The organism is Larkinella sp. VNQ87 (genome assembly GCF_049445795.1).
Classification (GTDB): Bacteria; Bacteroidota; Bacteroidia; order Cytophagales; family Spirosomataceae; genus Larkinella.
In genome coordinates this window covers 57672-113361 of the sequence record NZ_JBMSDT010000009.1, presented here as the reverse complement: position 1 = coordinate 113361, position 55690 = coordinate 57672, and the positions used below count along the sequence as shown (strand labels likewise).

Annotated in this window: 62 protein-coding genes (2 of these 62 only partly in view); 44 read left to right on the top strand and 18 right to left on the bottom strand. The window is 49.5% G+C overall.

Going from position 1 to position 55690, the window contains the following annotated elements:
* From ccoG to ccoS, 5 genes are all read right to left on the bottom strand, one after another.
* On the bottom strand, positions 1–545 hold the beginning of the coding sequence (ccoG, locus tag ACO2Q8_RS16855; RefSeq protein ID WP_423346011.1) for a cytochrome c oxidase accessory protein CcoG. The gene continues 919 nt to the left of window position 1, outside the view; the window shows 545 of its 1464 coding nt (coding positions 1–545); the start codon lies at positions 543–545; the stop codon falls past the left edge of the window.
* A 104-nt stretch (positions 546–649) separates the two neighbouring features.
* Positions 650–1483 carry a cbb3-type cytochrome c oxidase N-terminal domain-containing protein gene (locus ACO2Q8_RS16850; RefSeq protein ID WP_423346010.1) on the bottom strand — a complete coding sequence of 278 codons (834 nt, stop codon included), beginning with the start codon at positions 1481–1483 and terminating at the stop codon, positions 650–652.
* A 9-nt stretch (positions 1484–1492) separates the two neighbouring features.
* Complete coding sequence (locus ACO2Q8_RS16845) at positions 1493–1660, bottom strand: hypothetical protein (RefSeq protein WP_423346009.1); 168 nt, start codon at positions 1658–1660, stop codon at positions 1493–1495.
* A gap of 78 nt (positions 1661–1738) precedes the next feature.
* On the bottom strand, positions 1739–3940 hold the full coding sequence (gene ccoN / locus ACO2Q8_RS16840; RefSeq protein WP_423346008.1) for a cytochrome-c oxidase, cbb3-type subunit I: 2202 nt from the start codon (positions 3938–3940) through the stop codon (positions 1739–1741).
* Between the two features lie 12 nt (positions 3941–3952).
* The gene (ccoS, locus tag ACO2Q8_RS16835; protein WP_423346007.1) at positions 3953–4123 is read right to left on the bottom strand and encodes a cbb3-type cytochrome oxidase assembly protein CcoS; all 171 of its coding nucleotides are present in this window, start codon (positions 4121–4123) and stop codon (positions 3953–3955) included.
* Between the two features lie 260 nt (positions 4124–4383).
* On the opposite strand from ccoS, the gene ACO2Q8_RS16830 reads away from it, so the two are divergent.
* Complete coding sequence (locus tag ACO2Q8_RS16830; protein ID WP_423346006.1) at positions 4384–5619, top strand: multidrug effflux MFS transporter; 1236 nt, start codon at positions 4384–4386, stop codon at positions 5617–5619.
* A 79-nt stretch (positions 5620–5698) separates the two neighbouring features.
* Here the strand turns inward: ACO2Q8_RS16830 and ACO2Q8_RS16825 are convergent, their stop codons facing one another.
* On the bottom strand, positions 5699–6130 hold the full coding sequence (locus tag ACO2Q8_RS16825; protein WP_423346005.1) for a VOC family protein: 432 nt from the start codon (positions 6128–6130) through the stop codon (positions 5699–5701).
* A 304-nt stretch (positions 6131–6434) separates the two neighbouring features.
* Between ACO2Q8_RS16825 and ACO2Q8_RS16820 the strand changes: the two genes are divergently transcribed.
* Both ACO2Q8_RS16820 and ACO2Q8_RS16815 read left to right on the top strand, forming a co-directional pair.
* Complete coding sequence (locus tag ACO2Q8_RS16820; RefSeq protein ID WP_423346004.1) at positions 6435–6962, top strand: YMGG-like glycine zipper-containing protein; 528 nt, start codon at positions 6435–6437, stop codon at positions 6960–6962.
* Between the two features lie 45 nt (positions 6963–7007).
* Positions 7008–7466, top strand: a complete 459-nt coding sequence (locus ACO2Q8_RS16815) for a YybH family protein (protein WP_423346003.1) — start codon at positions 7008–7010, stop codon at positions 7464–7466.
* A gap of 445 nt (positions 7467–7911) precedes the next feature.
* Here the strand turns inward: ACO2Q8_RS16815 and ACO2Q8_RS16810 are convergent, their stop codons facing one another.
* From ACO2Q8_RS16810 to ACO2Q8_RS16790, 5 genes are all read right to left on the bottom strand, one after another.
* Positions 7912–9021 (bottom strand): ABC transporter permease, encoded by a 1110-nt coding sequence (locus tag ACO2Q8_RS16810; protein ID WP_423346002.1) that lies wholly within the window; start codon positions 9019–9021, stop codon positions 7912–7914.
* 7 nt (positions 9022–9028) lie between these two features.
* A complete protein-coding gene (locus tag ACO2Q8_RS16805; RefSeq protein ID WP_423346001.1) occupies positions 9029–10348 on the bottom strand; it encodes an ABC transporter permease in 1320 nt (439 codons plus the stop codon).
* Between the two features lie 255 nt (positions 10349–10603).
* The gene (locus ACO2Q8_RS16800) at positions 10604–10747 is read right to left on the bottom strand and encodes an IS3 family transposase (RefSeq protein WP_423346219.1); all 144 of its coding nucleotides are present in this window, start codon (positions 10745–10747) and stop codon (positions 10604–10606) included.
* The gene (locus ACO2Q8_RS16795; protein WP_423346218.1) at positions 10710–11516 is read right to left on the bottom strand and encodes an IS3 family transposase; all 807 of its coding nucleotides are present in this window, start codon (positions 11514–11516) and stop codon (positions 10710–10712) included. The genes ACO2Q8_RS16800 and ACO2Q8_RS16795 overlap by 38 nt, the downstream gene beginning before the upstream one ends.
* The gene (locus ACO2Q8_RS16790) at positions 11513–11812 is read right to left on the bottom strand and encodes a transposase (RefSeq protein ID WP_423346000.1); all 300 of its coding nucleotides are present in this window, start codon (positions 11810–11812) and stop codon (positions 11513–11515) included. Before ACO2Q8_RS16790 ends, ACO2Q8_RS16795 begins: the two co-directional genes overlap by 4 nt.
* Before the next feature lie 56 nt (positions 11813–11868).
* Here ACO2Q8_RS16790 and ACO2Q8_RS16785 point away from each other — a divergent pair, with 56 nt between their 5' ends.
* On the top strand, positions 11869–12069 hold the full coding sequence (locus ACO2Q8_RS16785) for a T9SS type A sorting domain-containing protein (RefSeq protein ID WP_423345999.1): 201 nt from the start codon (positions 11869–11871) through the stop codon (positions 12067–12069).
* Between the two features lie 872 nt (positions 12070–12941).
* Here ACO2Q8_RS16785 and ACO2Q8_RS16780 read toward each other — a convergent pair.
* A complete protein-coding gene (locus ACO2Q8_RS16780) occupies positions 12942–13088 on the bottom strand; it encodes a hypothetical protein (protein ID WP_423345998.1) in 147 nt (48 codons plus the stop codon).
* A gap of 102 nt (positions 13089–13190) precedes the next feature.
* On the opposite strand from ACO2Q8_RS16780, the gene ACO2Q8_RS16775 reads away from it, so the two are divergent.
* Positions 13191–13466, top strand: a complete 276-nt coding sequence (locus tag ACO2Q8_RS16775) for a hypothetical protein (protein WP_423345997.1) — start codon at positions 13191–13193, stop codon at positions 13464–13466.
* A 778-nt stretch (positions 13467–14244) separates the two neighbouring features.
* Here the strand turns inward: ACO2Q8_RS16775 and ACO2Q8_RS16770 are convergent.
* The 3 genes from ACO2Q8_RS16770 to ACO2Q8_RS16760 all read right to left on the bottom strand — a co-directional run bounded on the left by ACO2Q8_RS16770 (position 14245) and on the right by ACO2Q8_RS16760 (position 16819).
* On the bottom strand, positions 14245–15123 hold the full coding sequence (locus ACO2Q8_RS16770) for a hypothetical protein (RefSeq protein ID WP_423345996.1): 879 nt from the start codon (positions 15121–15123) through the stop codon (positions 14245–14247).
* Positions 15092–16402 (bottom strand): AAA family ATPase, encoded by a 1311-nt coding sequence (locus tag ACO2Q8_RS16765; RefSeq protein WP_423345995.1) that lies wholly within the window; start codon positions 16400–16402, stop codon positions 15092–15094. The genes ACO2Q8_RS16770 and ACO2Q8_RS16765 overlap by 32 nt, the downstream gene beginning before the upstream one ends.
* 72 nt (positions 16403–16474) lie before the next feature.
* Positions 16475–16819: a helix-turn-helix domain-containing protein gene (locus tag ACO2Q8_RS16760; RefSeq protein WP_423345994.1), complete on the bottom strand. Its 345-nt coding sequence runs from the start codon at positions 16817–16819 to the stop codon at positions 16475–16477.
* 161 nt (positions 16820–16980) lie between these two features.
* On the opposite strand from ACO2Q8_RS16760, the gene ACO2Q8_RS16755 reads away from it, so the two are divergent.
* The 9 genes from ACO2Q8_RS16755 to ACO2Q8_RS16715 all read left to right on the top strand — a co-directional run bounded on the left by ACO2Q8_RS16755 (position 16981) and on the right by ACO2Q8_RS16715 (position 22408).
* The gene (locus ACO2Q8_RS16755; RefSeq protein ID WP_423345993.1) at positions 16981–17211 is read left to right on the top strand and encodes a hypothetical protein; all 231 of its coding nucleotides are present in this window, start codon (positions 16981–16983) and stop codon (positions 17209–17211) included.
* Positions 17212–17268: 57 nt separating this feature from the next.
* Positions 17269–17478 carry a hypothetical protein gene (locus ACO2Q8_RS16750; protein WP_423345992.1) on the top strand — a complete coding sequence of 70 codons (210 nt, stop codon included), beginning with the start codon at positions 17269–17271 and terminating at the stop codon, positions 17476–17478.
* 9 nt (positions 17479–17487) lie between these two features.
* Positions 17488–17730, top strand: coding sequence for a hypothetical protein (locus ACO2Q8_RS16745; protein ID WP_423345991.1), 243 nt, complete (start codon positions 17488–17490; stop codon positions 17728–17730).
* Positions 17731–17895: 165 nt separating this feature from the next.
* Entirely contained in the window at positions 17896–20829 is a 2934-nt protein-coding gene (locus tag ACO2Q8_RS16740; protein ID WP_423345990.1) for a hypothetical protein, read from the top strand.
* 209 nt (positions 20830–21038) lie between these two features.
* The gene (locus ACO2Q8_RS16735; RefSeq protein ID WP_423345989.1) at positions 21039–21323 is read left to right on the top strand and encodes a hypothetical protein; all 285 of its coding nucleotides are present in this window, start codon (positions 21039–21041) and stop codon (positions 21321–21323) included.
* 69 nt (positions 21324–21392) lie between these two features.
* Entirely contained in the window at positions 21393–21587 is a 195-nt protein-coding gene (locus tag ACO2Q8_RS16730) for a hypothetical protein (protein WP_423345988.1), read from the top strand.
* A gap of 92 nt (positions 21588–21679) precedes the next feature.
* On the top strand, positions 21680–21817 hold the full coding sequence (locus ACO2Q8_RS16725) for a hypothetical protein (protein WP_423345987.1): 138 nt from the start codon (positions 21680–21682) through the stop codon (positions 21815–21817).
* A complete protein-coding gene (locus ACO2Q8_RS16720; protein ID WP_423345986.1) occupies positions 21814–22167 on the top strand; it encodes a hypothetical protein in 354 nt (117 codons plus the stop codon). Before ACO2Q8_RS16725 ends, ACO2Q8_RS16720 begins: the two co-directional genes overlap by 4 nt.
* Positions 22145–22408 carry a hypothetical protein gene (locus ACO2Q8_RS16715; RefSeq protein ID WP_423345985.1) on the top strand — a complete coding sequence of 88 codons (264 nt, stop codon included), beginning with the start codon at positions 22145–22147 and terminating at the stop codon, positions 22406–22408. The genes ACO2Q8_RS16720 and ACO2Q8_RS16715 overlap by 23 nt, the downstream gene beginning before the upstream one ends.
* A 234-nt stretch (positions 22409–22642) precedes the next feature.
* Here the strand turns inward: ACO2Q8_RS16715 and ACO2Q8_RS16710 are convergent, their stop codons facing one another.
* Together ACO2Q8_RS16710 and ACO2Q8_RS16705 are read right to left on the bottom strand one after the other, a co-directional pair.
* Positions 22643–23389: a hypothetical protein gene (locus tag ACO2Q8_RS16710; protein WP_423345984.1), complete on the bottom strand. Its 747-nt coding sequence runs from the start codon at positions 23387–23389 to the stop codon at positions 22643–22645.
* 52 nt (positions 23390–23441) lie between these two features.
* Positions 23442–24731 (bottom strand): hypothetical protein, encoded by a 1290-nt coding sequence (locus ACO2Q8_RS16705; RefSeq protein WP_423345983.1) that lies wholly within the window; start codon positions 24729–24731, stop codon positions 23442–23444.
* 825 nt (positions 24732–25556) lie between these two features.
* On the opposite strand from ACO2Q8_RS16705, the gene ACO2Q8_RS16700 reads away from it, so the two are divergent.
* The 12 genes from ACO2Q8_RS16700 (at position 25557) to ACO2Q8_RS16645 (ending at position 34583) form a co-directional block, all read left to right on the top strand.
* On the top strand, positions 25557–26075 hold the full coding sequence (locus tag ACO2Q8_RS16700; protein WP_423345982.1) for a hypothetical protein: 519 nt from the start codon (positions 25557–25559) through the stop codon (positions 26073–26075).
* A gap of 199 nt (positions 26076–26274) precedes the next feature.
* A complete protein-coding gene (locus tag ACO2Q8_RS16695) occupies positions 26275–26877 on the top strand; it encodes a hypothetical protein (RefSeq protein ID WP_423345981.1) in 603 nt (200 codons plus the stop codon).
* A 12-nt stretch (positions 26878–26889) separates the two neighbouring features.
* Positions 26890–28608 carry a hypothetical protein gene (locus ACO2Q8_RS16690; RefSeq protein ID WP_423345980.1) on the top strand — a complete coding sequence of 573 codons (1719 nt, stop codon included), beginning with the start codon at positions 26890–26892 and terminating at the stop codon, positions 28606–28608.
* 3 nt (positions 28609–28611) lie between these two features.
* A complete protein-coding gene (locus ACO2Q8_RS16685) occupies positions 28612–29121 on the top strand; it encodes a hypothetical protein (protein ID WP_423345979.1) in 510 nt (169 codons plus the stop codon).
* A gap of 1 nt (position 29122) precedes the next feature.
* The gene (locus ACO2Q8_RS16680; RefSeq protein WP_423345978.1) at positions 29123–29506 is read left to right on the top strand and encodes a DUF1353 domain-containing protein; all 384 of its coding nucleotides are present in this window, start codon (positions 29123–29125) and stop codon (positions 29504–29506) included.
* 41 nt (positions 29507–29547) lie between these two features.
* Positions 29548–30432, top strand: coding sequence for a S49 family peptidase (locus ACO2Q8_RS16675; RefSeq protein ID WP_423345977.1), 885 nt, complete (start codon positions 29548–29550; stop codon positions 30430–30432).
* A gap of 35 nt (positions 30433–30467) precedes the next feature.
* Positions 30468–31001 (top strand): hypothetical protein, encoded by a 534-nt coding sequence (locus ACO2Q8_RS16670; protein ID WP_423345976.1) that lies wholly within the window; start codon positions 30468–30470, stop codon positions 30999–31001.
* A gap of 77 nt (positions 31002–31078) precedes the next feature.
* The gene (locus ACO2Q8_RS16665) at positions 31079–32071 is read left to right on the top strand and encodes a hypothetical protein (protein WP_423345975.1); all 993 of its coding nucleotides are present in this window, start codon (positions 31079–31081) and stop codon (positions 32069–32071) included.
* Between the two features lie 95 nt (positions 32072–32166).
* Positions 32167–32880, top strand: coding sequence for a hypothetical protein (locus ACO2Q8_RS16660; RefSeq protein ID WP_423345974.1), 714 nt, complete (start codon positions 32167–32169; stop codon positions 32878–32880).
* A gap of 184 nt (positions 32881–33064) precedes the next feature.
* The gene (locus ACO2Q8_RS16655) at positions 33065–33565 is read left to right on the top strand and encodes a hypothetical protein (protein WP_423345973.1); all 501 of its coding nucleotides are present in this window, start codon (positions 33065–33067) and stop codon (positions 33563–33565) included.
* Between the two features lie 60 nt (positions 33566–33625).
* The gene (locus ACO2Q8_RS16650) at positions 33626–33883 is read left to right on the top strand and encodes a hypothetical protein (protein ID WP_423345972.1); all 258 of its coding nucleotides are present in this window, start codon (positions 33626–33628) and stop codon (positions 33881–33883) included.
* A complete protein-coding gene (locus ACO2Q8_RS16645) occupies positions 33873–34583 on the top strand; it encodes a hypothetical protein (RefSeq protein ID WP_423345971.1) in 711 nt (236 codons plus the stop codon). Before ACO2Q8_RS16650 ends, ACO2Q8_RS16645 begins: the two co-directional genes overlap by 11 nt.
* Before the next feature lie 11 nt (positions 34584–34594).
* On the opposite strand, the gene ACO2Q8_RS16640 is transcribed toward ACO2Q8_RS16645, so the two are convergent.
* Positions 34595–35575 (bottom strand): DUF5677 domain-containing protein, encoded by a 981-nt coding sequence (locus tag ACO2Q8_RS16640; protein WP_423345970.1) that lies wholly within the window; start codon positions 35573–35575, stop codon positions 34595–34597.
* A 106-nt stretch (positions 35576–35681) separates the two neighbouring features.
* Between ACO2Q8_RS16640 and ACO2Q8_RS16635 the strand changes: the two genes are divergently transcribed.
* The 18 genes from ACO2Q8_RS16635 to ACO2Q8_RS16550 all read left to right on the top strand — a co-directional run.
* Positions 35682–36203, top strand: a complete 522-nt coding sequence (locus tag ACO2Q8_RS16635; RefSeq protein WP_423345969.1) for a hypothetical protein — start codon at positions 35682–35684, stop codon at positions 36201–36203.
* On the top strand, positions 36193–37773 hold the full coding sequence (locus ACO2Q8_RS16630; protein ID WP_423345968.1) for a terminase large subunit domain-containing protein: 1581 nt from the start codon (positions 36193–36195) through the stop codon (positions 37771–37773). The genes ACO2Q8_RS16635 and ACO2Q8_RS16630 overlap by 11 nt, the downstream gene beginning before the upstream one ends.
* Before the next feature lie 305 nt (positions 37774–38078).
* Complete coding sequence (locus ACO2Q8_RS16625; protein WP_423345967.1) at positions 38079–38384, top strand: hypothetical protein; 306 nt, start codon at positions 38079–38081, stop codon at positions 38382–38384.
* A gap of 2 nt (positions 38385–38386) precedes the next feature.
* Positions 38387–39754: a hypothetical protein gene (locus tag ACO2Q8_RS16620; protein WP_423345966.1), complete on the top strand. Its 1368-nt coding sequence runs from the start codon at positions 38387–38389 to the stop codon at positions 39752–39754.
* Positions 39744–40742, top strand: coding sequence for a DUF6712 family protein (locus ACO2Q8_RS16615; protein ID WP_423345965.1), 999 nt, complete (start codon positions 39744–39746; stop codon positions 40740–40742). The genes ACO2Q8_RS16620 and ACO2Q8_RS16615 overlap by 11 nt, the downstream gene beginning before the upstream one ends.
* Positions 40739–40972: a hypothetical protein gene (locus ACO2Q8_RS16610; protein WP_423345964.1), complete on the top strand. Its 234-nt coding sequence runs from the start codon at positions 40739–40741 to the stop codon at positions 40970–40972. Before ACO2Q8_RS16615 ends, ACO2Q8_RS16610 begins: the two co-directional genes overlap by 4 nt.
* Positions 40969–41766: a hypothetical protein gene (locus tag ACO2Q8_RS16605; RefSeq protein WP_423345963.1), complete on the top strand. Its 798-nt coding sequence runs from the start codon at positions 40969–40971 to the stop codon at positions 41764–41766. Before ACO2Q8_RS16610 ends, ACO2Q8_RS16605 begins: the two co-directional genes overlap by 4 nt.
* Positions 41685–42350 (top strand): hypothetical protein, encoded by a 666-nt coding sequence (locus ACO2Q8_RS16600; protein WP_423345962.1) that lies wholly within the window; start codon positions 41685–41687, stop codon positions 42348–42350. The genes ACO2Q8_RS16605 and ACO2Q8_RS16600 overlap by 82 nt, the downstream gene beginning before the upstream one ends.
* Positions 42347–42700, top strand: coding sequence for a hypothetical protein (locus ACO2Q8_RS16595; protein WP_423345961.1), 354 nt, complete (start codon positions 42347–42349; stop codon positions 42698–42700). The genes ACO2Q8_RS16600 and ACO2Q8_RS16595 overlap by 4 nt, the downstream gene beginning before the upstream one ends.
* On the top strand, positions 42594–42983 hold the full coding sequence (locus tag ACO2Q8_RS16590) for a hypothetical protein (protein ID WP_423345960.1): 390 nt from the start codon (positions 42594–42596) through the stop codon (positions 42981–42983). The genes ACO2Q8_RS16595 and ACO2Q8_RS16590 overlap by 107 nt, the downstream gene beginning before the upstream one ends.
* Entirely contained in the window at positions 42980–43819 is an 840-nt protein-coding gene (locus ACO2Q8_RS16585) for a hypothetical protein (RefSeq protein WP_423345959.1), read from the top strand. The genes ACO2Q8_RS16590 and ACO2Q8_RS16585 overlap by 4 nt, the downstream gene beginning before the upstream one ends.
* 67 nt (positions 43820–43886) lie before the next feature.
* The gene (locus ACO2Q8_RS16580) at positions 43887–44513 is read left to right on the top strand and encodes a hypothetical protein (protein ID WP_423345958.1); all 627 of its coding nucleotides are present in this window, start codon (positions 43887–43889) and stop codon (positions 44511–44513) included.
* 94 nt (positions 44514–44607) lie between these two features.
* On the top strand, positions 44608–45072 hold the full coding sequence (locus ACO2Q8_RS16575) for a hypothetical protein (protein ID WP_423345957.1): 465 nt from the start codon (positions 44608–44610) through the stop codon (positions 45070–45072).
* A complete protein-coding gene (locus ACO2Q8_RS16570) occupies positions 45069–47108 on the top strand; it encodes a DUF5977 domain-containing protein (protein ID WP_423345956.1) in 2040 nt (679 codons plus the stop codon). The genes ACO2Q8_RS16575 and ACO2Q8_RS16570 overlap by 4 nt, the downstream gene beginning before the upstream one ends.
* Before the next feature lie 3 nt (positions 47109–47111).
* Positions 47112–47648, top strand: coding sequence for a hypothetical protein (locus ACO2Q8_RS16565; protein WP_423345955.1), 537 nt, complete (start codon positions 47112–47114; stop codon positions 47646–47648).
* A 138-nt stretch (positions 47649–47786) separates the two neighbouring features.
* Complete coding sequence (locus ACO2Q8_RS16560) at positions 47787–50045, top strand: hypothetical protein (RefSeq protein ID WP_423345954.1); 2259 nt, start codon at positions 47787–47789, stop codon at positions 50043–50045.
* 90 nt (positions 50046–50135) lie between these two features.
* A complete protein-coding gene (locus ACO2Q8_RS16555) occupies positions 50136–54491 on the top strand; it encodes a phage tail tape measure protein (protein WP_423345953.1) in 4356 nt (1451 codons plus the stop codon).
* 1 nt (position 54492) lies between these two features.
* Positions 54493–55690 carry the 5' portion of a hypothetical protein gene (locus ACO2Q8_RS16550; protein ID WP_423345952.1) on the top strand. Its footprint extends 212 nt past the window's final position, so the window shows 1198 of its 1410 coding nt (coding positions 1–1198); the start codon lies at positions 54493–54495; its stop codon lies off the right edge, out of view.

Here is a 55690-nt window from a genome sequence, read left to right as displayed (position 1 = left end):
TCTTTGCCGATGATGTAGGCCAGAAACAGGTTGCTGATCAGGAACGAGATCAGGAAAAAAACCGTATGCTTGGCGGTTTTCTTCAGGATTTTGTCGGTGGTCCAGGGAGCGGCATCCAGTTTTTTGCGTTCGTTGGGACTTCCTTCAATCCAGATTTCGATTTTACGGAAAACCATCTCCATGAAAATCGTCTGCGGACAGGCCCAGCCGCACCACACCCGGCCGTAAATCACCGTGAAAAGCGCAATGAAAACGATGAACGTAAGCAGCCCAAGGGCGACGAGGTGGAAATCCTGGGGCCAGAACGGGACGCCGAATAAGATGAACTTCCGCTCCAGCACATTGAACAGAAACACTGGATGGCCGTCGAGACTGAGGAACGGACCCGCAAACAAAGTCGCCAGCAATACCCAGGCAACCGCCGTTCGCCAGCGTAGTAGCCGGCCTTTCTCCACGCGGGGGTAAATCCATTTCCGGCTACCTTGCTGATCGGCATTCGGAAGGTGGTCGCGGAAGTTATCTTGCTGGGTAAGGGTCGATTCCATGAGGAGAATTAGAAGGGTTGTTTCGCGGAGTTGAGCGGAATTTTTCAGAGTGACGCAGAGACTCCGCTGATCTCTGAAAAACTCCGCTCAACTCCGCGAAACAACTAATTATTCATTGCCACCGCTTCGGGCGTTACTTTATCGCCTTGCGGTTCTTTGGCATTGGCCGGTTTTGAGCCTTGCAACGAAAGAATGTAGCTGGCTACCTGCTGAACCTGCAAGGGGTTCAACTGGTTTTTCCAGGCCACCATGCCTTTGTCCGGAACGCCTTCCGTGATGGTGTGATAAACGGCTTTGATGCTTCCACCGTGCAGCCAGTATTCATCCGTCAGGTTAGGGCCAATCTTGCCCTCTCCATTTTGGCCGTGGCAGGCCGCGCAATACTGCTCGAAAACCGTCTTGCCAGCTTCCAGCGCGGGGCCATCTTTCACCATCGTGACGGTATTTTCGTTGATCGAACCCGCTACTTTGGCGATGTAGGCTTCGCGTTGTTTTTCGGCAATAGCCACTTCCTGCGTGTATTCTTGTACCATTACATCACCGTTGCCGATGACGTGGTAAAAGACCAGGTAAACGACTCCGATGGCGATGGTTCCGTAAAAAAGATACATGAACCAGGGGGGCGTTGGGTTGTCAAGTTCTTCGATACCATCATATTGGTGCTCCATCATGAGGTCTTTTTCCTGATGGAGTGGTTTTAGGCCCGTAAACCGTTGCCAGAAACTCATTTTTTCTTTTACAGAAATTGCTTCCGGGGTATCGGCTGGCGTCAGTGTCTGCTTGACGGTCAGGTACAGATTCACCGTCAAAACCAGCAACAGCAGCCCGGTCATGAGCAGGATGCTCAGGATAACCGCCAGAAACAGGTCTTCTCCGGTATCGATTCGAAACCACCGGGTATCCGGCTCGGCCAGTAGTAAGATTGTCGAGAAGTTCATAGTCGTGAATTAGGCGGTTTGATCGTCCAGCGGAAGCTGGCTGATCCGGTTGATGTGGTTTTTGTCGACGACCAGCAGGTAAATGCCCACCAGCACGAAGAAGACCAGAAACGTCAGGAACGAAGCTACCATGTAGACATCCGCGCCCGGGATTTTATCAATGAATTGCTTGAACATAGCGTTGGGGGTTGGGCAGAGGGCATGGGGCAGAGGGCGCGGGGTGCTTTTACCCTCTGCCCCATGCCCTCTGCTGATTCATTCAATTTTTTTAATGTCCGTTCCGAGCCGTTGGAGGTAGGCAATGAGGGCAACGATTTCGCGGTCGGGTTGGACGTTGATGCCTTCTTTGGCGAGTCGCTTACTCACCTCGGTCGCCTGGGCCTGGGCGTTGGCTTCGGCATTGGCAATCTGAAGGTTGTCATACGGAACACCGACAGACTTCAACGCTTTCAGCTTGGCGGAGGTGCTCGATAGGTCCAGTTTCTGTTCCAGCAACCACGGATACGGCGGCATGACCGAACCGGGCGACATGGAGGTTGGGTCGCGCATGTGGTGGTAGTGCCACGAGTCAGGATACTTACCACCTTCGCGGTGCAGATCCGGACCGGTCCGTTTGGAACCCCACAGGAAGGGGTGATCGTAGACAAACTCACCGGCTTTCGAGTATTCGCCGTAGCGCTCGGTTTCACTCCGGAAAGGCCGCACCATCTGCGTGTGACAGTTTACGCAACCTTCTTTGATGTACAAATCGCGTCCTTCCACTTCCAGCGCCGTGTAGGGCTGAACCGTTGCAATCGTTGGCACGTTGGATTCGACCATGAACGTCGGCACCAGTTCGACCAGTGAGCCCACCAGAATCATCACCAGCGAGCCAATCAGCAGCGGAATCGGTTTACGCTCAAACCAGCGGTGCCAGTACGCATCGTGGCCGGTGGCCACGTAGTCTTTCTCCAGGGCCGGGGCTTCGGCGGGCTCGTTGGCGGTCAGCGTTCCGGCCGCCATTGTTTTGAACAGGTTGTAGGCCATCAGAATCGCACCGACCAGGTACAGCGTTCCGCCCGCAGCCCGCATCATGTGCATGGGTAGAATTTGCAGGGTCGTCTCCAGGAAGCTGGGATATTTCAGCGTGCCTTCCGGCGTAAATTCTTTCCACATCATGCCCTGCGTAAAACCGGAGATGTACATCGGAATGGCGTAGAACAGAATGCCCATCGTGCCAATCCAGAAGTGAACGTTCATCAGTTTTTTCGAGTACAGGGGGGTGTGGTACAGGCGCGGAATCAGCCAGTACAGAATGGCGAAGGTCAGAAAACCGTTCCAGCCGAGGGCACCTACGTGTACGTGGGCGACGATCCAGTCGGTAAAGTGGGCGATGGCGTTCACGTTTTTGAGCGACAGCATCGGCCCTTCGAACGTGGCCATCCCGTAAGCGGTCAGACCGACCACCATAAATTTCAGAATCGCATCTTCCCGCACTTTATCCCAGGCACCGCGCAGCGTCAGCAGACCGTTGATCATTCCACCCCAGGAAGGAGCAATCAGCATGACCGAGAAAACCACCCCCAGCGATTGGGCCCAGTCGGGCAGCGAGGTATACAACAAGTGGTGCGGCCCGGCCCAGATGTAGATGAAAATCAAGGCCCAGAAGTGCAGAATTGACAGCCGGTACGAATAAACCGGGCGGTTGGCCATCTTCGGCAGGAAGTAATACATCATGCCCAAATACGGCGTCGTCAGGAAGAAAGCCACGGCGTTGTGGCCGTACCACCATTGCACCAGCGCATCCTGCACCCCGGCGTACAGGTAGTAGCTTTTTAGGAAGCTAACCGGCATTTCAAACGAGTTGATGACGTGCAAAACCGCTACTGTAATGAACGTGGCGATGTAAAACCAGATGGCAACATACAGGTGACGCTCTCGGCGTTTGATGATCGTTCCGAATAGATTGATCCCGAATACCACCCAAATGAGCGTGATGGCGATGTCGATGGGCCATTCCAGTTCGGCGTATTCGTGCGAGGTGGTAATACCGAGCGGCAGCGTCAGCACCGCCGACACAATGATGGCCTGCCAGCCCCAAAAGTGGAGTTTACTCAGAAAGTCGCTGAACATGCGGGCTTTGCAAAGCCGCTGGAGTGAGTAGTAAACGCCCATGAAGATGGCGTTACCCACGAAGGCAAAAATGACGGCGTTGGTGTGCAGCGGCCGAATCCGCCCGAACGTCGTGTACTGGTTGCCGAGGTTGGCCGCCGGGGCGAAAAGCTGCGTGGCCACAATGACGCCCACCAGCATGCCAATGATGCCCCAGATGACGGTAGCAATGGCAAAATCACGGACAATGGCGTTGTCGTACGCGAAACGCTCCACCACGGGCGCCGGTTTGATCGGAACCCGACGGCCCGAATCCGGTAGCGCGGGGATACCGGCTGTAGAGTCCGGTTCAAGAGTTACATTCATAGGGACGATTGATTATTTTTCGGATACAGGGGCGGGTGTCGTCAGGTCGTCATCCAGCAGCATCCGGATGGAGGGCGTGTAGAGATCGTCGTTCTGTCCGTGTCGCATCGACCAGAAAAACGCGCCCAGAAATCCTAGCGCCAGCAGAAGGCTGATGCCAATCATGAAAAAAATGACGTACATGACCGTAGTTGTGACGTTTACGGTTTCAAAATTCGCAGAACGGTCACAGAGCCAGTATGAGGAGGGTCAGGGGAGGGGGTGATTTGGGTCAGCTAACTTCTTTAAAAAAGGCAAATTCCAGCACTTGCCACATTAGCCGTACCCTACAATCATTCTGGACTATCTGAACAAATCTTGGTGTTTTTCCTAAAAAAGTACAAAATTGGGAACAATCGGCACAGGATGTGTGTCTTTTCCAGTAAGTCCCCTTGTTGCACCATATGACTCGCCGACAACATTTATTGATCATCCTGATTTTAGGCACGCTTACCACGATCAGCCCCTTTTCAATCGACATGTATCTGCCGGGCTTCCCGGCTATTGCCGACAGTCTGCACACGACGATTGACCAGGTTCAGCTTTCGTTGACGGCTTACCTGATCGGGATTTCGTTCGGGCAGTTGCTTTACGGCCCCTTGCTCGACCGCTACGGCCGTAAGATGCCGCTCTACGGCGGACTGTTTCTCTATTTGCTGGCCTCGGTGGGGTGTGCGTTTACCAACTCGATCGAAACGCTGATTCTGATGCGGTTTTTGCAGGCCATCGGGGGCTGTGTGGGGTTGGTTGCTGCACAAGCTCTTGTGCGTGACTTATTTCCGGTTTCAAAAATTGCGCAGGTGTTCTCGCTACTGACGCTAGTGGTGGCGGTTTCGCCCATGATTGCCCCGACCGTCGGCGGCTACGCAACCGTGGCGCTGGGCTGGCACTCGATTTTCCTGATCCTGGCCGGAATCACGGCGCTTATCCTGGTCGGTATATACTTTTTTCTGCCCGATGGCAAGCAACCAGACCCCTCGCTGTCGCTTCGGCCCGGCGCAGTGGCGATGAGTTTCTGGACGGTTTTGAAGCAGCCGCAGTTTCTGACGTATTCGCTGGTGAGCGGTATTGCCACCTCGGCACCCTTTGCCTACATTTCCGGTTCGCCCGATGTGTTCATGAATATGTACCGCGTGACGGAACAACAGTACGGCTGGATTTTCGCGTTTCTGTCCATTGCCATCATTGCGCCGTCTCAATTAAATCATATTTTGCTGAAACGCTTCCGGAGCGAACAGATCATCTTCGTGACGCTGACGGGTCAGTCGGTCGTGGGTATTGTGATGGTTTGGGGAACCTGGGCGGGTTGGTACGGGCCGTATGGTTTGATTGCGGTTCTGTTTGCGTTCCTGCTCGGTCAGAGCCTGACCGGCCCCAACGCATCGGCCCTCTCGCTGGCCCCTTTTACCCGCCATGCCGGAAGCGCTGCGGCTCTGATGGGTAGCTTCCGGATGGGGTTCGGGGCGCTGGTATCGGCTTCCGTCAGCGTATTTCACAACCGCACGGCCATCCCGATGGTCGGTATGATGACACTTTGTGTCATTAGCGGTCTGGCGGTTTTTCTGCTCGGCCAACGAGTGATCCAATACCGGTCGAAAAAAGCCGGGGTCGAAGAGCCGCTTTCGGAAGTCGCTTTGTAAGTTCAGGAATCAATACCAATAGCAAAACGCCCGAATCCGTTTCAACGCGGGGTTCGGGCGTTTCTGTTTAGGACGGTTCTTACAGGCTGGCGGCTTCCGCAGCGGGCTGTTCCTGCACTGCATTCGGGTCCATCCACATTACTTCCCACAGGTGGCCGTCCAGATCCTCAAAACCGTGGCCATACATAAAACCCTGGTCCATTTTTTCATTGGGCGTAGTGGCACCGGCCGCAACCGCTTTGCCAATCAATTCATCGACGGCTTCCCGGCTTTCGGCGGAAAGACAAATGATGGATTCGGTCACCCTTGAAGCGTCGGCAACTTCCTTTTTGGTAAACGTTTTGAAAAATGGCTTCACCAGCAGCATCACATAAATGGTGTCGCTGATAACCATACAAGTCGCTTTTTCGTCGGTAAACTGCGGATTGAAGCTATATCCCAGTTTGGTGAAGAATTCGATGGATTTGTTGAGGTCTTCGACGGGCAGGTTGACAAAAATTTGCGTAGCCATAAGTATTTGTGTTTTGAGGTTTACAGGACAAAAATACCGCCGATGAGAGAAAGATGAGGGGGGTAAATGCGGCAAGAGTCGGGGTGTTTGCGACAACTTTTTCAGGATTTTTTACAGATTTTTTTAGACCGGACAAAAACCGACGAAGGACGGTTTTTACTCGACGGATGGCTGCTTCTGGTCGGCCAAAACCGGCTTTTGGCACCATGAATAAGGGCGTAGGGCGTTTGGGAACGTTACCAATTTTTAAACTTTGATTACTTGTAATTGTCAATAAGTCGTTCACCAATAAAAATGGAAGCACATGAAAACGAGTCATAACCCAATCCTACTGATCCTGCTGGTCGTGTTACTGGTGGGTCAGACGGTAGCCGAAGCACAGATTCTGAAACGTTGGAGTCCGCAGGCCAAAGGAACGGCCATTGGTGCCGGGGCCGGTGCGGCTGCTGGAGCGATTATTCATAAACGCAACCGGGTCGTCGGTGGAGTCGTTGGCGGGGTCGTCGGGGGCGCTGCCGGATATGCTATCGGGAAACACATCGATAACAAACGCAAAAAAGCCGCTTGGGAAGAGGCTGGTCGGCGGGCGGCTGAGCGCCCGGTTTTAGCGGCCAATACCGGTGCCGCGCCTTCGATTACGAAACGCTCATCGGGAGTCGCTAAAGTTCCGGCTGCGACACCAGCCTTTAGCGCCGTGCAAACCGCGCCCGCACCGGAAACCGAAACCAACCCGGCGCTCTACATCCTGAATCAGGGCTATCTGCCAAATCCGTACTACGGCGAGTCGGATGCTCCTTACAGCACTACCGAATTCCGGCAAAAAAGCTGGTAAGCCGTTCGCTGAATTCATTGGTTATCTCTTAAAACCGCAATCATCATGAAAACCGTCATTTATATGTTGTTGTTGGCCTTGATCGGTACGGGCTGCACAACACCCACTTCCGAAAGCGTCAATGTGCAAGACCTGAACCAGCAGTTCATTAGCGCCTGGAACGCGAAAGAAGCCGATAAAATTATTGCCTTCCTGGCCGACGATGTGCAGTTTGTCCAGGGCAGCAGCCACTGGCAGGGCAAGTCAGAAGTCGCCAACAAATGGGTGCGCGCCACACTGCCAACGCTCGACGACCTGAAAACGTACACCATCAGTACAAGCACCGACAGCCAAACCGCCTATGAAGCCGGCACGTTCACGGTGGATGTGCTGCCCGCCAGTTCGGACGAACCAGGTGGCACCGGCGAAGGGAATTTTATGCTGCTCTGGAAAAAGGGAGCCGATAACGCCTGGAAACTGAGCTACGCCCAACTGGAGGATTTGCCGGTACGGGTGAAGAAATAAAGGAGTAGTCTTGTGAGTCATAACTGTAAATAAGAAGCCAGAATCTGAAAACTATTCTGGCTTCTTTGCAAAATTACCTTAGTCGTAAGACTTATGGATTTTACTTTCAGTAACAGCAAATCTTTCTAATTGGTCTTTTTTGAGACCATAACTTAATCCTATTCAAAAGCTATTATATTGACACCAGCTATCTCCTTGTTTTTCTTAGAAAAAGATAGGTGATAGAATTTAGCTGGCAGGTAAAACCTAAGTTTTTGTGAAAATCTTCATTTTTTGTTTCAGATATTGACCTCCCCCGAAAAAGCGTTCCAGTATAAAGTTGAGAAAATCGGAAAACGGCGTTAATAGAAGCAGGCGTTTTATGAAGCAGATACAAACCCGTAAAACCCAAAAGACATGACCGCTATGGGAATGCCTTTTGGGGTTGAACTTTAGTACATTTTCCTTATTCGGCCCGTAAACTCTTGACAGGATTCATTAGCGCAGCTTTGAAGCTCTGAAAACTCACCGTCAATAGGGCAATGCCAATGGCCAGAAAAGCGGCTAGAACAAATACCCACCACGAAATATCGACGCGGTAGGCGAAGTTGTCGAGCCATCGGCTCATAGCGTACCAGGCAATGGGCGATGCAATCAGAATGGCAATGGCGACCCAGGCAATAAATTGGCGCGACAACAGAATCAGGATTTCGGCAATGCTAGCCCCTAACACTTTACGAATGCCAATTTCTTTGGTCCGTTGCTCAGTTATGAAAACGGCCAGACCAAACAAGCCCAGGCAAGAAATCAAGATGGCCAGGGCCGAAAAGACCGTAGCGATGATACTCGTTTTTTGTTCCGATTCGTAAAGTCGGGCCAGCCGCTCATCTGAAAACGAATAGTGACATTGTTCCGTTTTTTCGAATCGTTGCCAGGTTTCTTTGATGTAATCTATCGCATTTTTTGTGGCATTTGGCTGAATTCGAATGTTTAAAATGCTGCTGGCTTGCCGGACGGCACTAAGGTGAAACACCAGCGGACGAACCTGGCGGTGAAGCGATTCATAATTGAAGTCTTTTATAACACCAATGATTCTGTAGGTTTTAGAGCCGTTTTCATCGACTTCGATTAGTTCCTGATCTAACGGGCTGTTCGTATTAAATGCGTGAAGAGCCGCTTCGTTGATGACCACGGCAGTGCTGTCGGCCGGCCGATCGTTGGCGAAGAAGCGTCCGGCTTTTATCGGCACCGCAAACGTTTTTACGAAATCCGCATCGACATCCAGAAACTGGCATAAAACGGGATCGCTATCAGACCGTTTTCCCAACAAATAAGCACTTCCCGGAATACCGTTTGCAAATAATAGGGACGAGTTGCTGACGGATAGGATGGCTGGATTTTTCAATAACTCCGCTTTAAATGGTTTGAGTTTATCGCCCAGTGCTGCCCCATTGTTGATCGAGAGTAAGTGCTCTTTGTTGAATCCAAGGTCTTTATGCTGAAGATACCCTAATTGGTTTCGGATGATGATCATACCCAGAATTAGGGTAATTGATATCGAGAACTGGGTAATCACTAACAGGCTACGTAAGGAGGATTTTCTTTTTTGTACGCCCGATTTTAAGACCTCGACCGGTTGAAAAGACGATAAAAAAAAGGCTGGATAACTTCCTGCCAGCAGGCCTACGATGAGCGTAAAAGCAAGTAGCGACGGAAGGGTATACGCATTGGTAAAAAAGGGGTAGTGTCAACTGCCGACCGGCTAGCTGGTTGAAGCCGGGAAGCATGAGTTGGACCAAACACAACGCCACCAGGACCGAAAGACCGGTCAGCAAGATGGATTCGGTCGTAAACTGCCCCATTAGTTTTAAGCGACTCGAACCAATGGCTTTTCGGATGCCTACTTCTTTGGCACGCTTCTCAGAACGGGCTGTCGATAGGTTGACGAAATTCATGACGGCAATCAGCAGAATAAATAGCGCCACCACCGAGAAAATAGACACATACATACTGTCGCCAATTCGGGCATTCCCCCACTCGGTATTGGGGTCGATATTGTATTGCCGTTTTGCGTGCAGATAAATGGATAATAACGGTTGCATTCGATACTCAAATACATTGCCGTTGGCCAGAAATTGCTGCATAGAAATGCCCAGTGCTTTTTCGATCTCAGGCCCTAAACGGGCAAAAATCGCTTGCTGCATTTTGTGCTCGACCCGCGTCGGATCTACCCCCTCTTTGAGAACAATGTAGGTCGAATAATTCCCTTGCAGCCAGTTTTGTTGATTAACCTCGGGATAGGTCGACATCGACAACAGGAAATCGCAACGGAAATGCGACTTAGTGGGAAAGTCTTTCATGACACCCGTAATCTGATACGAGTTTGTTCCGTCGACCAGCAACGATTTTCCCGTCGGGTTTTCCGGTCCGAAGTATTTTCTGGCCATGGTTTCGGTCAGGACAATGCTGTTCGGATTTTTGAGGGCAATTGACGGATCGCCATGAATGAAGGGAAGCGTAAACACATCAAAATAGGTGGAATCGGCCGTGTAGATACTATTTTCTCTGAAAACCTTGTCTTTATACCGCAAATCGTGTACGCCAAAGTAGCCGATACGGGTTTGGGTGAGCACTTCAGGGAGTATCTGCACGAGTGTAGGGCCAGCCGGAGGTGCCGTTTTGGCATTGTTCGCTTCTTCGTTGTTAATCGAACTGTGAACGTAAAGCCGATACGTCTGGCTGGCTTTTTTATTGAATACGTCGAAGTTTAGCTCATCGAGAATGAACAGGAACAACACGATGGAGCAGGCAATTCCCAATGCAAGTCCGATGATGTTGATGGCCGAAACGCCCTTATTGGTGAGCAGGTTACGGTAAGTTATTTTAAAATAATTCAGTAACATAGCAGGCCCCAGTGAGAAAGAAGAGGTTTAGGGTACTTGGTAGCGTGGTTTGGCCAGCGGCCTCATCAGTTTTTCCGAACAAATAAAAGACCACTTGTCTAAATCAGCTCTGATTTGCGTCTGACAGGTTTTTGATAGATTGCTAGTATAGATAATTGTCCGAATATGGACACATGACGTACTAAAACGGACAGCAATTGTAGGTGGTAGTTGTCTTAGCCCCCGATTAGTTGGACAATACTGAGGTGGTCGGATTTATCGGCACACTGAATTTGTCAGATTTGTGAAATACTCTTGTTCAAAGTGTTCAGGACTTTTGTAGCCCAGCGACGAATGTTTTCTCAACCGGTTGTAATATAGCTCAATGTAGTCGAAGAGTTCGGTTTGTGCATCTTCCACATTCAGAAATACTCCTCCTTCCAACAATTCCGCCTTCAGGCGGCCGCATGGGCGGTCCCATCCACAACGACTCGGCAAAGGCATTGTCGTAGGGATCGTCGGCCCGACTCATACTGGGCCTGATACACCATAATCGTATCAACTCCTTCAACTCGGCTGACACATATTGCCCCCCTCGGTCGGAATGAATAATCAGGCCTGTAGCCGGTTGACGCGACTGCAAAGCACGCTTTAGCGGAAGTATAACTAACTCATCTTCCATGGTTTTACCTACCTGCCAACCAACCACTTTACGTGAGTAGAGATCCATCCAAGTAGCCAGGTAGGCCCATTCGCCATTGACCAGCGGCAAATAAGTAATGTCGCTTACCCAGATCAAATTAGGGGCTTGAGGTAATGGCTGATCTAACAACAAATTGGGCCAATATCCTCTACCATGGATGCTGTCAGTTGTACGGGGTACAAATGATTTAGGCTGAATAGCCTGTAGATCAGCTGCTTTCATCAGTGTGCGTACTTGATGGCGGCCGATCAAATACCCTTTCTGCTGTAACTCAGCCGTAATCCGTCGACTGCCATACCGTCGTTTATGTTCAGTAAAGACCTGTTCCACTACGCGTTGGTAGGCTGTTTTCTCTGGCGTTAGTTGGTAGCTGTCACCCCGCAAATACCGATAATAGGCGGAGCGACTCACCCTGAGCACTAAACATAGCGTTTCAACGGCAAACTCATTGGCTAGCTGTCGAACGAGCTCGTACCGTAAGCTCAGGTTTGTCGGCTGATAATACTCAACGCTTTTTTTAGGATCTCGCGCTCAGTTTCCAGTTGGCTGATCCGTTGAAGCAGCCGCTTATTTTCAAACAGCACATCAGAAGTCTGGCTCGAAACGTGATTTTTTTCTTCCCTTGTGTTGCGCTGTTTCCATTTATAGATCAGCGCTTCACTGATGCCTAACGCCTGAGCTACGTAAGTCACGCTTTGCCCATTCGTAATCATTTTTAGCACATCGGCTTTGAAGGAAGCGTCGTATTTGCGACGTTTAACGGAATTGTTTTTTGGCTGCATGTTCTTGCAAGTTAAGCAAGTTCAGTGTGCCGATTTATTAGACCATCTCAGACCTAATGTTAAACGAGGTGTCCTTGGCAGATAGTGATGGTCAGATTATTGAACAATTTGATGTCAAGGGCGCGAAGGCAAATAAATACTTTCAGTCAAAGAAAGAGGTTAATTTCTCAGTGAAAAAATTAAAGAAAGGAATATACTACGTACGCATCAAGATGGGGCAAAAGTTGGATAATCAGCGGGTTGTAATCAGTAAGTGAGATATTGATAAATTTTGTCTAAAGCCCGGTAATGCAATTTAATACAGTAGCAGACTTTATTTGAAAGCCAGTGTCTGATTAGGTGCTGGCTTTTTTGTAGGGATCGGCAGCAGAGAACCGGGTGGCGTCTTTTCTTGAACGTAAATAAATTACGTTCTTCTCTTGTGGATCGTTGAGCTTGTTTCTATCTTCACATGCTCAATATTGGGCGAACCCTATGGTGGGGGCGTAAAGGCTGGCTTAATCGCTGGCCTTTTTTTGTCCAAAAGGGTGGGAGTCCAACCAGCAAGGGCAACGTTTGAAACGCGACCCTTTAGCCGGTATGTAGCCACCAGCTACGCGCCGGGGTGTCACGAATCGTTACACGCTGAGTTCGATCAAATCTAAGTCAGCAAAGGGTATGGAATCTCCATACCCCCGACGTTGAGCGTTTCAAACGCGGAACGTTCGAGACAGATGTAATGCGGAATTTTCCGCAAAACTGCGGACAAATCCGGTATTGCACTTTTCCAGTCATCTAGGCTGATTTGAGAAAGTTGCCGCGTTCAGGGTTGTACTTTGGTAATACCCGGTTGTCCGGTAATGTGTCCGGACGTGGCAATATATTTCCCTACTTGCCAGAAGTGCGGAAATATCTTGCCCGAGTCTCCAGAAGTAACAAACGGCCGGTGAAATATAAAGGTACTCCTGGCGTAAATTTAGACCCAAGCCTTCGGTGTATGTCGTTTGTCGGTCGGGGTGATGGTCAAACCATGTAGGAAGTGTAGGAAATGTAGTCCTGAAAAAACTTTTATTTTTTTCTCTCTCACTTGTCGGTAATCAAGGCGCTTACCCTACGCTCAGGCTTTTGTCGGTTTTGTCAGGTAGTCACCCTACGCTTTCTCAGTTATTTTTTTGCCCCGCTGATGCAGCCGCATCGCCTGCGTAGCCTGGAATTGCTTGCCCGTTACCGTCTTAAAGCCCGATCGGTTGAGTTCCTCCGCGATGGCCGCGAACGTCTTGCCGTGGCTGCGGAGCATGGTTACTATTGCTGAGGCCAGATGGTTGCTTTCATTGTCAGATGCCAGCGTTTGAGTATTTTTAATGCAACGATCTGAAAGAAACCTTCAAACTGACTCACGATGAAAGCAATTCATTTTATAATTGATTTACGGTCCTTTTTTCTAGGCTGTCTGACCATTATTGGCATTCTCTTGTTGGCCAACTTTACCCCTAGTCAAAGCTCTCAACCTGAACCAGCTTTTCTTGACGCACGCCGGTACCAGGCAGTGACCAGTGGGCGTGAGACAATCATTCTTGATACGAAGACAGGTCGGTTTATTGTATCGCCTAATTATTCTGGGAAACCCCGTTGGCATAAAGGTGATTTTGAAGCGGCCCAGAATCAAGACCGCTAATAACAAATAACCGGCCTAACTAATACCGACTGGAATCATGCCCCGTTAGGGCCGCTTGTGAGGAGCGCGAAATTAGCGCATCTGACGCCTTGCGCGATTTAATTGCAAAAAGTGTCAGAAATCACAAGAATGGGAGGGGGAAAGCGACCATTACGGAGGAATAAATCGCCGATTTTATGTATCAAATCTTGTATCAAATAAAAAAGCCACCTACACGTCTTGTTGTGTAAGTGGCTGATTATCAGTGTGCACTCGTAGGGAAATGATACGGTGCTGATTAATAGAATTTTAGAAAAAATTCGGAATTGGGTAGGAGCAAATTGACTTACCTGGTTAGGTTGCTGGACATCCTTATCCTGTTGCTGCTCCAATCTCTTTGTTTGTGCTAAAATGGCTTCCTTTTGACGAAGACCACCAAGACAATCTTTCCAAGTCCCCATATTTATTAGCAAATTGTGCAGATTTGTTAATAAAATAAGTGCATTAGCCTGGTTAACAAGAATGCATAGTTTGGCAACTATATCTGTGTGCATTTTATTTCTGGCTCTTTGATTCAAAACTCTCATTTAAAACGCGCTGATAAAGTCTGTAATAGATTGGAATGCACCATTGAAATCATTATATTCGTATTAGAATGTACTCAATATTCTTATCAATTAATAGAATATATCCCAAGATTAAAATTGTTTGTTATTACTTTTATGTCATTGAGGTTATAAAATCAAGAATATTTATATAACCTTATAAAAAGTTATCAGTGGAGTTGTTTTATAAAATCTTATGTAAATTGACTGTTATAATAAGAGATTTTATCTGGTGAGTTAATAATAGTTTGTTTTATTTGATTGATGGCGCATCTTATAACTAAGTCGATAGGGACAGACTTTAAGGAACAATATTGTTTGAGTACATATGCTACCATTGAAATACAGTAATCACCCAAAAGGTGGCTATAACAGAATCTTTCGATGTCAATTTGATTTCTTAATCCATGATTATAAACTTTGCATTTGTTTAATTTTTTAAGATTAAACAGTTTTTCAACTTCGTTTACATTTATTTCTGGGAAACTTTTTTTTGATTCTATTATTAGCCTTCTGTGCCCTTTTCTTGGAAAGAATGCTTTGGACTTATGGGCTAGTAAGCTATCTGCATAAACACTAAATGTAATATCCTTTAAAAATTTGGTGTATGCATTCAAAATTTGATTGTTAATTGTCAGAAAATCAGCAGACAGTTGTTGGATCACTATGTAAATTGTGTTTATATTCCAAACATCATTTTCCCAACTATATCCGTGGGTATAAAAAATTAGTCTATTGGTGGTAGAAATATCTATTTTGTCGAAATCTCTATCCATAGCCACAATTGTATTTGATATTACTCCCCCCTCAATATCAACAACTAATTGTTTTAAAGTTGTTTTCGAACCAACAGATTTGAATTTATATTTTTTGATATCACGATAAATAGAGAATACGTTTTTCCAGAATAAGATATCCTCAGTATCTTCATCATAATGGCCAAGTTTTACCTGGTCATAAGTGTAGCTATTTCCTCCTTCAACATATACAACAAAATCAACATTATAAAACAAGAAAGAATTTGAAATTCCACTATTTGTCCTAATAAATGGCTTCGCTCGATCCTTCATCATGAATACAATTTTCGATATGAATTACTGAGTCAGAATATGAGCTTACAATATCAGGTGAGTGTGTCGCAAATATTATTTGAGAATTTGGGTTTATTTCAATTAAGCTTTTTACTAATCTTTCTTGCCATTCAATATGAAGTGAGAGCTCTGGTTCATCAGCGATATAAACATGAGGTTTAGACTCTTGTAGCATACATTCACCAAGAATGATAAGCAATTGTTTTTCGCCAGAGGAAAGGTCAAATAAAGTCAATGACTTGTCACTTGGTGTTATAATCTCTAGTGTATTATCTTTTTTTATTTTTAGTTCTTTTCTTTTATACAGGTTATTTATAATATTAATAAAAAGATCTCTAAAGCGGAAGATGTCTTTGCTTGCATTTTCAATAGAATTATTGTAATTGTGTATTTTCTCTAAATACTGAAACCTAAGTATCGTTGATATATCATCGAATATTGTTTCGTAATTTCTGTTATATATTCTATCCCTTGCACTCATATATTGATCATATAGCATTTCATAAATCTCATTATTAGAGAGATAATTTTCAGGAAAATTTATGCTAATTTTTTCAGATTTAAGCAGGTTTATGAATTCATTTTTACTTGTAACACTTATAAGTTTTTCTTCAGTTATATGGTAGTCAAATAAATTCGGTAAGTGTTCCTTTTGAGCCATTGTTTGAGCAGAAGAAAACCTGTTCTCTAAAAACGAGAAATACTTAATAAAGCGATTTGATAAATCATTTAACTTTAAATCAACGCTAGATTCAATGCTTTCTCTGTTGATATTGTTATTTATTAAATGTGTTGATCGGTTAATAGAAAGCCAGCTAATATTTAAATATCCTTGTATTTTAGCGCGTAACAAATATTCACTAGAGGTCGAACTGTAAGCTCCCATAGAGTAGTCATGTACAAGAGTTCCTTCGATTGTTGGAAAATCTCCAAAATTGTAAAACTCTCTTTCACCAGAATCTAATTGGCCTATACTGTAAGTGATAATTGAACTAGCGTAAATACCGGCAGTTGCTTTATTTATTTCTAAAGTAATTGTTGATCCCTTATTCTGATCTTCTAGAATTAGAATTATTCTATTGAAATCGTTTTTCTTCAAATCGCTTATGTTAACATAAAGTGCAGCTACAATAATATTAATTATTGTAGTTTTTCCAGAGCCATTGACCCCAATCAAGAAATTTACATCATTTTGAAAAACAATATTTACAATTTTATTACTCCAGAAATTTTCAATATTTACTTGCTTAATATAGTACATGTGGTAAGTTTTTAATACGTGTACAATCAATTGTAATTCAGTGAGATTAGTAGTAGCGCCCGCACGAGGGCGTCAATTCCGATCTTCGATTCTGGCTTCTTGCTTCTTAATTTTTTCTTCCTGCTTCTCAATGACCTTACGCTGAAGTTCAATGATTTCTTCAGCCTTAATCATTACGTATCCAGCGGGGGCTTCCGGTGTAGTATTCTGCTTTAATTCGATACCTTCAATTAGATAAGTGGTCGTGGTTGAAAGGATTTCAGCCAGTTTGCGTACGTCCGATAATGTTGGCTCGGTTTTTCCTTTTTCCCATGAGCCAATAACATTTCTATGCTTCTTTCCCATAAGTCGCGCCAGATCTTCCTGGGACAACTTTTGGGACTCACGTAACCGCTTTATACGCTCTCCAAAATCCATCAACGCACAAAATTTTGCACGATAAAAGTTGCAGATGTAATTTTTATCTTACATTTGCTGCATAAAAGTTGCAATCTAAGATTTGGTGACACCAAATCTGGCTAAATGTACGCTAAAAGTTGCATAAGGCAACTTTAATCCATCCTTTAATAAAAAACGCAATGCAAAAAGTAACATCAGCCCAGTACTGGAAAAACCGGATGGAAGAAGCCAAAAAGCGCCTTCCGGATGAAATGGGACAACAGAAAGTACTGGAAGCCGTAGTGAAACTAGCGCCCGAACTGGACAAACTCACGAACGCGAACCGCTGGCGAAATGCCTGGTTTCTGCATGCTGGCGATCCGCAATTCACGGAACTTGTCGAACAGGTGGCGGCCGGCCTGGAATGTTAACGCCCGCTAATCGCGCTCCCCCTTTGTTTTCCGTACCCATTCATCCTTTGATACACCATGAACCTTCAAACGATTATCCACCAGTACGAGGATAATTCCCTTCCGAGCCAGCCCGATCCGTATCTGGAACGCGCCCGGCTGATCGTAGAATCAGCCGCCCTTCAGGCCCAATACCTGCCCGGCCTGAAGTATTTCCGCCAAACCATGCTTGCCATTGAATCGCTGATCACCCGAACCCTCACAACCCGTTACGGCTGTAACGACTAACCCCTTATCATGATGGAAAATCTACTGACCGACGACATTAAGAAAATCATTCAGGGGTGTTTGTTCGACTGCCAATCCATTGACTTCAACGAGTCCAGAAACAGCTTCTCGGTTAAACAGACATCCGGTTTTGTACACTGTGACCAGTTCCTTCCACTTTTTGAAACCGACGTACGGGTTTACATCAATACGGTTTCAATCGAAGATAATGAGCTAAATGCCCATTTCATTCTGTATCGGGAGCAATTCTAGCCCTTTCACATTTGGCCTATTCTAATGAAAAGCTACTCATTCAATAACTGGCTTCGGCGTCCAATTATGGGAGTAAAGTAAGGATTATTCTTGCCAGGAGTCCGCTGATAAGGCTTTGCCTATGGCGTAGCCATACCCTCTTATGTCATTCATCCTTACATTTCCATGAAGAAGAAAATAGAGATAAACGATCTGCTGGCCATCGATGGCGGGCTATCGTATATCGTTCACCGTTTACCGGATGCCGCCGAAAGCGTAAACCACCGAAACCGGAAGTTCAAGCTTCGGCCGGAAGAAAAAACGGCTTCGGCCAGTCTGAAACAAGATCCGAATACGGGAACGTACATCGTAAAAGATTTTGGATCGTCGGAAAAGGCCATGAACGCCGTGGCGGTGGCTCAATTTCTGGATGGAACGGATTTCGTTACGGCGCTGAAGGCCGTGGCGGTTTTCTACAAATACGAAGGGGCCGACGTGCCGGAAGCCAAACCGGGATATAAAAGCTGGCCAGCGAAGCCCGACGAAGGCGAAGGCCAGATGAACTTCGAATTTAAGGAATTTGAGATCCACGACCTGAAGGCGCTGTTTTCTACGAATGCCTGGAATGCCCTGGGCCACAACGACGAAACGCGCCTACTAACGGGAACCCGGATTTGTACCTACTATCATTACAAATGCCTGAAATCGTATACGCAAACGAAGGAAGGCAAAACCCACCAGTATAGCAGTAACGAACTGTTTCCGATGTTCCTGATCGATGAAGGGGAATGGAAGAAGCTGTATAAACCGAAGGCGGAAAAGAAATTCCGGTTTCAGTCGACCGGGAACAAACCGATCGATTTTATCCACGGACTGGCCCAGGCCCAGAAAAAGGTGGCTGAACTGGTGGCCACCAATCCGGAGCCTGGCGAAGAAGATCTGGACGATGGCGATAAACCGGCCAAAAAGAAGAAAAAAGGCCCGGAAAAGCTGGAAGAATTAATCCTTTGTACGGGCGGATCGGACGCCCTGAACGTGGCCGCCCTGGGCTATGCGGTGATCTGGCAAAACAGCGAAACGGCCGTTTTGTCGCCATCGGATTACAAAACGCTGGGCCGCCTGGCCGAAAGGATTTATAACCTGCCGGATATTGACGTGACCGGCCGCCGTGAAGCCCACAAACTGGCCATGACGTACCTGGAAATCCGGACGATCTGGCTTCCGGATGAGTTGCGGAAGCGCCTGGACGCGAATGGGAATCCCTGCAAAGACGTACGTGATTACCTGAAGTACCATCGGAAGAACGAGTTTCTGGAGTTGGTGAAGGTGGCGCTTCCGTATCAGTTCTGGGATCAGGATGTGGCGCTGGATCGGGATGGCACCCCGAAGATGAAGTTCGGGAAGCTGTTGATGGAGTATAAGTTTAACAATGTACACGCCTACAACTTTCTACGCGCCAACGGTTTTGCCCGGTATCGATCGCCGAAGGAGAAAGACGGTTTTTGCTTCGTTCGGGAGCAAAACAACATCGTTTCCAAGATCGAACCGAGTTCGGTGAAAGACTTCATCCACAACTTTCTGGAAGAACGCCGGTACGCCGTGGATCTTAGGAATGCGATGTACAAAACGCCGTACCTGGGCGATACCAGCATTTCGAACCTGGGCTTTTTTGAAGGAGATTTTCAGACCTACGGCCCGGACTACCAGTACTTGTTTTTCCAGAAAGCTACCTGGAAGATCACGGCCGAAGCCATCCAGGAAGAGAAATCGGCCAACCTGGAGAAACATATCTGGGAACATAAGGTGATTCAGCGGCCGGTGAAGATCCTGCCGGATATGTTAACGATCACCAAGGACGCCGAAGGCCAGTATGATCTGGAGATCGGCCCGGAACCGGCTTTGTTCCTGAAGTTTCTGATCCAGACCAGCCGAAGCCACTGGCGGAAAGAACTAGAAGAACGCCTGGATCTGGGCCTGATGGATCGACCGGCCCAGGTGGAGTACTGCAACGACAACAACCTGAGCAACGATGATTTGAAGGCGATGCTTTACTGGAGTACGCCGGAACGCCAGATCGAATACAAAAAGAAGTACCAGTTTGCCATCGATGGCGAATTGCTGACGAACGAAGAAATCCAGGAACAGAAGCTTCATCTGATCAACAAAATCTACGCGATCGGGTATCTGTTGCATCGCTACAAAAATCCAGCGAAGCCCTGGGCGGTTTTTGTGATGGATGCGAAGATCAGCGAAAACAGCGAAAGCCACGGCGGGGCGGGGAAGGGGATCTTGGCAAAAGGGGTTTACAAGCTGCTGACGAAAGTGCAGCTAGACGGACGGAACCCGCAACTGGTGGACAATAAGCACTTGCTGGAAAACGTCGATCAGGATACGGATCTGATCCACGTTGAAGATGCCCACGAATCGCTTCCCTTCGGTTTCTTCTACGCGCCACTAACCAGCGCTACCACGGTAAACCCCAAACAAAAGCGATCGTTTGAACTGGAATACGCGGTTTCGCCGAAGTGGCTGTTTGATACCAATTTCGGAGATCGGTATACAGATCCCTCCAGCCGACGCCGGAAGCTTTATGTGGCTTTTTCGGACTACTACCACGAAAATACGGGCGACTACCGGGAAAGCCGTTCGCCAGCGGACGAATTCGGGATGAACCTGTTTGATGATTTCGATGAAGCCGAATGGAACCGGTTTTACAACTTCATGGCGCAATGCCTGAAGTTTTACCTGGGTTGTCAGGACAAGCTGGAAGCGCCACTGTCGAACCTGTCGAAGCGGAACCTGATCGCGGTGATGGGGGATCACTTCAGAAATTGGGCCGATGCGTATTTCTCGCTCGAAGGTGGCCGCCTGGATCAACTGATCATTAAGGAAGATGCCCAGGAAGATCTGTTCCGTTCCTCCAAAATTAAGATGAGCAGCCAGCAATTTAAGCGGGCGCTGAAAGCCTGGTGTAGCTTCAACGGCTACCAGTACAATCCTACCGAACTCCAGAATAAGCAAGGCCTGATTATCCGGAAGAACAGCGAAAACGTCTCGAAAGAATTCATCTACATCCGGACGCCGGATAAGGAAATTGACGAAGTGGCCAAGCTGAAATAAGACCTTTCATTCATCCTTTACTATACCGAACCCCATGAAAATCCCGAAGGCCCGAAGCCCGTAGAATCCAAAGATTGTTTGGTCGGGCAACTGTTCAAACGGCTGCCGTCGGGCTGGGCCCGGCCGGATCCGGCCAAAAGTGACCGGGTGCCGCAGCTCACGCACCGAATTTTATTCTGAAATCATTCATCCTTTAATTTCCATAAACAATGCTTCTTTTCTCTGTTGAAACCATCCGGCCACTGTCTAAACTATCCGCACTTGAAGCGCACCTGGTCGACGTGGCCCAACGCTGGGCGAAAGGTGAGGGCGTAATGAAACCGGTTTCGCTGAAGGCCTTTCTGCTGCTGCTGAAGAATGAACTAAAGTGGTATACGCGGGATCATAAGGCTTCGCCCCATGTATCGATCCGGCTGGCGAATGATGGCCGCGAAGTCCAGATTTTAACGGCGGACACGACCGAACTAACCGCCCGGATCCGCGCAAGGCGATGAGCCTTCCGGAAGCCCGGACGCACATCGGAAATCCCAAAACAACCCTCTAAACTTTATTCAAACTTTAAAATGGCATTTCTCCAAAAACGAAACCTGGACGATGTAATCGCCATCATTCGGGAAGCGGAAGATCTGTGGTCGATGATCGTGGATTCAATTCCGGATGGCCAGGTAACGACCGAATTATGGTCGGAGATCCGGGAAGTAGATCAGGCGCTGCCTAGCGCCAGGCTGACCATCGAAGCAATCAAAAACCAGGTGTAACCCCACTTATATTTTTTGTAAAGGGTGGAAAATTACCCCACAATTTTCCACCCGCCTTTTACCACCCTATCATCCTTTACTACTTCTGATACATGATTCTGCTGCAATCCTTCAACGTGGCCAGCCTGGTTCTGGCGCTTACGCTCTTACTGCCTGGGCTTCTTTGCCTGGTGATCCTGTACGCCCTGGTATACGGGCTGATTCTGAATATTAAACGCCTGAAGCGATGACAACCGGCCAGAAGAACAAGGTGATTCAATACCTGGTGCAAAACGTGGCGCTGGTAATGCTGGCGAAAACCGAATCCGAACCATCGATCCGAAAGGCGGCTGATAAACATCGGGCAAAGCTTCTATCGGAACTGACGCCGGAAGAACACGCGCCGATTTTCCTGATGCGGGACATTCTGCTGAAGCTGGCCAATCGGCTGGTGAACTGTCAATCGGTTGATGATTTAACGCATACGGAACACCTGATTCAAGAATTGATTGCTGGCCGGGTGCTGATTGTGGATGAAGCCACTGGAGACTATTTGAAAGCCCAACTGGACGCGCAACATGGAAGCGAAGCCGGAAACTAAACCCGCCCGAACGGTTGCGCTGTATAGCTGGTGGAAATCGAAGGACGGAAAGCGCCAGTTCGCCGTGGTCGACAAGCAATATAAGGGCGTAACGGCTGACCTGCGAACCGTCGGGATTTGGCTCCTGGAAGTAGGCGATCCGAACGCTTTTTATCACGCCCTGGGCGATTTTTGGGCGCTGGTGGATAAGGAATCGCTGGTGGAGATGAAAGGCGGGAAAGAAGTGCCAAAGGCTACATGAAACGCTAACTGGTCGAAGTGGGTACTCAAGTTAAGTTTGCGCTGGTTGAAGAACACAAATTCATGGCTTCATCGATTGATGAAGCCATGAAAATTGATGAAACTAGGATTTATGAGAATGGCTTAAATTAATCAATAGACAAATGATATCCATAGAAGTATAATAATTGTCGGGATTTAAGACTAAAAAGCTAGAAACTAAGAATTTACAGTAATTTATTGGTAGGGTCATTATTTAAAATCCTTTACATAATGTAATCCTTGTCATTGTATGAATACAATAAAAGTAATGAGCTACTTTTTGTAAAGCATCTCGAACTTCGACTAATGTATTTCTTATGTGTTTATATCCATCAGTTATATTATTGTTACCATCAACTATTAATAAAGTGAAAGTTGGTTTATTGTTTATAGTTTTTTGCTCTTGGACTTCCTTTACAAAATCATCAATGCTTGAAGATTTAAATTTCTGCATTGTGTACTTTTCGTTGTCAAGTGGACTATTTTTAGTAATTGGGTAACGAAAATATGAGCTATCTTGGTCATATTTTGAGATTACTGGGAATAATATTGATATTTCTTCTACTTCACGCCAATCACCCTTCGAGGCTATTTCGTTTAAAATTTCTATATTTGGTAATAATAAAAAATTAAGCCAATACTCATATAACTTATCAATATAATGAATTGTGTACAATTTTTTTAATTTACCATCTATCAATATTTCAGGGGTGTCACTTTCAAATGATTCATTAGGGTAATTAATTTGTAGTTCTTTGTGGAAAATTATTATCAAAGATTTTAAGTATAGTTCAATAGAGTGTCTATATAGAAAGTTCTGTGGCATCTCAGCTTGTTGGGTGATCTCATAATGCTCAAATTTGTTTTCTCTTAAATGTTCAGCACTTCTAAAATAGGACTCTGCGGTTATTCCAAACCCTTTATCTGGATGCATCTCAATTGCTGTAAATAAATAATTCATAGTAAAGAGGATTTGAATAAAAGTGACTGTTTATTATAGTTGAAACTATTTTTTATGTTCTGTTAATATTAAATTCAACTTCAAGCATAAACTTCAATGTTGTTTCCGCTTTAATTTTAATTGCAAAAAGTTGTTCCAACTCAAAGCCACTTTCTATACTGTGTGTCCCATCTTGAAAGAGGTTGATGAATTCGATCGTTGCTTGAATATCTTTTTCAATAAATTTATTTAGCTTATTGTTTGAAATATTTCTGCAAATGTAAAGGAGTCTAGCTTTTCTTGTTGGCCTATCCTCATGATAATTCGATTTTTCCTGAGTCCACTTTTTTATTTCATCATCTGGAGCAAGTAAGTGCATCAAATGTGTAAAAAGTTCTCTTATAGAAACTGAGAAATGCCTTGCTTTGTCTGGATTATTTGAGTTGTATGCCTCTAATGCTCCTTTCCACATACTTAAAAGACCCTTCTGAATTTTTGGTAGGTATTCGCTCAGAGAATTCTCGTTTTCAAGTTGTATTTCTGTTTTAATTACTTCTTCTTCGACAGAAATATCTTCCTCTGTTGTGATCGTCTCTAAGAAATTAGCACTTGTGTAAAACTCAACAGGCAATAATTTTGTAATTGAAGAAGGTATATCTAAATATGTTTTTGGGAGGGTGGCAAAAGAATTTAATAGGGATGAGTAATCTGTAGAAAGATCAAGGAAAGATTGGCTAATTAATAATTTGTTTTCACTATTAATTTTAATTCTATCACCAAGGGTTTCCCATTTGAAAGATGATAGGGATTTTTCAGCGAAAAGGGAAAGCTCTGAAGCCCGTGCAATACTAGATTGGATATTTAATGAAAGTAGATTTTCGGATCCAAGAGCTTTAATAGCTGATTGGCTAAACTTAGAGGAGTCAAAAGGAGTAATTGTTGGTACCGCAAGCATCGAGCCTTTAATTACTTCTGAAAATGTAGACTGAGGTTCCTGTAAATAAAAAGCTGAAATATCTTTTAAGTTAGATAGTTTTGCAAATGTTAAGGTAGCACTTCTAGAAATCTCAAGTGCTTTTGAAAATGAAGATATATTATTTATGTCAGGTAATACTTTTTGGAAATTGTACAAAGAAGATATTCTCTCTTGAAGGCCTGTTATAGAGTTTATTAAGCTTGATTGAAATTGAGGTTGATTAAATAGTTTAAGTTGACTTGATACTGAGTTAATGCTTGAACTATAACTAGTAATAAAGTCAATCGCAGGTTTATACATATTATCTTGAATTATCGATTGTGGAACCACAATCGATAATTCTCTATCTTTTTTATTTTTGTTTGACTTTTTATTTTGTCTTTTCATGGTGGCCTGAAGGTAAGGTTTTAATTTATTACAATATTTTTTATCAAGGCCTATAAACATACTAAGTAATTCCCGTTTTGGTGCCACTAATTTTTTTAACGGTTAAATATTCTTTTTGTACAAATGCTGCCAACCCCACAAGCGCCTGTTTACGGGCGTTTTTTTTGCCCAGCGGCCCGGCTTGGGTTTCCTTGCAACCTTCCAGGAAGAATTTTCAGAAAATTCTTTAACTTCTTAAACCAAGCGGATTTTTACCGATAATTGGCTGGCTATCAGTGGTTAAAGAATTTATATTTTTTTTAACTAAGTTTAAGAAGTTAAAAAAAATAGAGAAAGTTTAAATATGAAGGGGGCAACATTTTAAGGCAAAATCGGCCGGTTAAAGAATTTTTTGACCCGGTTAAGAAAATTGAATCAATTCTTTAACCAAAAATTGGCTTGAAATTCAGCTAGTTAAGGCCCAGATTTAAGAAGTTAAAAAGTTAAAGAATTTTTCCACTTTTTACCTACGCGTGTTGCGCAGCCGTGGCGGTGTAAAAGGGATGCTGGCCACGATGGCAGCCACAAGGTCAACTTTTGAAAGTACAATTGTAGGGAGCGGTTTTGGGCGTTTGGGGGCGGCCAATCGAGAGAAAAAAGGTAAGAATTTTTATGAGTAGCTTTCTTTTCCTGAAAACGAGAAAACCGCTACATTTAACAGACTACCAACTCGAAGCCGGTTATCAGGAACTACTTAGAAAGCTGCGTATTTGTTCTGTCTGGATAAGGCGTTGATAGTTAGCCGGTTTTATTTGATCATCCATCAATATCCTTCATTCATCCTTTATGACGTTAAGCATCCCTGTTAAACCGCACATCAAACAGTTTTTCCAGTCGTCGTATGTGCTGGGTAAAGAAGCGATCGAAGTTCGGCGGAATTCGCGCCTGGGCGAACTGGTGGCCGCTGTGTTCTGTACGTATCCGCTTCAGGAAGTCGACCTGGAAGATTTGACGCCGGTTCCGATCCTGGATCCGGAAAGTTTGCACCTGAAGCTGAAGTTCGATCTTCGGCCTTCGCTGGTGACGGATCAGCGGCTTTTGCAAGTCGGGCGGCTGCTGGAAGTGTTGTTCGAGTTTTACGCCATCGGCTGGTGTAAAGGTCGCATGGATATTTTTCCCAGCCTGAACGGTTCGGCGGTTCGGTTCACGGATAAGCACAAGATCAACCCGGATCATTATTCGGCAGATGCGGTGCGGAAACTGGTGGCCCGATCGGCCCGGGCTACCGATCCAATGTATGACAAACTTTCGGTAGGGGAGAAGCGGGCGCTGGCGGATGCCGGGATGGTGGCGTGTCCAAACTGAAACGTGTCCAATTTTGGGGAAAACACGTCCTTTTTTTGAAAAAACGAGTCCAGAAAACCGCTGATTTGTCCAGCGGTTTTTTGTTTGCCTAATGGTGGGTAAGCTGGCCGCTTTCAGGCGGTTTCGCGGGCGGATTCGTTGCCAATTCCGCCCTTTTTGTGTCCTACTTTTTTCCGGATCCGGGGGCGTCCTTCGCTCCATGTATTTACAGCTATTCGATACAGCCGCCGAAAGCTTGGAATCGGTATTCGGCGAAGGCAACGCGGGCGGGCTTCGTCGGCTTCGGCTGGTGCCATCCCACCAGCTTCAGTTCATTCATCCGGAGCGGTTCCCACCACCCGGCCAGCGGGGGTACGATGATATTATCCTGTCGGATCAGCACTTGATTTTTGCACCTGGCTACATGATTACCGACGTGGATGTTTTGCCCGAACTGGCCGAATTTTCTGAACCGGCCGAAACCTCCAGCCAGGGCGTTTTCTTCAATCCTTCCATTCAGATCGTGCTGCCGAAGATCCGGCCCGACGTAACGATCTGGATCCACCGAAATCGGGAAGTTCGATGGATCGCGTTTATCGGTGATCGGAACGGCTTTTTCCGCTGTGTCGGTACGCCCACCCAACCGCTTCGCCTGGCGATCCAGGCACAAACCGGAACCCATACCGGCCGGAACCAGACGGTTCTAAGCTTTGCCGGAAGCGTGAGCCAGCCCGCTTATTACATGGATGGTATTGAAAATGAGGATCTGATCAATCCGCTGGCGGATTTCGATGAGTCCTTTTCGTTTGATTTCAACTCTTAAATTTTCTTTCCAATGGCTTTTAACGTCAATGCAATTAAGGCGATGATCGACGCCGGGATCATTTCCGCGCCACCTGCCAAAATCAATACGGCCGAATCGATGCGGAATTTTCTGAAGGCCTTCGTGGATCTGCTGGCGGCCCAGGAGTTTACGCCGGATCACGAATGGAACGGCACCCAACTAAGGTTTATTCGTGCCGATGGTGTGCCGGGAAATTACGTCGAACTGAAGGGGGCAACGGGCGCACCAGGCGCAACGGGGGCGAAAGGCGATCCGGGAACGTTGACAAACAGCGCCATTCCGGCCCGGACAACGCCGATCAACCGCACCCAGGATAAGCTGGTGCTTCAGCGCCAGGATGGCGTTCTGGAGAAAGCCAACCTGTTCCAAATCGCCGGGGGCTTTCCGCTGGTACTGGGCAACCTGATTACAAACGGAAACGGCGAATTCGGGGATCTGAGCAATTTCCATACGGGGAATTCCAACCTTTCGTACGATCCGACGCAAGCGCCACCAGCCGGGGGAAAAGGGGCGTTTAAGTACGTAGGCGCAAACGCTACCCTACGGACGACGGATTTTATTCCGGTGAACCTGCTACGGCGGCTGCGGCTGTCGGTGGTGGCCCGCCACGGCGACGCCAGCGGGGCCAATTATGACGCAGCCGCCCGGTGTTATTTCGGGATTGCCTGTTATGACAGTGAAGGCCAGGAGATTCAGCCGCCCCATTGGGCAAAGGTAACGGGAACCCAGACCACCCTGGCGGCTGCTCTGAATACGGGGCAAACCACGATGACCTTAACGAGTTCGGCCAACTGGCACAATGGAGCCACGGCGGCACACCGGGGCTTTGCCTGGTATCCGTATACGAACGGCCTGGGCCAGATCTTTCCGGATTACGGATATTCCCGCAACATTTCGGCGAACTATAACGCCTATTCGCTGGGCAACGGTGGAGCCTGGGCGCAAGGGGGCATAGCTGGGAACGTGGTCACGCTTCGCGTTCCCTGGCCCGGCCCGAACCTTCCGGCCGGAACAAAGGTGGCCAACGTGATGGAAGGTGGGACTTATATGTACAGTTCGGTTCTGAATAATGGCCTGGTTCCCAACGCCTGGACGCTGTACGAATGTTACATCCAGGGCATTAACGCGGGCAATTCGGAAGATCCGGCAAACCTTCAATTCCGCCCAGGTACGGCGTTTATCCGGCCGATTCTGTTGATCAACTACAACAACCCGGCCGCCACGACCACCTTTTACTTTACGATGCTGGATATTCGGGAAGCCGGGTTCGATACCAGTCTGATCCTGGGGGCCAGCAATGCCTTTACCGGAGCCAATACGTTCGCCGGATCCAGCACGTTCAACGGCGATGTATCGGTAAAACGCTTAACGGCGGCCGGGAACGCGCCCACCATTGCAGCCCAATCCGGGGCCGGATCGGGAGCTTCGGCGACCATTACGGCCGGATCGACGGATATGGCCGGAACCTTAACGATCATGATGGGAACCAGCCCGGGAACGAACGTGGCCGTGGCGGTGATCACGTTTTCTTCCGCCCTGGCGGCCGCGCCGAAAGCCATTCTGTTAACGGCCCGAAGCAACCAGGGGGCCATGTCGATCACGCGGTTCTACATCCTGACCAAAACCGCCACGTCCTTTACGATCAGTTCCACGGATGCCGCGCCAACGGCGTCAACGGCTTATACCTACGATTACCTTGTTATTGCTTAACTCATGGAAAACAATACGTTACAGGCGCTAGGCCTGCTTATTTCGGAAACCGGAGCCATCGCCGGGATCGAAGTCCCGATTTCGGGAACCACCCTGTTAGGCCCAGGCCTTCAGCGCCGGGTACGGCTCAAGCGGCTGACCTTCGATGATGATCTGGAGATTACGGCCCTGTTTGAAATGCGGGTGTTCGATGACGAAGGCCGGGATCTGGCCGGGTTCTACAGCAAGGATAACGCCCTGCCGCCGTTTGTGGCCCGCGAACGCCTGGCGAGGGTACAACCGATTGAAATTCCGAGAACCACCCGGGATAGTTTCCGGAACGCCCAAACGGGCGAAGTGGTGCTGTCGGATGGGCCAAACGCGGTGCCGGAACTGGTTTTCTTTCAGTCGATGGCGCTGCCGCACCTTCAGGCTCAGGGCTTGCCACTGGATGGATCGGAACCGTACCTGGTGGTGGTGTACCTGATGCTGGCAAACATTATCCGCGAAAAGGACGCCCTGGGCGAATTCTGAAATGGAAAACCAGTTGGTGGTTCGCTACCGGGAAGAAGATCCCGAAAAGCCGGATCGGTGGGAAGTAACCCAGCCGATCCGGTTTCACACGCTGATCGGTGAGGTGGAAATTCCGGCCGGATACGTAACCGATTTTGCGTCGGTGCCGGTGTGGCTGTGGGGAATCTTCCCGCCGATCGGGCGGCACAACCGCGCCAGTGTGCTGCATGATTACTGGTACGATAACCGCCTGGGCGAAAACGAGTACGGAGCCGAAGCGGCCCGACGCCTGGCGGATGTGGAATACCGGATCCGGCTGGATCAGGCCGAGCCGAAGCGCAGGCTTCGGAACTACCTGATGTACCTGGCGCTTCGGTGGTTTGCCCGCCGTTGGTGGGTTGAATAGTGTCCTATTCCAGCGCCCGGATCCGTGGTATTGTTGCGGCCATGTTGGAAGCATACTTAAACGCAAAGTGGGCGCTGGAGCCGTTGTTTCACGACCGGATGGCCAAGATGGCTTTAGACCGGATTGCCCTGGGCCACACGCCCTTCGCGGCCACGGCCGACCGGGTGGATAAGGATCGGAAAGATCCCTATTTCGTGGCCGTTCTGCCCGGCCAACAGCGCCAGGCTTCCGGATCCTGGGGCTACGAACGGCTTCAGAAACCGAAGGGCGAAACCGGCCGGATCGTGGTGCTGCCGATCATTGGCACGATGAGCCGGTACGGGGATTTTTGCACCTACGGAACGGAAGATTATGCCCAGTGGATCATCGAAGCGAACGATGATCCATCGGTATCGGCGATTGTGCTGGAACTGAATTCGCCCGGTGGCCAAGTGGACGGAACCGAGTATTTGGGCGAAGTGATCCGCCAGAGCCAGAAGCCGGTGGTGGCTTTCGTGGCCGGAATGGCGGCTTCGGCGGCTTACTGGATCGCCAGCCAGGCCAGGCTGATCGTGATGGAGTCCGAAACCAGTTCGGAAGTGGGATCGATCGGCGTACTGGCCATGCACGTCGACGCCAGCAAAGCCTACGAAAAGGAAGGCTATAAAGTAACTATCGTTCGTTCGTCGGGATCGCCGGACAAAGCCCTGTTTAACTCCATCGAACCGCTGTCTGAAACCGTTCTGGCCGAAACCAAAGAGATTCTGGACGCCATCCGGGATACGTTCGTGGATACGGTCAAAATGGGCCGCCCAGGCATTTCAGAAGATGTGTTTTCGGGCAAAATGTTTATCGGCCGCCAGGCGATCAAACGCAAGATGGCGGATCGGATCGGCTTTCTGGGCGATGCCATTGCCGAAGCGGATCGGCTGGCGAAAACGGCTTAACACCTGCATCATTCATCCTTTAAATTTTATCCATAATGTCAACCAAAACGCTGAAAAGCTTCGCCCGCAAACAGGCCAGCGCCGAGCAAGCCGAAGCCGCCGAACAAGCGGCCACGGAAACCACGGCGGCCGAATCGACGGAAACCGAATCCACGGCCGAATCCACGGCGGCCGAAACCACGGGGGGCGAATCCACGGAAACGGAATCATCGGCTGATTCGACGGAAGAATCTGAATCGACGGAAGAAACCGAATCCACGGCGGCCGGTGAAACGGAATCGGGAACGGACGCTTCGGCCAGTACCGGCAACCCGCCCAGCGCCGAACTGAAGCCCGGAATGATCGCCGTGAATGCGTCGGAACTGAAGGCGCTTCAGGAGAAAGCCGCCAAATGGGACGCCAACGAAGGCAAGCTGAAAACGCTTCAGGCCTGGTACGACAATACGATCAAGGTGGGGGCAATGGCAAAGGAAGATATTTCCACCACCAGCGACCGGGGCGCTTCCAAAGTGGCCAGCCAGCCCTGGAACCAGGCCGCCCGCGAAATCGCCGAACGGTATCATTCCTGACGCCATTCCCGCCCTGATCGGATTCCTTTTTTCACCTGTTTAATTTTTTCATTCATCCTTTAATTTTTCTCAAGCAAATGGCGGATTCGCTGAATTTAACGGCCCTTGCCGACTCCCTGGAGACCTACGCGCGGGACAACAAAGAACACATCTTTTTTAAGGCGCTGGTGCCGGGTGTGGATGGTGGCGTGGCTGAATCGCCGATCGTTCCGATCGCCGAGTACATGACCACCATGAACGCCACGGATGAAGTGGTACTGACGAACCTGGAAGTGGGCGACGTGGCCCAGCCAGGCGGGAAGGATTCCTTCAACCCCACGGCCAATGCGGTCAACTTTAAGCCCAGAGTGGCCAAAGTGAAGCCCGCCAAAGTGGATATGCAGTTCACGCACTCCAAACTGCTGATGCTGTATAAGTCGTATCTGGGCCAGGTGAAGGCCAAACAGATCGATCCGGAAAAAGTGCCGTTTGAAGAATACATCACGGCGCGGGTGATTGGCAAATTCCAGGAGAACATCCGGGTCAAAACCCTGTTCAACGGGGTTTATAACGCGGCTGGCACTGGCCCGCTGGATATTGCCGACGGATTGAAAACGCAAATCCTGGCGGCCATTGTGGCCGGGGATGTTCCGGCCGGGAATATCATCGATACGGCGGTGCTTTCGTCGACAAATGCGGTGGCGGAAATTGAAAAGATCATCGCCGGGATTCCGGATGCCGAGTTCTACGCCGGGGATCTGATTTGTGTCTGTAACCGGACGGTTAAGACCAACTACGAAGCCGATTATCGTACGCGGTACGGTACGCTGCCCTACAACAGCGGGCAACTCAAGCCGACGATCGTGGGAACGGATATTCCCTTCATCGTTGAGCCGGGTTTGTCGGGCTTCAACCGGCCGATTTTCACCACACGCGGAAACTTCGTCTATCTGTACGATGATATGTCGGGATCCGATACGCTGGCGGTCGATTACGGCAAACGGACGCGGGATATTGCGTGGGTAATGGATTGCCAGGTGGCGGCCGGGATCGCCGTGGCCGAACAACTTTGGACGAATGACGGAGTGTAGTAAGCCATCCGGAAGCCGCTGATCAGTAGCGGCTTCCGGTTTTATTCTGAAGTATTCATTCATCTTTTTCATTCATCCTTTAACATCAAGTGGTTATGAAGTCTTTTTTGAAGTATGCGTTTTTTGCCCTGACCACCCTGGCCTTCGCCTTTTTTCCGGATCAGGTGGCCCTGGCGGTTTCGTCGTTGGATGGTCTGTCGTTTCTGAAGGATGCCCTGGCGCAGCCCGAAGGCGTGACGGTCGGGATGGCGTTTTTGAGCCTGGCGAATATCGACGCCACCAGCTACCAGAAACCCAACCCGGGCGGGATCCGGACGCTGTTTATCGCCTTACGGAAGGATATACAGGGCGTTTGGCCGAAAGAAACCGACATCGTGGGCGGTGAAATCCAGAACGGCCCGACAATGGCGGCCGGAAAAGCCTTTGCCGAATACCAGTATCCGGATGGGACTTGTTCGCTGGATGATGACGCCGGGGGCGATCCGGGTTTCCAGAGCTACAAGCACACGCTGGAATTCATGATGGCGGGCTTTAGCAAGGAACTGGCGGCCGAGATCCGCAAGCACCTGAACGCGGGCTGTGTGGTGATCGTGGAACAGAACGATGGCCAGTTTGTGGTGGGCGGTTCGTCGGACAACCCGATTTATGTGAAGCCTGGCTTCAAATCGGGTAAGAAAGGCAACGACAAACGCGGCTACACGCTGAAGGGCGAACAGGATGGCTTTATGTGGGGAATTCTGCCGCTGAAGCCGACGGCGGTGGCGGCCCTGGGATTGCTTCCGGACGAAGAAGCGGGCGGGGGCGCTTAGTAACGGCCGATGCTGACGAAGTATGAGCTGATCCACGTTCCCAGCGGGGGCGTGGATCATTTGCTGGATGGTCGACGGGTACGGATCGATCATCGGCTAACCGACGAACAGGCCGAACAACTGATGGCCGTTGGCGTACCGTACTTCAAACCGATTTCCAACCTTTCAAACCCTGATCGAACTGATGGGACTGACCAAAGAACAACGGGCGCAACGAGCCGCCGAAAAGGCTCAAAAAGAAGCAAACCAAAGCCAGCCAACCCAGAACCCGCCGAAACCGAATGAACCAGCCACGGATAAGGCTGGCGATCCGGACGAAACCGCTTCGCCGGAAGCGGGGCAAGATCCGTCCCAGGATCCGGAGCCAGTTGGCGAAGAACTGGATGAAGCCTTGATCCAGCGTTCGGCCCGAATTCGGGAAAATGCCCAGGCCGAACTGGATCAGCTTCGGGCGCAATCGAAAGCCCGGACGCCCGCCGTGGATTCTGCCGCCGTGGATGAAGATCCGGAAGAAGCGCCAGGCGATGAACCAGCGGACGCTGATCCGGCCCAGGATGAATACGCCCAGCGGGTTCGGGACAATGCCGCCCGCGAACTGTTGGGGATGCGCCTGGCGTCAGCCTTAAGGGCTGTACATGCCACCAAAACGGCCCAGGAAGCCCAGCCCGATCGGCGAACCAAGTAAACCGATGAAACCACAAAAGGCGGTCTGGATTTAGGCCGCCTTTTGGCATTTATTCGCCCTATGTACGTTAACGCTATTCCCGCACTTTCGGACGAACTGGAGCGCCTGGCGATCGATCCGGGGCTATTGCTGCAAGCCCTGGAACGGTACGCCGAACAGTTTAGCCAGTTTGTCGAACTGAACCATGATCAGTATGAACGGCCGATCGAATGGCTGGATGTAAAAGACATGGAAAAGACGGTAAACGATTTTGTGGCGCTGCTGCCGAAGATCTGTCCGATTGACGAAGATTTTACCATCGAAGAAGATGATGAATGAAACCGAATGGAAGGCCCAGCGGAAAAAAGCCCAGGCCAATTACGAACTAAAGAAAATGCTGGTGGGGGCGGGACGCGCCACGGCGGCCGAAGTCGAAGAAGCCAGGCGGATCTTTGACGCCCTGAAAGCGTACCAGCCCGAAGCGCCTGGCGTGGATTCGCCTTGCGTGGATCGGCCCGCCGTACCTACTCCAGCGCCGAAAACGGCCGCCGTGGAATCGGCCGCCGTGGTGCCAGGGATGCCGGTTCCGGAGTTTACGAAGCTGCTGGAAGAACTGACCATCGAGCGCCAGGAGTATCACAAACAAATGTGTTTGAGGTCGAACCGCCTGGGCGATTATCCGGATGAAACGAACCTGAAGGATCTGGTGGACGAAATCCAAGAGTACAAAGCGAAGCGGAACGCGGTGGCCGAGAAAATAGCCTATCTGAAGGCAAACGGCCGCCTACCTGCAACGCCCGGCCCAGCGGACGATAACGCGCCAGAAGTCCAGGAATCGGCCTTCCTGGCGAACCTGCCCGCCGATCGCTACGAGTTGAACAAACTACTGGTAAATTCTTTGATGCCGAAGCTGTATCGGGCAAAGAAAGGCCTGGCGGGGGCGGAATCGGAACTGTGGAAAGCCCACTACCGGAAAGAGATGGCGAAGGCCAAGGCGGCCGTGGATGCGGCTAAACGCCAGCTCTCAGCGATGGCTTGAATAATGGCTTTTTATTGTTGTTCTTTTATTGGAAACTTTTCAATTCTTTCAACAAAATATTTTAAGAAGGTTTGAAACCATTTTCTCATTTCTTCTTCCTTTTCCGGTATATGTTTTGTAACTATTTCATTATAAGAATCATATGCAAAATTTGCGCCAATTGAAAAGATTTCGTTTGCTTTGTTTGGGTTTTTCATTTGTCCGATGAATGCGTTACCATTTTCATCCCTGAAAAGATTTCCAGAATGTAAATTGGTACCATGAGTAGCATCCGAAAATGTGCTATAAACATGCTCATACCAATCCGATTTGTTAAGTCTTTCAGCCAGTGCTGAAAGACTTCCTGGGCCTTTAAAGAATGAGTACCACTTAAAATTCACTTTTTTGTCTTTGTCTAGTTTATCATGAAAAGCTTTAATCTCTTTATTCCGATCAGAGTTTAATAGTTTCGTTAATTTTTCAATATTCTCTTCTAAAACATGCTTTGGAATAGGTGGAGAAGATTGAATCCACCGCCCTTTTTTTCGGATTTCTTTTCTGCTTTTGTATTCATCTGTCCCTGGAAGTAAAGATCTATAATATTTATATTTTCTATAGTTTTCCATATAAGTAAAGGCTAAACAACGCCGTTTTGTATCTTCTCTTAAAAGCCAATCTAGTGACAAGTTTGCTTCCAGTAAGCTTCTAATTATGATTTTAGAGGTATGAATATGAGAGCTTTTGAATGTTACAGAAAGAGCATCCGAAAGTTCTACCACTTGCCTTAATAAGTATATAATTGGAAGTTGGTAGAAGTCATCTTCAGTTTCGATTTTCCATTTTAGTACGTGAGTCCCAAAACCAGCTAAGTCTTTAAAGGCTTCACTACAAATGTCTAAAACCCGTTGAACTTTGGGGTTCTCATTACTTTCTGGTAAAAGTTCTTCGATTGCCTGATAAGTCATTTTTTTTGATTTTGGTTTTGGATTGAATTTAATAAGATAATCAATCATACAGATCAAGGAAATGCACAATCAGGTACAATTGGGCCTTTTTATGTCCTACCAAGCCAAATTTTAAGGCCTTAACATTGCCTACACGGAAAATTTTTCTGGAGAAATGGCAAAAACTACGGCGCTTCAGCGGATGAAAAAAGCCCTGAAGATCGATGAACACAAGCTGGATAAGTTTCTGGCGTACTACTACGAAAACGCGGCCCTGTCGGATGATGATCTGAAAATGCTGGAGAAGTACCGCAAGGCTTGGAGCTTTCTAAGCCTGGGCCGAACGTACGATATGGCGCTGGCAATGCTGATGAAGGATTACAAGATCCAGGAACGCCAGGCGCGGTACATTATATCCGAAGCCAGTTATCTATTCGGCCACGTTCAAACCATCGACAAACAGGCGAAGAAAATGGCCAGCGCCAACTATTTCCGGCTACTGTCGAACATCGCCAGGTCAAACGGCGACATTGAAGCCGCCAGCCGCGCCTGGGAACGCGCCGATAAGCTGGAAGGCTTGCACGATGAAGATAAGATCGGTTTAAATCCGGATGATTTCTTACGGGCGGCCAAATTCATCTTTACCGATAACGTGAACGTCCTGATTCAGCAACAAAAACGCGCCGATGATGAGTAAAACAGCGACGCCGGGGCCGATACGCAAGATCTACGCCAACGCCAAACAACTAAAGTTCCTACGCTCCAGGGCGAAGCGGAAAACCTTCCAGGGCGGCCGGGGATCGGGCAAAACGACGACGCTGGGAAACGTGGTCGGAATGATGTTTGAAGCCATGCCCAGGGCGAAAGTGGTGCTGGCAGGTTTAACGTACGTTCAGCTTGATCTGATTGTGCTGCCGGAAGTGAAAAACGCCCTTTCCCGCATGGGTTACGTGGAGTACTCGAAAGTAACCCCCCACGGCGTATACGTGATCGGCCAGATGCCGCCGGATCACTGGTACAAACCTTACTCCAGCCCTGGAAAACGGGGCTGGCAGTACTGTATCTGTTTTATCAACGGGTTTACGCTCCAGCTAGTCAGCCAGGATCGGCCTGATAGCCAGCGGGGGATTAACTCAGATGGCTTGCTGGTGGATGAATCGGCCACGATGAAGCACGAATTCATCAAAACCGTTTTGCTACCTGCCAAACGAGCGAACCGCTACGCCGATTTTTCCAAATCCCACATGCACCTGGCGTATTACGATTTTTCGTCGGCTGCCTGGGATCAGGCCGGGATGTGGATCTACGAAACGGAAGAAAAATGGAAGGCCGAACTGGAAAAACGCGCCGAGATGAGCGACGACGAAAAAGAACGCATTCCGCCCGAAACGCTTTTTCTGGAGTCCACTTTTCAGGATAATCAGGACGTTCTACCGGAAAATTATTTGCAGGTTTTGACCGATTCGTTAGATCCGATCACGCTGGATGTGGAAGTCTGGAATAAGCGCTTGGGCCGCCTTCCAAACGGTTTTTATTTCGCCTTTTTCACCGAAAAGCACTGTTATTTTGAAAGTTTCCGCTACGAATACGACGACCGGACAAAACTGCATTTGCACCAGTCGAACGATTATCGGGAAGGAAAATTACTGGAAGTATCGCTGGATTTTAACGCGGCCATTTGCTGGCTGGTGATTGCCCAGGAAGTAGGGGCGGAATTACGGGTAATTAACAGCCTGTTCCGGAAGCCCTCCCTGACTACTGATAAGAACCTTGTGGTGCAACTGGCCGAAGAATTTGATCGGGTCTACCAGAAACACCCAGGGAAAGAGGTAGCCGTATGGGGCGATCCTTCGGGGCGGTCTAAATCGGCCGCTTCCAGCATGGAGAATAAGCCCTTCTTTGATCAGTTCTGTGATGTGCTGATTAAGGCCGGGTGGAAGGTCAGGCGTGACTACCATCGGTTCACGTACCCCAGCCACAAAGACAAATACATTCTGATCAATCACCTGCTGGAAGAAGGGTCTGATCGTACGCCTAGGCTGCGGTTCAATCAGAACCATAACAAGGCGCTGATCATCGGGATGCAACTGGCACCCGTAACGGGCGAGTTCAAGAAGGACAAGCGCAGCGAGCAAACCGCGAAGGATCGGGAGTATGCCACCGATGGTACGGATGCGCTTGATTACCTGGTTTGGGGCAAGTACCGCAAACACCTACCGAACAGCCGATCCGGCCAGCAAAACCAGCTATTCGTTTACCGGGGCTGATCATCGAATCGATGCCGATAATTCAGTACGATTGTTACAGAACCAGCCCGATCCCGGCCGGTTTCGGAAGTTATATTCTTTTTTTCGGGGGCCGCCGTGGCGGTCGGCGGTAAAGGGCGGTGTGAGCTATCGTGACACAAAGCCACGATTTTCGGGCGCGGGGCGATCTATCTGATTCGGGATCAGGTGGATCGCCCTTTTTTTGACTGCAAAAAGTAGTTTTTCCTTCCGGTTTTAGGGTGAAAAGGTGTCCTATCAGCTACGGATCAGGCGGTTTATCCTTGCATTGTCTCTTCAAAACAGCGATGGCAAACCAAATCATTTCTCTCAAAACCGTACTGCATGAAATCCAGGAAGCCGGAACCGAATTCAGCCTGACGTTTCGGAAGCTGGATGGATCGATCAGCCACAAAGGCCAGGTGAAGAAAAACCCGACCCGGCCCAAAGATCCCGACGCCGGGGGCGGCCGGAAGGATCTGTTGGGGATTCGGCGGAACATGAATCACGCGGGCGCTCTGCTGTTGTGGGATTGCCAGAAGCGCCATCCGTTTGAAGCCAAAATTGAACTGCTGGTGGCCTATAACGGCTACCGAATTTTTCACAACTACTAAGCATGGCAAATTTTCGGAAGCTGGGCCACAACGTTTACGCCTTATCGTTCGGCCCTAAAAAAGAAGCGGCCCTGGTGACGTTCGGCGAAGCGGATATTTCCGCGCACACGGCCGGGGCGGGCTATAAATCCCGATCTGAGTTCGTACCCTGGGGGGCGAAGGATGACAAGCTTTTGCAGATGCACAAGCTGGCCAGCGATTCGCCCAACAAGTGGCGGCTGATCAAAACGCGCCGGGATTTTACGACCGGCCTGGGCGTGTATACCCATGCCGGGAAAAAGAGCCAGGGAGCCGGAACGCGGTTCGAGCCAGTTGTTTTTCCGGAGTTTCAGGAATGGAAGGATCTGGTGAATTGGGATCTGGAATTCGTGTCGATGGCGCTTCAGTACGCCTTCAGCGCAAACGCTTTTATTCAGTTGACACTGGATCCATCGAAGAAGCTGGTGGGCGTGGACGTGATCGATGCGTTTAAGTGCCGGGTTCGCAAGCTGAAGCCGGGGGAACTGAAGGTGTCGGCTTACCTGGTGAATCCCAACTTCGGAACGAAGGCCTACAAAGCGGCTGATACGAAAGTGGTTCCGGCCTATGATCCGGCCGATCCGGCCCGGTATCCGGTTTGTATCCTGCAATTGATGGATAAACTGCCCGGCCAGGATTATTACAGTTTTCCGGAATGGTGGGCCACGGAAAGCTGGACGAAGGTGGCCAACAAGATCCCGAAATTCCACGATTCGGGGCTGGATAATGGGTATAATATCAAATACCACATTTCGATCCCGGATGATTATTTCGACCGGGAAGGCCTGGAAGAAAACGAGAAGGAAAAGCTGAAGGAAGAAACCCTGAACCAGATGGGCGATTCGCTGGCTGGAGCCGACAACGTGGACAAGGCGCTGTTTACCTTCCACACGCGCAACATGCAGGGCAACCCGATCGCCGGGGTAACGATCACGCCCTTAAAAAACACCATGTCGGACGATGCGTACATGAAGTTGTTCAATACGGCCAACGTGGCCCAGGCCAGCGGCCACGGCGTTCTGCCGACGCTGGCGGGGATCGATACCGGTGGCAAGCTGGGCGGTTCCGGGAAGGAACTGGAAGCGGCCGCCAACTACCAGCAAGGCTTTATGACGTACGTAGATCGGCTGGTGTTGCTCCAGGTGCTTCGGATCGCCAAACGGATCAACGGCTGGCCGGCCGAAATGGATTTCGACATCGAAAACATTTCGCTGTACACCTACGACGTGACGCCAGCCGGGGCGGCCCAGAATCCAAATTCGGAGAAGCCTGAAAAGCGTGAAGATGAAGATCCGGATGAAGGCGACGAAAGCGAAGCAACCGATCAAAAAGCCAACCAAGATGCTGTTTAACGAGACGGAAAAAGTAGGCCAGGAAGGCGGCCTGAAGGAATACCTGGGCGGGATCCAGAAAACCATGACCTGGGCCACCTGGAAGCCGTTTGTGGCCGGGGCGGAACTGTCGTACATCATTCCGGCCATCGGCCAGGAGTTGTACGACGAATTGACTTCGGCGGGGGCGCTGGATGAACACCAGCAAACGCTGAAGGACAAACTGAAAATGGCGCTGGCCTGGTTCGCCTACCTGGATGCCATGCCTTCGCTGATCACGGTAACGGGCGATGGGGGAATGGTGATGAATTCGGTTCCCAATACCCAGGCCATGCCGAAATGGTTGTACGTGGCCACGGTGAAAAGCCACCAGGAAAAAGCCGATCGCTACCTGGAAGCGGCCCTGGCCTGGCTGGAGAAGAACGCCGATCAGTTTCCCACCTGGAAGGAGTCGGATGCCTACACGATCCAGAAAAGCCAGTTAATCAGTTCGGCCACGGAAGCCACCACGTTTTTCCCGCCGATCCAGAAAAGCCGCCGGTTGTATCTGTCGATCCGGGATTTTTTCAACCTGGCCGAAGAAGAACACATCCGGCCGATTCTGGGCGTGGAATTCTACCAGTACTTGAAAGGCAAACTGGTGGAAGGCGGCCCGTTTACGGATCCGGAAAAGGAGGTACTAGCGCTGGCCCGGAAGGCACTGGTTCAGTACGGCTTCAGTATGAAGATCCCGTACCTGAACCTGAATACGGATCTTCGCCTGGTGTCGGAAACCGATGGAATCGTGAACGAAAACGCCTTAACGGGCGAACGGCTGAACCAGATCCGTAACGACGCACTGGCGAAAGGCCAGGAGAAAGCCGCCGAGCTTCGCAACTACCTAAACGCCAACGCTTCGGCCACGGTGTTTTCGCTGTATTTCAATTCCGGGCTTTACGTTCCGCCGAAAGAATCCGGCTATGAACGGCGGCCGAAAAATGATCCATCCAAACCGTTTTACGTGCTATGAGTCCACTAAAGCTTTTTCTGATCGGGGCGCTGGAATTTGCGTACCTGGTTGTAATTGTCCTGAAGTTAACCACGTCATTGATCGGCCTATCCTGGTACTGGATTTTCGCGCCGATCTGGTTCCCGGTGGTGGGGTTTCTCCTGCTGATGTTTCACCTGGCGGCTTTCGGGGCTTCGGTGATCCTAGTTCGCTTTGTATTTAACCGTTTAAAGTCTGCTGCAAACCAATGAATACCAAAACCGCCAGTGGCCCGATCGTGGCCACGGAAACCAAAACCACGGCCGTAAACGGCCACAAACTGGCTTCCAGCCCAGCTTCCGGCCTGGAAGCAAAACGCCAGCAAGCCCAGGCCGCCATTCAGGCCGCTGAACTGGAACTTCAGCAAATCCAGGAAGAAGAACAGGCCGAACTGGTGGCCCGCCGTTCGCGCCTGGCCACGACCCGCGAAGTCCACCTTCGGGATGCCCAGAACTTCCGGGAAATGGCCCGCAACGAATCCGATCCGGAGGAAAAACGCACGCTGTTGAGTCTGGCGCGGGAAGATGAACAAAAGGCCTATCAGATCGGGCTGGAATTGGGACTGGATCAGGATGTTCCGGCCCAGGACGAAAAGCCCAGAGCGCCGTTTCTGAAGCGGCCGGTGGTGGCCTTCCTTCAAGTGGCGGGAATTCTGGCGGCCATTTCGTTCTGTTACCGTCAGTTCAACCAGTTTAACCAGTACATCCAGGAGTTAAACGCGAAGCTGCCGGTGGAACAGCACCTTCAGCCGTATGATGTAACGTCGATCCAGAAGTTCTTTTACGAAAAGCTGGTAGTGTTTGCCGATCTGCCGGTAGCGCTGCTGATCTTGTTCCTGATGGTGCCGTTTGTCGGTTTTTACGTCCTACCATTCCTGAAGTCGAAGCGGGACTTTTACAGTGAATTCTATGACGAACTAACGCCGTGGCAACGATCCATCATCACCACTATTCTCTGTTTGGGCTTATTGTTCTATCTGGCCTTATCGCATTCGGTCAAACCGTAACGGCCCAGCCTAAACAAAAACCAGCCAGGGCGGTCAGCGAGAAGCGGCCGCCCGTTTTTCAATCCGAAGCCCAGCTTCGCCAGGCGGTGTTCGATTCGGCGGCCACGTTCGTCGGCAAAACCGAGCGTACCAATCAAAACGATGCCGATTGGATTACGGCCATCAACCGGTTTAGTAAACTGCCCAGCCGCGCCCACTATTGCGCCAGCGCCTTCTACTACGTTCACGCCATCAACGGTGTAAAGCTGCCGATCGGCGCGGCCGGTGTCGGGATGGTTCGGACGTACTTCAGCCAGGCCAAAACGCTCATCTACAAACGGAACCGACGCGGGAACCAGCGGATCGGCCCGAAGCCCGGCCGGATGGATGCGGTTTCGCTGTTTGCCAGCCACATCGAAGGCATTGCCCAGGATCGGTATGATCCCGAAGAAGAAGATCGGGTGCGGTGTATCGGCTTTAACACGACTGGGGGCAAAGGCACAAAGGGCGGCTGTTACATCAATTTCCGACGAACGGCCGAGATCAAGGCGATCGCCAACTGGATCGGCCCGTACTGGAACAGTCTTAAACCGGCCACGTTATGAACCGGATTTTGACTTTCATCCGCCAGGATGGCCGCCGATTCGCCTGGGAAATGGGACTGGCCTTCGCCATCGCCGGAACCGCCTGGGCGATCGGTTTCTTTTGGAACCATCGGCGGCTTCAGGCCTGCCAGGATGAACGCCTGGCGCTGATTGATCAGGTACGCCAGGAAGAAAAACATCGGCTGGCGGTCGAATACGGCCGGAAGCTGGCCGAAAAGGATCTTCAACTTTTAGCGAAGGAACATGAACTTCTGGAACTGCGTAAAAAAGCCGCTTTGGATTCTGCTGATCGTTTGTCCCTTATCGACGCTATGCGGGCAATCAATCAGCGGTATCAGCGCCGAAACTGATTCGGCGATTCGCGCCGAGTTTCTGGCCAATGCCAGGCGAATCCATGCCGATCTGATTAAAGCCGATTTCGCCCAGCAATCGGCCGCCCTGGCCATCGCCCGCTTTGCCAGTTGCCAGGATGCGCTGGTGGCCAGCCAGGCCGCCGAACAGCGGGCGATGGATGATCTGGCCACGTTGAAGCTGGCCACGGCGGCCGAAGCCACAAAGCGGAAAAAATACCAGCTTGAAGCCTGGATCTGGCGCGGCTTGGCCAGCTTCGGCTTATACCTGATCTTCAAATGAAAACCGTTCAAATCGGCCCCAAATCGTACAAAATGCCGGAAGGCTGGGCGGAATGTACGCCCGAACAGATTCAGGCACTTTTGCCGCTGCAATTGCTCCAGCCTAAACAGGATGATCCGGCCACATCGGCGCTGTTGAAATTTGCGGCCGCGAAAGTGCTGTTAGGAGCGCCGGAAAAGTTGGTGAACCGGCTGGATGCCGCCCAGAAGTGGCGGCTGATGCGGCTGGCCCGGTGGGTGTTTACTGCCCGGATTGAGAAAAAGCCCTTCAACTCGTTTACGTTCAAGGGCGTAACGTACCTGTTACCAGAGCCGAATTACGCCAATACCAGCGCCATCGAAATCGCAATGGCGAACATCAATTACATCGCCTACGTGCGGACGGAATCGCCATCGATCCCGGCCGTATTTAAGCTGGTGGCGACGCTATGCCGCCCGGCCCGGAAGGACGCGGCCCGCTGGCGGGCTTCGACGGATTGGAACGGCGACATTCGGGAAGCCTACAATACCTTACTGGCCGATGATCGGGCGCAGCAATTTCAGTCCGAAAACCTACCGATCGGCGTGGTGATGGCGGTTCTTCAGTACTTCGAGTTTATGAACAATCGGTTTCTGGAAAGCTACCGGCTGGCGTATGAGCCGACAGATGATCCGGATGAACCGCCACTGTATCAGAACGGGGAAGGCCTGGTGACGACGTTTATGGACATTGCCAAGCTGGGCGTTTTCGGGGATTTCGATCAGGTATGTAAACAGAACGGGCATACGGTTTGGATGTTCCTTCGGGACAATAATCTGAAGATTCGCAGGGCAAACCAGCGGGCGGAACAGGCATAGGATTTGTTTAAAGTACAGTGATTCGACAATTTTCTCTAAATTGTCGAATCACTAAATCAGATTTAGAATGGCCTCTAGTCCAAATACATCAAAGGGCGAAGGATTTGTAAGAACCTATGACTTACTAACAGCCATAATTGAAGATGCCAATAAAGCATTTGAACTTTTAGCTTCTGATCAGGAATCACAATTTCTTAGAAGAATTGCGATTAGAAACGTTTTTACCTATATAGAAGCAAGCGTTCAGATTATTAAATTTGAGATAAAATCTGATGTTAGAAAGAATCGATATAAAAAAGCTCTGAGTGAAAAAGATGTTGAGTTTCTTAACGAGGAAAGAATAAAATCTGATGGTACTAAAGAGGGGATAATGATCCAAATTCAAGACAATCTGAAAGGGACTTTCAAGCTTGCAAAGAAGATATGGGGTCTGAATATAAATTATTTAGATTGCTCCGGAAAGCAATATAGATACTTTTTAAAAGCTAAACATACACGCAATAAACTGACACATCCTAGAACGTTTTATGATATTGAAATAACGGATGATGATGTATCCTACGCGGCTGTTGCTTTTCAATGGACAAAAGATGGATTTATTAAACTTTTTGAAGCGAAGGTTTCTAAGATTTTAGAAACTCTTCCTAAACAGGTTCAAACTGCTATTAAGAAAAGGCAAAAAGAGTTGGATTAAATTTCATTAGGCCAGGCGAATCTTCAGCCTGGCTTTTTTGTGTCCTACCGGGAAACGGGGTGGCTGCTGATCTTCGAGCAAAAACGAAGTTCGTATGATCATCGGCGATTTAAAATCGTATATCGACTACTTCCAGGCCTGGGCCGAAGCCCGCCCGGATATTAAGTTCTTTTGCTTCGGATCGGTGGAAAAAGGGATCGAATACGCCCGTTCGCTGCCGGATTTCGATTATCCCTTTTGCTGGCTGGAACAACCGGTTTTGCAGCCGAAGGATAACGGCGCTGGCCACCTGTGCCTTCAGTACATTACCGGGATTTCGGTTCTGCTCCAAGCGCCCTTAGATGATCAGCAAGCCCAGATCGACGCTTACGCGGCCAGCCTGGCCACCCTGACGGATCTGATGGGAAAGCTGATGGTCGACAATAACCGCGCCCTGATTCATTTCGATCTGAATTCGCTGAAAATCGAATCCGTAAATCAGTTATGGATTGATTCCCATTACGGGTTTCGGATGGAAGTTTCGCTGGATCTGAACATCAATACGCGCCTATTCAAATGAACCACCTGGTAGCTACTCAAAACTTTCTGCAAGCCCGTTTATCGATGAATCCGATCGTGGTGAACATCGAAGCGGCCGATCCGGATCTTTATCCCGATCGCGGGGATCTTCGGTATTACTGTACCATCATGATCCCGGAATATTATCTGGCCGGAACCTTTAAGCCGCTGGTTCGCCTGGAAGCCGCCGAACAGCCGCCCGTTTCGGCCGGATCGGGTTTGTTGTACCAGGGCGCTTTCTTTGAGATCCAGAACCAGATCGATCCCTTACTGGAGCGAACCGCACCCGAATTCGGCCAGACCCGGATTTCGGTGGCCGATCGGCTGGTGCTGCCGTATTACTGTGTTTTGACGATCGAAAACGATGGCGTGGTGATCTACACGGAAAACCAGCCGGTTCAGTACGCCATCAAAGCCGGTATATCGGAGGTCGACTATTCGCAGTATAAGGATCAGTTCTTCAAGGAGTTTATCGGCCCGGATCGGCGGTTTCTGACCTGGGCGGCCAATCCGAAAACCATCCATCCGGATCAGCCCGAATTCCTGTACTTCTTTACCAATTTCACGCCAACGCCCGGCAAGATTCGGCGAATCTGTGAGGTGGTCTACCGGGATTATACCACGGAAACCCTGGCTTCGGCCGAACTGTCGAACGTTTTCCCGTTCACGGTCTACTGTGTTCCCAGCGGCCCGAAAGCCCTGGGCCTGGATGTGAAGGCTAAAGAAGTGATTCAGTACGCGGTTTGGCTGGAGAATGAAAACGGCGAACGGATCAGCGAGATCCGGGAATACCGGCTGGAACAGCTTTATCGGCGGAACGTCCGCTTCGTGCTGTTTGCGAACAGCCTGGGCGGTTTCGATACGCTGGCGTTAACCGGCCAGGCGGAAGAATCGCTGAAGTTTTCGCGCCAGGTGTCGGAACGATACAACGGCTGGGAGTTTCTGCCGAGCTATTCCGAACGGGTGATCAATTCGGTTACTGGCGTTCGGGAACTGGTGATGGCGACCGGTTTTCTTTCGCCGGAAGGGGTTCGGTATCTGGAAGAACTGCAACTGTCGAAGGAAGTGTTCCTGGCCACGGATCGGGCGCTGGTGCCGCTGCTGCCGATGGATGATAAGCTGGTGCCGAAGCTGGATGATGAAGAAGTGATCGGCCGAACGCTGGCCTTCCAGTTCAGCAACCCAAACCGCAATTTTTCCCGGCTTCCGGCTGAATCGGCCCTGTCCAAACGCCCGACCGGCTGGCGGCCGAAGGCCTGGGCCTGTGGGATCGATGCCGACGGCAAACGAACCGGGATGCTTCAGGTGTCGGTACTGGAGAAGTATTTTCTGGACGATGATAAGCCGGTGGTGGGTGTGCTGCTGAAGGCGAACGTTCCGGGAACGGAAGGCTACATTCCGCCCGTTGAATCGGCGGCCTGTGCGACGCCACCTTTTGAAAACGTTCAGATCCAGAAGTCCGGGACGTTTATCCGCCAGACCTGCCCGGCTGGCCAGTACGGCGGCCCGGCCACGATCACGATTCCGGCCGGTACCTACGGATCGGAAGTCAGTCAGGAGGACGCCGACGCGAAGGCCGCCGACGCCTGGGCGCGGCTGAATACCCAGGCCTACGCCGATGAGTTTGGAAGCTGTGTATCCGGCCCGGAAAACTATTTCTGGAGCGTTCCGGCTGGACATTTCCACTACCGGGCCAACAACCCAACGGCGTTTTACATCTACTACGACGGAACGCCGAAGGCCGGTAATATGTGGGGAAGCCCGCCCGGCCCGAACATCTATCCGATCAATACGAATGATCTGGATTTGCCGCTTCAGGATGATGTTTCCAAATGGAAGTTCCTTTTAAAGAATGCGGAAGGCGGTTTTGGCTTTGTGAAGGTGTACGTGAACGGGGTTCTTCGGGCAAGCTGGCAACTACCGTACAATGCCGGGGCGGGGAAGAAACTGTTTTTCACGCCAACGCCGGAAGTTCAGTTCGACGGAAATTCCGGGGATCGGGTTTATCTGGAGTATACCCATGGCGGTTACGTATAGGCGATGGAGCTAAACGAGATTTACGACGATCTGGCCGACCTGGTGGAAGAAATCGCCAGGGACGCCATCAAACGCTTTCAGGACTATATCCAGCAATACGGGATAGTTCTAACCGATCAACTGAAGCGGGATTTCCAGTATCACATCCTTCGTACGGCGACCACCCTGGCCATTGAAATCGATTTCCGCCAGTACGGCCGGTTTAAGGATATGGCCCAGCTTCGGTACGGGGCGCACATGCCGCCGATCGATGCGATGGAATTCTTTGTGGAAAAGGTTGGACTGGATCGCTTCGCCTATGTGCTGGGCTACAAAGGGCGGGCGGTTCCCACGGTGAACAATGCCGCCAGGCGAATCGCCTGGGCCATCTCGATCGGCCGCCGAAAGGTGCCATCGGTTCGGCGGGGCTACCGGGGAACCTGGTACAACAGCGGAAAAATGGCGATGATCCGCCAGGCGCAAAAGCAACTCAGTAGCCGCTATTCGGAACTGATCGCGCCGTATTTGGCAAGGAAGATTGAGGAAGGAGTAGATGACTAAATTTTTTATATTTTAGTTGTTGTGAGAAATTAATTGAAGTCTTTTAAACTCATATTATACCTTTTCTGTATAGAAAGCTTCAGTTTGAAGTAATTTCAATGCGGTTGTTTGCGAAATCATTGATTTGTTTGTCAAAAGATGGAAGAAAAATTAAAAACTAAAGTTACCAGCATGAACGACGAGCCTGTTGAATCCTCTTTTAACAAAGACTGGAAGGAAATTAAAAGGGTTAACCTAATTGAAAGCGAATCCATATTGGTAGAAATTCAGAAGATTATATCTTCAGTAAATGAATTGAACTTGCTTTCCATGCTTACTAGACTAGCCTTTTATATTAAAGAGGGCGAAGATATATATGAGCGATCTGCTGTGTATAATTTAAGAGAAATGCCAATAATTCATTTGGTTAGTGGTTTAGTATTGCAAGGAGAGTCTAAAAATGATAAGCCTAATATAAAGGCTAATGATTTGTATACACTTATAAAGTTAAGTTCGAGTTATCTAATTAAAATTAGTCCATTTCTGGGCCTTGTTGAAGATGACTATGATGAAAAAAAGCAATTATTACATAGTCATTTACAGAGTATGAAAATGATAAGGCCTATAAATCCTGATCGTTACCCATATCAAACAGAAAAATACGTAGAATTCTTAGATAATCGTATTTCTGAATTATTTGTGAAGAAATCGGGTCTGTCTCCAAATTTATTTTTGAATATTGGCAAAGCGATTAGTGAATATATTTTAGAAAAAATTAATTTTCATAATAAAGATGCAAGCTGGTTCTCTAAAATTCAGCAATTTGTATCTAATCCTCAGTCTGATGAATATTTTTTGGACACAGTCAATAACAAATCTCAAGAAGATGAAGGTGAATATTTTGACTTTTATTTTAGATATTTATTAGCGTCTTCTTCTAACGATCTTCTTTGGTTTACAATTGATGAGCTAAAGAAGAGTGATATTTTTATTAGTATTGATGAGGCTTATGTAGAAAAATATCTTCATGCTTATAGTTGTAAAGTAGGTGACCAGCCGATTGGTAGTGAATTGTTAATTGATAATGTATTATTTTACAAGCCCTTTATAAATTGGGATGATGTATATTTCTGTCCGGCTCCATCTGATATTATATCCTCATTGCCATATTGTTTTGAAAAATTGTTTGAGTCTGAGAAATTGGCAGTTCCGCCAACTAGGATCTGGGACCGATACCAAAAGTCTAAAGCCTATTTTGTAGAAGATAAAGCTGAAGAGTTTTTTTTGCGCATATTTCCTAAATCAAGTGTTTTTAAAAACATCATCTATGAATTCAATGGAAATATTGAAGAAGCCGATATACTGATTCCATTTGACAATAAATTAATTGTAGTCCAGGCAAAATCTGGATCTTTTAATAGTGCAGCTCGCAGGGGAGCTGAAAAAGCTTTCAAGAACACACTAAAAAAAATATACGAAGAATCATATCAACAATGTGTAAAAGTTAGGAGTTTTGTAGATAATGGCAAAAATGTTATATTTAAATACCGTGACTCAAAAGAGGTTGCATTTTCAAGTAATCCCGAATCAAATCAGACTACAGAATATATATTTATTAGTTTGACTTTGGAGCCGCTAGGTGTTTTGTCTGCTAGAATAAAAAATTTAAAGGCTTTTGGGTTTTTTCAGAATAACGAGTATCCGTTGGCAATGTCAATTTATGACCTTGATACAATTACGTCAATACTACCTTCGTCACCATCAGTATTCTTACATTATATTAAAGAGAGGATAAGATCACAAATGGAAGAAGTTTTCTTTTTTCAAGATGAGCTTACTCCTTTTGGATGGTATTTGGAACAGGGAAGCCTTAAAAAACCAAATACTATTGGAGAGGATGTTACTCATATTGGTGTTGATCCTGATTATTTAATTAAATTTGATGAATATTATTTGCGTGGTGGAGTAAAGCCTACTTTACTAGTTGAAGAAGAGTGGCTTAATTTAATTAAGCATATTGAAGATGATAGAAATCCAGGCTTTTCGGTGATTAATGAGCATTTATTAAACATTATGCCTGAGACTCGAGAAAGGTTGATTAAGCGAATAAATGAGGCATTTAATAAAAAATATAAAAAAGAAGTGATAGGGATTACATCACTTACAAATTCATTCGAGGTAGTAGGTGTGACATTTGTTACCTATGATGTTCCTACTGCTAAATTAAATTATATTTTAGAGACGTATAGCTTACTTAGGAAGTATCAAGCTAAAAAACAATTTTGGATAGGTTTAGCAAAACAACAAAAGTCTAACGGCCCGTGGTGGAAGGTCACCTGTCTCCAATATTTTGATTTCCCTTGGACTTTTGATGAACGCTATGATAGCATACCTAATACGTTCACTCCCTCATCTTAGATGACAAATAAGGCAGTTGCTTGGAATGGCGTCCTATGTTCAGAAAATGCTTTCGGCGAAGTTCGCTGAAAGCATTTTTCATTTAGAGCCATGAATGATTTTGAAGTCAGTAGAATTAAACTTCTAATCGACGGGGACGAAGGCGATGCCACCCTGAAAGAACTTCAGGAAGCGGCCGCCGAAGTGAACCGGGAACTTCGCCGGATGAAACAGGCGGGCGAAGAAGGATCCGAAGCCTGGAAGGAACTGAAGGTTCTTCAGGCCGATCTGAAAGCCGAGATCAAAGAGTTTACCAGCGCCATCGATCTATCGGATGCGTCGATGCGGGAATTGAATGTACGTTCCCGCCAACTGAACGCCGAACTTCGGGATCTGAAAGTGGGATCGGATGCCTGGATCGACAAAATGAAGGAAGTCGATCAGGTGGATACCCGGATTCGCCAGGTGAAGGACGAAATGGACGCGCTTCGGACGCCGATCGATAACAGTACTTCAGCGATGGATCGGATGAAGGAAGCCTTCGCCGGTACGTTTGCCGCCTTCAGCCTGGAAAACATCATCGAAGAAGTGATCAGCTTCGGGCGGGAATCCATCACATCGGCCGCCCAGATGTCGGATGCCATGTCGGACATTGCGAAAGCGACCGATATGAGCCAGCAAGAGGTGGAAGGCCTGGTGGAAGCCATCGATCAAATCGACACGCGAACCGCCACGGAAGATCTGGCCGAAATCGCCAAAGTGGCGGGCCAGTTGGGGATCGCCAAAAACGAAGTATTGGGCTTTGTCGAATCGGTGGATAAGGCCGTGGTGGCCCTGGGCGATGAGTTTCAGGGCGGGGCCGAAGAAGTGGCCAGCACGATCGGCGGGCTTCAGAAGCTATTCAAGGAAACGAAGGATCTGGAAGCCGGGAAGGCCATTAACGATATTGGTTCGGCCCTGAACGCTCTGGGCGCGGCCGGTTCGGCCACGGCTCCCGTGGTGGCGGACTTTACGGCCCGAATGGGTCAGCTAGGCGATTTAAGCCCGCAAATCAACGAAACGATGGGCCTGGGCGCGGCCTTCCAGGAATTGGGCCTATCGGCCGAAATTGGTGCGGGCGGTCTGTCGAACATCCTGCTTACGGCGGCCAAAGACACGGCCACGTTTGCGACGCAATTGGGTATTTCGGAAGCCGAAATGAAGAAGCTGATCAACACGAACCCGAATCAGTTTTTACTCCAGTTGGCCCAATCACTGAAGGGGCTTCCGGCCGATGAAGTGGCGAAGCGCCTGGCGGATATGGGAATCAAATCCCAGGAAGCCACGAAAGTAATGTCCTTACTGAAGGATCAGACGGATCTTGTTACCAGGTATCAAAAGCTGGCCGGTGACGAGATGAAGAAAGGCACCAGCCTAACCGACGAATTCAACAAGAAAAACACCAACGCGGCCGCCGAACTGGATAAGATGGGCAAACAGGTAAAAGGCCTGTCGGTGGAATTTGGCCAGGCGTTGATTCCGATTGTGATCCGGGGCGGCCAGGCGCTTCTTACGTTTGTCAATACGATTCGGGCGGTTCCCGGTTTTATCAACGATAACAAGGTGGCCTTCGCGGCCCTGGCCGTGGCGCTGGTGACGTTCAACGCCCAGGCGATCGTGGCCGAAGCGAACAGCCTTCGCCTGGCGGCCGCCGAAAAAGGGCGGGCGATTGTTACCGGGGCGGTGACAACGGCGCAAAACCTGCTGAATGCCGCGATGGCCATGAACCCGATCGGCGCGGTGGTGGCCGCCGTGGCCTTATTGGTGGCCGGTTTTACCTTGCTGTACAACAACGTCCAACCGCTACGGGCGGGCATTGCGGGCGTCTGGGAAGCCCTGAAAACCGGTTTGTCGTTGGTGCAACAATTCGGGAACGCGCTGAAAAATCTGGACTTCGCCGGGGCGGCTAAAATCTGGAGTACGGGCGGGGCCAAAATTGCCGAAGCCTACGGGAAGGGCTATTCGGATAAAATCAAATCCGAACAAACCAAGATCGAAGCCGACCACAAAGCCCACACGGATCGGAAGGTGGCCACCAGCAAAACCGGGGCGGATAAGGCCGCGCAGGATGCCACGGCGGCCAATAAGACCGGCCTGGCGGGCATGACGAAGGATAACGCGGGTTATCTGTCGGATGATGAGAAAAAGCGCCGGGATCACGAAAAGAAGCTGGCCGACGAAAAGAAGAAAGCCAACCAGGACGCCATCGAAGCCACCAAAAAAGCGAACATCGCGGCCATTGCCGACGAAAAAGAACGCAAGATCGCCCAGCTACGGTTTGAAATCGATCAGGAGAAACAGCGAATCCAGGAAAGCCAGGCCGATCACAAGCTGAAGCTGGCGCAATTTACGGCCGCTGACAAATCGTACGAAACCCAGAAGGCGGCCATCGAAAAGGAATTTCGGGATAAGAAGGCGAAGGAAGATCGGGACGCGGCCGAAAATCAGCAAAAGCTGATGATCAGCCTGATCGCCGATGAACACCAGCGGAAAGTGGCCGAACTGACCTTCCAGGCCAACCAGGCGAAGGCCGAAGTGGAACGCACGATCACCGACGAAACCCGGAAGGCCCAAGCCCTGGATCTGATCAATAAAAAGCTTTCGTCGGACATTCAGAAGGAAAACGACGAACAGCGCCAGAAGGAAACTCAGAAGAACCAGGAGAAGCGGGAAAAGGAACTGGCGGGCGAACGCCAGCTTTTTGATCTGCAATTCCAGGCCGCCGTGGCCAATGCCGATCTTAACCTTTCACTGGCGAAGAATAACGCCCAGGCGATTTACCAGGCGAAGCTGGATCGGTTAACGGCCGAGTACAATTTCAACCGCCAGAAGCTTCAGAACGAAGCGGCCGAAGAAAAGGCCAAAAACGCGGAACTGATCGCCGATCACGACAAACGGGCGGCCGCTGATAAGGCCATCGATGACCGGCTGAAGGCCCAGCTTACGGCGAATGACAACCAGTACGAAGCCGCCAAAACCGCGCTTACGGCCGAAAAAACGGCCCAACGCCTGGCCAACCAGCAACAGTTTTTTTCGGCCATCGATGGGCTGATGCAGGGCGATTACAGCAAGTTCATGGATCTTCTGAATAAGAAGCTGGCCAATGAACAGGCGAAGAATCAGAAGGCGCTTCAGGATTTCACCAAACACGGCCAGGACACGCTTCAGGTAATGGGCCAGGTGGTCAATACGCTGATGCAGCTTAACCAGAAGTACCTGGAAAGCCAGCTTAAGAAGATCGATAAGGAAAAAGACTCCCAATTAAAGTCCTGGAAAGAACAGTATGATAAAGGGGTGATCAGTAAGGATCAGTACGAAAAGAAAGTCCTGGACATTACCAAAGAAGCGGACGAAAAAACGAAGGCCGAAAAGCTGAAGGCTTGGAAGCGGGATCAGGCGCTTCAGATCACGATGGCGCTGATCAACGCGGCCCAGGCGGCCCTGAAATCGCTGGCCACAATGGGCTGGCCGCTGGGCCTGATCGGTGTGGCGGCTTCGGCGGTGGCGGCCGGAATCCAGATCGCCATGATCAAAAGCCAGAAACCGCCCAGCTTTGCCAAAGGGGGCAAGATCGGCCCGGGCTACTTTAAAAACGCGGGTGTACTTCAGGGCGGCCGCCACGGATCGCGCCCGGGGGAAGCCGGGATTTCGATGGTCGATCGGGCGACCGGGATGGAAGTGGGCGAAGCCGAAGGCGGGGAACCGTTTATGATTCTTTCGCGGGAAACCCGCAAGAATAACGGCCCGATCATCGATATGCTGTTGCACTCCAGTATGCACAAGAACGGCGCCCGGATCTTCCGGGATGGCGGAACGTACGGCGATTATGTACCCAAAGCGCCCACCTGGCGGAAGTTTGCCGATGGCGGGGTTTCCTACAATGCCGATGATTTTCTGGGCGGGGGCGGTGAAGGGAGTGATGAAGGCGCTTCGTACGGATCAGATCCGAACGGAACGGCCAGCGGGGCTTCGGTGTCGGAAAGCGTAGGGGCTACCAGTGAAGAAATCGCCAAAAGCCAAAAGCTGATGGAAGATATCGCCACCAACACGGAAGATATGGTACTGGCGCTGGCCGAAATGCAGAAGTACCTGGCGGGGCCGTTTACGAACGGGCTGGCCAGGCAATCCGACGAACTGCAAAAATCGGTGACGACGAACCTGTTTTTGATGCGGCTATCGATGAACGCACACCATGCCGACCTGGTGAAAGAGATTTCGGCGCTGCTGGATCAACTGATCAAAGCCGAACAGGCCGGGAACGCCATGCTGGCCTTAACGCTTCGCCAGAAGTTGGGGGATGTGGCCGGATCGATCGGCGTATCAAACGGCTATCTGAACCGGATCGCCCAGAAGGATCTAAGCGTACAAACGTGGGTAAATGTCAATAATCAGATAAACGTGGTGGCTGGCGATAGCAACCTGAAGTAATATGTTCGACATACGAATTGAAGGGTATTCCGTGGATCTGAATCCCGGCACCCAGATCACGCTGGAGAAATACAATCCGCTGCTGGACTTTGAAACCGTACAAGGGGCCAGGGTGAACAGCTTTACGCTTCCGGATACGCCGATGAACCGCCGAATCCTGGGCTATTTTTACGATCCGCAGGTGGGCTATACGAACCGCCGATACTACTGTGAAAAGTACGTCGATAGCCAGGTGGTCGAACAGGGCTATGTGAAGATTCAGCAATCGGCGGCCAACGAAACGACGCTGTACTTTACGCAAAACCTGGGCGAAATTTTCGGGGATCTGCAAGGCCGGATGCTGTCGGAAATCAACTTCGCGCCGATGGCCGTTCCGGCTTCGCCCGTTGCGGCCGCCAACCATTTGACGGATGCGTTTTGTTTTCCATCCATTGAGAATCCTGGCTTCTACGGGAACCAGGCCTTCAGCGGGGTTATGAATCAGTACAATTCGGGAACGTCGACCTATGCGGCCGATGCCCGGGTTCCCCACTTTTTTCTTCGGTGGGTGCTGGAGCAATTCGGCCAGAAGTCGGGCTGGAGTTTCCATGGCGATTTCCTGGCCGATCCGGATCTTTCGCGGCTGGTGCTGGCGAACCTGTATTCCCTGGATGGAGCCACGGCGATCTTTCCCGCGAATCATCTTCCGGATCTAACGGCGGGTGGGCTGTTGATCGAGCTTCGGAAGCTGTTTAATCTGTTTCTGGATTTCGACGTACGGCGGAAGGTGCTGGACATTGGTTTCGCGGAAGAAATCCTGAAAGCGCCCTGTTTGCTGGACTGGACAAGCAAGGCCAGCCAGGCGCACACGAAAACGCCCGAAACCGTTAACCGCCTGGAATTGGGTTATGAACTGGATGGGAACGATGCGCTGATGAAACCGATCCCGGCCGAAATGGACAAGTACACCACGGCGGAAACGGCGGCCAACGAAGGCGGATCGGTGCTTCCGATCCGGAGCCGGTTATCGACCTACCTGAAGAACCCGGTTTCCGGCCTGGCCAAAACCAGCCAGCCGGGGATCAGCCCGAACAATAAGGATAGCCAGAACCGGGGAACGCCGAAGGTGTTGTTCTGGAACGGGCTAATCGGCGGCAAGCCCACGGCCACCCATACCAGCGGCCCGCGCAGCCTGATCTGGAACGGGGCTAACAGTCTGG

Excerpts from the sequence above, each read along its gene's own strand:
- ACO2Q8_RS16665 (WP_423345975.1), top strand. The coding sequence starts at position 31,079 with ATGGCGGATTCGCTGAATTTAACGGCCCTTGCCGACTCCCTGGAGACC.
- ACO2Q8_RS16675 (WP_423345977.1), top strand. The coding sequence starts at position 29,548 with ATGTTGGAAGCATACTTAAACGCAAAGTGGGCGCTGGAGCCGTTGTTT.
- ACO2Q8_RS16720 (WP_423345986.1), top strand. The coding sequence starts at position 21,814 with ATGACAACCGGCCAGAAGAACAAGGTGATTCAATACCTGGTGCAAAAC.
- ACO2Q8_RS16825 (WP_423346005.1), bottom strand. The coding sequence starts at position 6,130 with ATGGCTACGCAAATTTTTGTCAACCTGCCCGTCGAAGACCTCAACAAA.
- ACO2Q8_RS16555 (WP_423345953.1), top strand. The coding sequence starts at position 50,136 with ATGAATGATTTTGAAGTCAGTAGAATTAAACTTCTAATCGACGGGGAC.
- ACO2Q8_RS16705 (WP_423345983.1), bottom strand. The coding sequence starts at position 24,731 with ATGAAAAGACAAAATAAAAAGTCAAACAAAAATAAAAAAGATAGAGAA.
- ACO2Q8_RS16785 (WP_423345999.1), top strand. The coding sequence starts at position 11,869 with ATGTTAAACGAGGTGTCCTTGGCAGATAGTGATGGTCAGATTATTGAA.
- ACO2Q8_RS16780 (WP_423345998.1), bottom strand. The coding sequence starts at position 13,088 with ATGCTCCGCAGCCACGGCAAGACGTTCGCGGCCATCGCGGAGGAACTC.
- ACO2Q8_RS16630 (WP_423345968.1), top strand. The coding sequence starts at position 36,193 with ATGATGAGTAAAACAGCGACGCCGGGGCCGATACGCAAGATCTACGCC.
- ACO2Q8_RS16640 (WP_423345970.1), bottom strand. The coding sequence starts at position 35,575 with ATGATTGATTATCTTATTAAATTCAATCCAAAACCAAAATCAAAAAAA.
- ACO2Q8_RS16625 (WP_423345967.1), top strand. The coding sequence starts at position 38,079 with ATGGCAAACCAAATCATTTCTCTCAAAACCGTACTGCATGAAATCCAG.
- ACO2Q8_RS16560 (WP_423345954.1), top strand. The coding sequence starts at position 47,787 with ATGGAAGAAAAATTAAAAACTAAAGTTACCAGCATGAACGACGAGCCT.
- ACO2Q8_RS16830 (WP_423346006.1), top strand. The coding sequence starts at position 4,384 with ATGACTCGCCGACAACATTTATTGATCATCCTGATTTTAGGCACGCTT.
- ACO2Q8_RS16700 (WP_423345982.1), top strand. The coding sequence starts at position 25,557 with ATGACGTTAAGCATCCCTGTTAAACCGCACATCAAACAGTTTTTCCAG.
- ACO2Q8_RS16595 (WP_423345961.1), top strand. The coding sequence starts at position 42,347 with ATGAACCGGATTTTGACTTTCATCCGCCAGGATGGCCGCCGATTCGCC.
- ACO2Q8_RS16650 (WP_423345972.1), top strand. The coding sequence starts at position 33,626 with ATGTACGTTAACGCTATTCCCGCACTTTCGGACGAACTGGAGCGCCTG.
- ACO2Q8_RS16755 (WP_423345993.1), top strand. The coding sequence starts at position 16,981 with ATGCAAAAAGTAACATCAGCCCAGTACTGGAAAAACCGGATGGAAGAA.
- ACO2Q8_RS16585 (WP_423345959.1), top strand. The coding sequence starts at position 42,980 with ATGAAAACCGTTCAAATCGGCCCCAAATCGTACAAAATGCCGGAAGGC.
- ccoS (WP_423346007.1), bottom strand. The coding sequence starts at position 4,123 with ATGTACGTCATTTTTTTCATGATTGGCATCAGCCTTCTGCTGGCGCTA.
- ACO2Q8_RS16815 (WP_423346003.1), top strand. The coding sequence starts at position 7,008 with ATGAAAACCGTCATTTATATGTTGTTGTTGGCCTTGATCGGTACGGGC.
- ACO2Q8_RS16750 (WP_423345992.1), top strand. The coding sequence starts at position 17,269 with ATGAACCTTCAAACGATTATCCACCAGTACGAGGATAATTCCCTTCCG.
- ACO2Q8_RS16685 (WP_423345979.1), top strand. The coding sequence starts at position 28,612 with ATGGAAAACAATACGTTACAGGCGCTAGGCCTGCTTATTTCGGAAACC.
- ACO2Q8_RS16850 (WP_423346010.1), bottom strand. The coding sequence starts at position 1,483 with ATGAACTTCTCGACAATCTTACTACTGGCCGAGCCGGATACCCGGTGG.
- ACO2Q8_RS16690 (WP_423345980.1), top strand. The coding sequence starts at position 26,890 with ATGGCTTTTAACGTCAATGCAATTAAGGCGATGATCGACGCCGGGATC.
- ACO2Q8_RS16680 (WP_423345978.1), top strand. The coding sequence starts at position 29,123 with ATGGAAAACCAGTTGGTGGTTCGCTACCGGGAAGAAGATCCCGAAAAG.
- ACO2Q8_RS16695 (WP_423345981.1), top strand. The coding sequence starts at position 26,275 with ATGTATTTACAGCTATTCGATACAGCCGCCGAAAGCTTGGAATCGGTA.
- ACO2Q8_RS16715 (WP_423345985.1), top strand. The coding sequence starts at position 22,145 with ATGGAAGCGAAGCCGGAAACTAAACCCGCCCGAACGGTTGCGCTGTAT.
- ACO2Q8_RS16730 (WP_423345988.1), top strand. The coding sequence starts at position 21,393 with ATGGCATTTCTCCAAAAACGAAACCTGGACGATGTAATCGCCATCATT.
- ACO2Q8_RS16605 (WP_423345963.1), top strand. The coding sequence starts at position 40,969 with ATGAATACCAAAACCGCCAGTGGCCCGATCGTGGCCACGGAAACCAAA.
- ACO2Q8_RS16805 (WP_423346001.1), bottom strand. The coding sequence starts at position 10,348 with ATGTTACTGAATTATTTTAAAATAACTTACCGTAACCTGCTCACCAAT.
- ACO2Q8_RS16790 (WP_423346000.1), bottom strand. The coding sequence starts at position 11,812 with ATGCAGCCAAAAAACAATTCCGTTAAACGTCGCAAATACGACGCTTCC.
- ACO2Q8_RS16735 (WP_423345989.1), top strand. The coding sequence starts at position 21,039 with ATGCTTCTTTTCTCTGTTGAAACCATCCGGCCACTGTCTAAACTATCC.
- ACO2Q8_RS16710 (WP_423345984.1), bottom strand. The coding sequence starts at position 23,389 with ATGAATTATTTATTTACAGCAATTGAGATGCATCCAGATAAAGGGTTT.
- ACO2Q8_RS16820 (WP_423346004.1), top strand. The coding sequence starts at position 6,435 with ATGAAAACGAGTCATAACCCAATCCTACTGATCCTGCTGGTCGTGTTA.
- ACO2Q8_RS16670 (WP_423345976.1), top strand. The coding sequence starts at position 30,468 with ATGTCAACCAAAACGCTGAAAAGCTTCGCCCGCAAACAGGCCAGCGCC.
- ACO2Q8_RS16725 (WP_423345987.1), top strand. The coding sequence starts at position 21,680 with ATGATTCTGCTGCAATCCTTCAACGTGGCCAGCCTGGTTCTGGCGCTT.
- ACO2Q8_RS16570 (WP_423345956.1), top strand. The coding sequence starts at position 45,069 with ATGAACCACCTGGTAGCTACTCAAAACTTTCTGCAAGCCCGTTTATCG.
- ACO2Q8_RS16660 (WP_423345974.1), top strand. The coding sequence starts at position 32,167 with ATGAAGTCTTTTTTGAAGTATGCGTTTTTTGCCCTGACCACCCTGGCC.
- ACO2Q8_RS16610 (WP_423345964.1), top strand. The coding sequence starts at position 40,739 with ATGAGTCCACTAAAGCTTTTTCTGATCGGGGCGCTGGAATTTGCGTAC.
- ACO2Q8_RS16615 (WP_423345965.1), top strand. The coding sequence starts at position 39,744 with ATGCTGTTTAACGAGACGGAAAAAGTAGGCCAGGAAGGCGGCCTGAAG.
- ACO2Q8_RS16580 (WP_423345958.1), top strand. The coding sequence starts at position 43,887 with ATGGCCTCTAGTCCAAATACATCAAAGGGCGAAGGATTTGTAAGAACC.
- ACO2Q8_RS16760 (WP_423345994.1), bottom strand. The coding sequence starts at position 16,819 with ATGGATTTTGGAGAGCGTATAAAGCGGTTACGTGAGTCCCAAAAGTTG.
- ACO2Q8_RS16635 (WP_423345969.1), top strand. The coding sequence starts at position 35,682 with ATGGCAAAAACTACGGCGCTTCAGCGGATGAAAAAAGCCCTGAAGATC.
- ACO2Q8_RS16655 (WP_423345973.1), top strand. The coding sequence starts at position 33,065 with ATGGGACTGACCAAAGAACAACGGGCGCAACGAGCCGCCGAAAAGGCT.
- ccoN (WP_423346008.1), bottom strand. The coding sequence starts at position 3,940 with ATGAATGTAACTCTTGAACCGGACTCTACAGCCGGTATCCCCGCGCTA.
- ACO2Q8_RS16590 (WP_423345960.1), top strand. The coding sequence starts at position 42,594 with ATGAACTTCTGGAACTGCGTAAAAAAGCCGCTTTGGATTCTGCTGATC.
- ACO2Q8_RS16845 (WP_423346009.1), bottom strand. The coding sequence starts at position 1,660 with ATGTTCAAGCAATTCATTGATAAAATCCCGGGCGCGGATGTCTACATG.
- ACO2Q8_RS16575 (WP_423345957.1), top strand. The coding sequence starts at position 44,608 with ATGATCATCGGCGATTTAAAATCGTATATCGACTACTTCCAGGCCTGG.
- ACO2Q8_RS16620 (WP_423345966.1), top strand. The coding sequence starts at position 38,387 with ATGGCAAATTTTCGGAAGCTGGGCCACAACGTTTACGCCTTATCGTTC.
- ACO2Q8_RS16565 (WP_423345955.1), top strand. The coding sequence starts at position 47,112 with ATGGAGCTAAACGAGATTTACGACGATCTGGCCGACCTGGTGGAAGAA.
- ACO2Q8_RS16745 (WP_423345991.1), top strand. The coding sequence starts at position 17,488 with ATGATGGAAAATCTACTGACCGACGACATTAAGAAAATCATTCAGGGG.
- ACO2Q8_RS16645 (WP_423345971.1), top strand. The coding sequence starts at position 33,873 with ATGATGAATGAAACCGAATGGAAGGCCCAGCGGAAAAAAGCCCAGGCC.
- ACO2Q8_RS16740 (WP_423345990.1), top strand. The coding sequence starts at position 17,896 with ATGAAGAAGAAAATAGAGATAAACGATCTGCTGGCCATCGATGGCGGG.
- ACO2Q8_RS16765 (WP_423345995.1), bottom strand. The coding sequence starts at position 16,402 with ATGTACTATATTAAGCAAGTAAATATTGAAAATTTCTGGAGTAATAAA.
- ACO2Q8_RS16775 (WP_423345997.1), top strand. The coding sequence starts at position 13,191 with ATGAAAGCAATTCATTTTATAATTGATTTACGGTCCTTTTTTCTAGGC.
- ACO2Q8_RS16770 (WP_423345996.1), bottom strand. The coding sequence starts at position 15,123 with ATGATGAAGGATCGAGCGAAGCCATTTATTAGGACAAATAGTGGAATT.